The sequence below is a fragment of the Streptomyces sp. NPDC005899 genome (assembly GCF_040629645.1).
Classification (GTDB): domain Bacteria; phylum Actinomycetota; class Actinomycetes; order Streptomycetales; family Streptomycetaceae; genus Streptomyces.
The window spans coordinates 1-53,625 of sequence record NZ_JBEXWB010000012.1; the positions used below are offsets into that span (position 1 = coordinate 1).

The 53,625-nt window shown below is 70.4% G+C and carries 42 protein-coding genes and 2 tRNA genes; 30 read left to right on the forward strand and 14 right to left on the reverse strand.

Going from position 1 to position 53,625, the window contains the following annotated elements; genetic code table 11:
• The first annotated feature begins 134 nt into the window (after window positions 1-134).
• Window positions 135-1,424 carry an MFS transporter gene (locus ABZ371_RS03065; RefSeq protein WP_358672834.1) on the forward strand — a complete coding sequence of 430 codons (1,290 nt, stop codon included), beginning with the start codon at window positions 135-137 and terminating at the stop codon, window positions 1,422-1,424.
• A gap of 92 nt (window positions 1,425-1,516) precedes the next feature.
• Here ABZ371_RS03065 and ABZ371_RS03070 read toward each other — a convergent pair whose 3' ends face one another.
• On the reverse strand, window positions 1,517-2,959 hold the full coding sequence (locus ABZ371_RS03070; RefSeq protein WP_358672835.1) for a CCA tRNA nucleotidyltransferase: 1,443 nt from the start codon (window positions 2,957-2,959) through the stop codon (window positions 1,517-1,519).
• Between the two features lie 180 nt (window positions 2,960-3,139).
• On the opposite strand from ABZ371_RS03070, the gene ABZ371_RS03075 reads away from it, so the two are divergent.
• The 7 genes from ABZ371_RS03075 to trxA all read left to right on the forward strand — a co-directional run bounded on the left by ABZ371_RS03075 (window position 3,140) and on the right by trxA (window position 12,603).
• The gene (locus ABZ371_RS03075) at window positions 3,140-5,431 is read left to right on the forward strand and encodes a DUF6049 family protein (protein ID WP_358672871.1); all 2,292 of its coding nucleotides are present in this window, start codon (window positions 3,140-3,142) and stop codon (window positions 5,429-5,431) included.
• A 49-nt stretch (window positions 5,432-5,480) separates the two neighbouring features.
• Entirely contained in the window at window positions 5,481-7,640 is a 2,160-nt protein-coding gene (gene murJ / locus ABZ371_RS03080; RefSeq protein WP_358672836.1) for a murein biosynthesis integral membrane protein MurJ, read from the forward strand.
• Between the two features lie 153 nt (window positions 7,641-7,793).
• A complete protein-coding gene (locus ABZ371_RS03085) occupies window positions 7,794-9,491 on the forward strand; it encodes a serine/threonine protein kinase (RefSeq protein ID WP_358672837.1) in 1,698 nt (565 codons plus the stop codon).
• Between the two features lie 26 nt (window positions 9,492-9,517).
• Entirely contained in the window at window positions 9,518-10,219 is a 702-nt protein-coding gene (gene sigM, locus ABZ371_RS03090) for an RNA polymerase sigma factor SigM (protein ID WP_358672838.1), read from the forward strand.
• Window positions 10,216-11,133, forward strand: a complete 918-nt coding sequence (locus ABZ371_RS03095; RefSeq protein WP_358672839.1) for a hypothetical protein — start codon at window positions 10,216-10,218, stop codon at window positions 11,131-11,133. Before sigM ends, ABZ371_RS03095 begins: the two co-directional genes overlap by 4 nt.
• A gap of 125 nt (window positions 11,134-11,258) precedes the next feature.
• On the forward strand, window positions 11,259-12,230 hold the full coding sequence (gene trxB / locus ABZ371_RS03100; RefSeq protein WP_358672840.1) for a thioredoxin-disulfide reductase: 972 nt from the start codon (window positions 11,259-11,261) through the stop codon (window positions 12,228-12,230).
• 40 nt (window positions 12,231-12,270) lie between these two features.
• Complete coding sequence (gene trxA / locus ABZ371_RS03105; protein ID WP_358672841.1) at window positions 12,271-12,603, forward strand: thioredoxin; 333 nt, start codon at window positions 12,271-12,273, stop codon at window positions 12,601-12,603.
• Window positions 12,604-12,705: 102 nt separating this feature from the next.
• Here trxA and ABZ371_RS03110 read toward each other — a convergent pair whose 3' ends face one another.
• From ABZ371_RS03110 to rpmH, 9 genes are all read right to left on the reverse strand, one after another.
• Window positions 12,706-13,323, reverse strand: a complete 618-nt coding sequence (locus tag ABZ371_RS03110; protein WP_358672842.1) for a GNAT family N-acetyltransferase — start codon at window positions 13,321-13,323, stop codon at window positions 12,706-12,708.
• Between the two features lie 304 nt (window positions 13,324-13,627).
• Complete coding sequence (locus ABZ371_RS03115; RefSeq protein ID WP_358672843.1) at window positions 13,628-14,710, reverse strand: ParB/RepB/Spo0J family partition protein; 1,083 nt, start codon at window positions 14,708-14,710, stop codon at window positions 13,628-13,630.
• Window positions 14,707-15,783 (reverse strand): ParA family protein, encoded by a 1,077-nt coding sequence (locus ABZ371_RS03120; protein ID WP_358672844.1) that lies wholly within the window; start codon window positions 15,781-15,783, stop codon window positions 14,707-14,709. Before ABZ371_RS03120 ends, ABZ371_RS03115 begins: the two co-directional genes overlap by 4 nt.
• 296 nt (window positions 15,784-16,079) lie before the next feature.
• Window positions 16,080-16,796, reverse strand: coding sequence for a 16S rRNA (guanine(527)-N(7))-methyltransferase RsmG (gene rsmG, locus ABZ371_RS03125; protein ID WP_358672845.1), 717 nt, complete (start codon window positions 16,794-16,796; stop codon window positions 16,080-16,082).
• Between the two features lie 139 nt (window positions 16,797-16,935).
• A complete protein-coding gene (locus tag ABZ371_RS03130) occupies window positions 16,936-17,445 on the reverse strand; it encodes a R3H domain-containing nucleic acid-binding protein (protein WP_358672846.1) in 510 nt (169 codons plus the stop codon).
• A gap of 15 nt (window positions 17,446-17,460) precedes the next feature.
• Window positions 17,461-18,729, reverse strand: coding sequence for a membrane protein insertase YidC (yidC, locus tag ABZ371_RS03135; protein ID WP_358672847.1), 1,269 nt, complete (start codon window positions 18,727-18,729; stop codon window positions 17,461-17,463).
• Between the two features lie 3 nt (window positions 18,730-18,732).
• Entirely contained in the window at window positions 18,733-19,092 is a 360-nt protein-coding gene (yidD, locus tag ABZ371_RS03140; protein ID WP_358672848.1) for a membrane protein insertion efficiency factor YidD, read from the reverse strand.
• Window positions 19,089-19,460: a ribonuclease P protein component gene (gene rnpA / locus ABZ371_RS03145; protein ID WP_358672849.1), complete on the reverse strand. Its 372-nt coding sequence runs from the start codon at window positions 19,458-19,460 to the stop codon at window positions 19,089-19,091. The genes yidD and rnpA overlap by 4 nt, the downstream gene beginning before the upstream one ends.
• Before the next feature lie 18 nt (window positions 19,461-19,478).
• Complete coding sequence (rpmH, locus tag ABZ371_RS03150) at window positions 19,479-19,616, reverse strand: 50S ribosomal protein L34 (RefSeq protein WP_014047156.1); 138 nt, start codon at window positions 19,614-19,616, stop codon at window positions 19,479-19,481.
• Window positions 19,617-19,997: 381 nt separating this feature from the next.
• Between rpmH and dnaA the strand changes: the two genes are divergently transcribed.
• From dnaA to ABZ371_RS03195, 9 genes are all read left to right on the forward strand, one after another.
• Window positions 19,998-21,785 carry a chromosomal replication initiator protein DnaA gene (gene dnaA / locus ABZ371_RS03155; RefSeq protein WP_358672850.1) on the forward strand — a complete coding sequence of 596 codons (1,788 nt, stop codon included), beginning with the start codon at window positions 19,998-20,000 and terminating at the stop codon, window positions 21,783-21,785.
• A 1,046-nt stretch (window positions 21,786-22,831) separates the two neighbouring features.
• Window positions 22,832-23,962, forward strand: a complete 1,131-nt coding sequence (gene dnaN, locus ABZ371_RS03160; protein WP_358672851.1) for a DNA polymerase III subunit beta — start codon at window positions 22,832-22,834, stop codon at window positions 23,960-23,962.
• A 131-nt stretch (window positions 23,963-24,093) separates the two neighbouring features.
• The gene (gene gnd, locus ABZ371_RS03165) at window positions 24,094-24,972 is read left to right on the forward strand and encodes a phosphogluconate dehydrogenase (NAD(+)-dependent, decarboxylating) (RefSeq protein WP_358672852.1); all 879 of its coding nucleotides are present in this window, start codon (window positions 24,094-24,096) and stop codon (window positions 24,970-24,972) included.
• A 52-nt stretch (window positions 24,973-25,024) separates the two neighbouring features.
• Window positions 25,025-26,155: a DNA replication/repair protein RecF gene (recF, locus tag ABZ371_RS03170; protein ID WP_358672853.1), complete on the forward strand. Its 1,131-nt coding sequence runs from the start codon at window positions 25,025-25,027 to the stop codon at window positions 26,153-26,155.
• Between the two features lie 26 nt (window positions 26,156-26,181).
• On the forward strand, window positions 26,182-26,724 hold the full coding sequence (locus tag ABZ371_RS03175; protein ID WP_358672872.1) for a DciA family protein: 543 nt from the start codon (window positions 26,182-26,184) through the stop codon (window positions 26,722-26,724).
• 508 nt (window positions 26,725-27,232) lie between these two features.
• Window positions 27,233-29,302 (forward strand): DNA topoisomerase (ATP-hydrolyzing) subunit B, encoded by a 2,070-nt coding sequence (gene gyrB / locus ABZ371_RS03180; protein WP_358672854.1) that lies wholly within the window; start codon window positions 27,233-27,235, stop codon window positions 29,300-29,302.
• Between the two features lie 46 nt (window positions 29,303-29,348).
• Window positions 29,349-31,976 (forward strand): DNA gyrase subunit A, encoded by a 2,628-nt coding sequence (gyrA, locus tag ABZ371_RS03185; RefSeq protein WP_358672855.1) that lies wholly within the window; start codon window positions 29,349-29,351, stop codon window positions 31,974-31,976.
• A 93-nt stretch (window positions 31,977-32,069) separates the two neighbouring features.
• On the forward strand, window positions 32,070-32,666 hold the full coding sequence (locus ABZ371_RS03190) for a DUF3566 domain-containing protein (protein ID WP_358672856.1): 597 nt from the start codon (window positions 32,070-32,072) through the stop codon (window positions 32,664-32,666).
• Between the two features lie 71 nt (window positions 32,667-32,737).
• Window positions 32,738-32,814: transfer RNA gene (locus tag ABZ371_RS03195), tRNA-Ile, on the forward strand.
• Window positions 32,815-33,235: 421 nt separating this feature from the next.
• On the opposite strand, the gene ABZ371_RS03200 is transcribed toward ABZ371_RS03195, so the two are convergent.
• Window positions 33,236-33,595: a DUF6344 domain-containing protein gene (locus ABZ371_RS03200; RefSeq protein WP_358672857.1), complete on the reverse strand. Its 360-nt coding sequence runs from the start codon at window positions 33,593-33,595 to the stop codon at window positions 33,236-33,238.
• Window positions 33,596-33,932: 337 nt separating this feature from the next.
• On the opposite strand from ABZ371_RS03200, the gene ABZ371_RS03205 reads away from it, so the two are divergent.
• Window positions 33,933-34,067 (forward strand): DLW-39 family protein, encoded by a 135-nt coding sequence (locus ABZ371_RS03205; protein ID WP_003958712.1) that lies wholly within the window; start codon window positions 33,933-33,935, stop codon window positions 34,065-34,067.
• A 564-nt stretch (window positions 34,068-34,631) separates the two neighbouring features.
• A complete protein-coding gene (locus tag ABZ371_RS03210; RefSeq protein ID WP_358672873.1) occupies window positions 34,632-35,939 on the forward strand; it encodes a hypothetical protein in 1,308 nt (435 codons plus the stop codon).
• A gap of 25 nt (window positions 35,940-35,964) precedes the next feature.
• Here the strand turns inward: ABZ371_RS03210 and ABZ371_RS03215 are convergent, their stop codons facing one another.
• A complete protein-coding gene (locus tag ABZ371_RS03215) occupies window positions 35,965-37,326 on the reverse strand; it encodes a protein kinase (protein ID WP_358672858.1) in 1,362 nt (453 codons plus the stop codon).
• A gap of 122 nt (window positions 37,327-37,448) precedes the next feature.
• A complete protein-coding gene (locus ABZ371_RS03220) occupies window positions 37,449-37,997 on the reverse strand; it encodes a DNA-binding protein (protein ID WP_358672859.1) in 549 nt (182 codons plus the stop codon).
• Between the two features lie 170 nt (window positions 37,998-38,167).
• Here ABZ371_RS03220 and ABZ371_RS03225 point away from each other — a divergent pair.
• From ABZ371_RS03225 to ABZ371_RS03235, 3 genes are all read left to right on the forward strand, one after another.
• A tRNA-Ala gene (locus ABZ371_RS03225) sits at window positions 38,168-38,240 on the forward strand.
• Between the two features lie 344 nt (window positions 38,241-38,584).
• Window positions 38,585-39,571, forward strand: a complete 987-nt coding sequence (gene bla / locus ABZ371_RS03230) for a class A beta-lactamase (protein ID WP_358672860.1) — start codon at window positions 38,585-38,587, stop codon at window positions 39,569-39,571.
• Between the two features lie 160 nt (window positions 39,572-39,731).
• Window positions 39,732-43,130 carry a BTAD domain-containing putative transcriptional regulator gene (locus ABZ371_RS03235; RefSeq protein WP_358672861.1) on the forward strand — a complete coding sequence of 1,133 codons (3,399 nt, stop codon included), beginning with the start codon at window positions 39,732-39,734 and terminating at the stop codon, window positions 43,128-43,130.
• Window positions 43,131-43,254: 124 nt separating this feature from the next.
• Here the strand turns inward: ABZ371_RS03235 and ABZ371_RS03240 are convergent, their stop codons facing one another.
• The gene (locus ABZ371_RS03240; RefSeq protein ID WP_358672862.1) at window positions 43,255-44,259 is read right to left on the reverse strand and encodes a beta-ketoacyl-ACP synthase III; all 1,005 of its coding nucleotides are present in this window, start codon (window positions 44,257-44,259) and stop codon (window positions 43,255-43,257) included.
• Between the two features lie 191 nt (window positions 44,260-44,450).
• On the opposite strand from ABZ371_RS03240, the gene ABZ371_RS03245 reads away from it, so the two are divergent.
• The 8 genes from ABZ371_RS03245 to ABZ371_RS03280 all read left to right on the forward strand — a co-directional run bounded on the left by ABZ371_RS03245 (window position 44,451) and on the right by ABZ371_RS03280 (window position 53,574).
• Window positions 44,451-45,965 carry a DHA2 family efflux MFS transporter permease subunit gene (locus ABZ371_RS03245; RefSeq protein ID WP_358672863.1) on the forward strand — a complete coding sequence of 505 codons (1,515 nt, stop codon included), beginning with the start codon at window positions 44,451-44,453 and terminating at the stop codon, window positions 45,963-45,965.
• A gap of 434 nt (window positions 45,966-46,399) precedes the next feature.
• Window positions 46,400-48,118, forward strand: a complete 1,719-nt coding sequence (locus tag ABZ371_RS03250; protein WP_358672864.1) for an AMP-binding protein — start codon at window positions 46,400-46,402, stop codon at window positions 48,116-48,118.
• Window positions 48,115-49,092, forward strand: coding sequence for a ribonucleotide-diphosphate reductase subunit beta (locus ABZ371_RS03255; RefSeq protein WP_358672865.1), 978 nt, complete (start codon window positions 48,115-48,117; stop codon window positions 49,090-49,092). The genes ABZ371_RS03250 and ABZ371_RS03255 overlap by 4 nt, the downstream gene beginning before the upstream one ends.
• Before the next feature lie 55 nt (window positions 49,093-49,147).
• A complete protein-coding gene (locus ABZ371_RS03260; RefSeq protein ID WP_358672866.1) occupies window positions 49,148-49,411 on the forward strand; it encodes a phosphopantetheine-binding protein in 264 nt (87 codons plus the stop codon).
• A gap of 34 nt (window positions 49,412-49,445) precedes the next feature.
• Window positions 49,446-50,129, forward strand: coding sequence for an SGNH/GDSL hydrolase family protein (locus ABZ371_RS03265; protein ID WP_358672867.1), 684 nt, complete (start codon window positions 49,446-49,448; stop codon window positions 50,127-50,129).
• Window positions 50,129-51,745: a GMC family oxidoreductase N-terminal domain-containing protein gene (locus tag ABZ371_RS03270; protein ID WP_358672868.1), complete on the forward strand. Its 1,617-nt coding sequence runs from the start codon at window positions 50,129-50,131 to the stop codon at window positions 51,743-51,745. Before ABZ371_RS03265 ends, ABZ371_RS03270 begins: the two co-directional genes overlap by 1 nt.
• 61 nt (window positions 51,746-51,806) lie before the next feature.
• The gene (locus ABZ371_RS03275; protein ID WP_358672869.1) at window positions 51,807-52,178 is read left to right on the forward strand and encodes an SCP2 sterol-binding domain-containing protein; all 372 of its coding nucleotides are present in this window, start codon (window positions 51,807-51,809) and stop codon (window positions 52,176-52,178) included.
• Window positions 52,179-52,311: 133 nt separating this feature from the next.
• Complete coding sequence (locus tag ABZ371_RS03280) at window positions 52,312-53,574, forward strand: acyl-CoA dehydrogenase family protein (RefSeq protein ID WP_358672870.1); 1,263 nt, start codon at window positions 52,312-52,314, stop codon at window positions 53,572-53,574.
• Window positions 53,575-53,625: the final 51 nt, after the last annotated feature.

Genomic DNA, 53,625 nt, shown 5'->3' on the forward strand with positions numbered 1-53,625 from the left:
ACGCTCGGCTGGGAAACCCCAGCCGAGCGACTGCATAAACTGCTCGCGGCCTGATCAACACGACCACGTGTTGCGACGACTCCTAGAAACCGCCATCCGCCCGGGGGCCCTCTGCGTGTGTGACCCTTGCCCACATGCCTGTCGTGCGTGATCTGGGCGTACTCCTGCGCCTCCGGAACTTCCGTCGTCTGCTCGCCGTGCGGCTTCTCTCGCAGTCGGCGGACGGCGTCTACCAGGTCGCGCTCGCCACGTACGTCATCTTCTCGCCGGAGAAGCAGACGACCCCTGGAGCCATCGCCTCCGCCATGGCGGTGCTGCTCCTCCCGTACTCCCTGATCGGCCCCTTCGCCGGAGTCCTGCTGGACCGCTGGCCCCGCCGCCAGGTCTTCCTCTACGGAAACCTCCTACGGGCGGGCCTGGCCTCGTGTACGGCACTCCTGCTCCTGTGGTCCGTGCCTGACTGGCTGTTCTACGTCTCGGCCCTCACCGTCACCGCGGTCAACCGCTTCGTCCTCGCCGGACTTTCGGCGGCCCTCCCCCGGGTCGTGGACACCGACCGGCTCGTCGTGGCCAACTCCCTCTCACCGACGGCCGGCACTCTGGCAGCCACCGCGGGCGGGGGCCTCGCGCTGGCCATGAGGGCTCTCACGGACGGATCCGACGCGGCGGTGGTCCTCCTGGGCGCGGTTCTCTACCTGCTGTCCGCCTTGGCCTCCCTGACGCTGGCCCGCGAGCTCCTCGGTCCGGACCGCACCCAGCATCACGTCCGCCTTCGGAAGGCACTGGCCATCACTGCTCGTGGGCTCGTCGCCGGCTTGCGCCATCTGGCGGAACGGAGGGACGCCGCACGCGCTCTCGCCGCCATGGCGGTGATCCGCTTCTGCTACGGCGCGCTCACCGTCATGCTGCTGATGCTCTGCCGCTACGCGTGGTCCGACGACGAGTCCGAAGGTCTCGCCCTGCTCGGCCTGGCCCTGGGTGCGTCCGCCGCAGGGTTCTTCACGGCGGCGGTCATCACTCCATGGGCAGTGGGACGCTTCGGCCGCTACGGCTGGCTGGCGGTGTGCGCAGGCTCGGCCACCGTCCTCGAACCCGCCCTGGGGCTGACGTTCGCCCCCGCCCCCATGCTCGCGGCGGCCTTCCTTCTCGGGCTGGTGACCCAGGGCTCGAAGATCGCCACCGACACCGAGGTGCAGACCTCGGTGGACGACTCGTTTCGCGGCAGGGTCTTCTCGCTCTACGACGTGCTGTTCAACCTCGCGTTCGTCGCTGCCGCCGCCATGGCCGCTCTCGCTCTCCCCGCAGACGGCAGATCTGTCGTGGTGGTACTCACGGTGGCCGTCCTGTACGCCTCGGTCGCAGTGGCCATGTACCGCTGGAGGCGCGACGGCGAGTCGGTACGGCCCACTCGCCGTCAGGCGTGAGGGCCGTTGTTTCACGTGAAACAACGGCCCTCATACCGCCCTCTCGGAGCCGCACGTGCATGTTTCACGTGAAACATGAGCCCGGCAGAGCTTCACTGCTGCGCCGTCCACCAATCCTTGAGGGCGGCGACTGCCGCTTCGCGCTCCAAGGGCCCGTGTTCCAGCCGCAGCTCCAGCAGGAACGCGTACGCCTTGCCGATCACGGGTCCGGGTCCGACGCCCAGAATCTCCATGATCTCGTTGCCGTCGAGGTCCGGGCGGATCGACTCCAGCTCCTCCTGCTCCTGCAACTGCGCGATGCGCTGCTCAAGGTTGTCGTACGTTCGGGACAGCGCGTTCGCCTTGCGCTTGTTCCGTGTCGTGCAGTCCGAGCGCGTCAGCTTGTGGAGCCGCTCCAGCAAAGGGCCCGCATCCCGGACGTATCTGCGCACCGCGGAGTCGGTCCACTCCCCGTCGCCGTAACCGTGGAAGCGCAGGTGGAGCTCCACCAGCTTCGACACGTCCTTGACCATGTCGTTGGAGTACTTGAGCTCGGCCATCCGCTTCCTGGCCATCTTGGCGCCGACCACCTCGTGGTGGTGGAACGAGACGCGGCCGTCCTTCTCGAAACGACGGGTCCTCGGCTTCCCGATGTCATGGAGCAGGGCGGCAAGACGCAGCACGAGGTCGGGGCCGCTCTCCTCGAGGTCGATCGCCTGATCCAGGACCGTCAGTGAGTGCTCGTAGACGTCCTTGTGACGGTGATGCTCGTCACTCTCAAGGCGCAGCGCGGGCAGCTCGGGCAGCACCTGGTCAGCAAGGCCGGTGTCGACCAGAAGTCCGAGCCCCTTGCGGGGGTGCGCAGAGAGAAGAAGCTTGTTCAGCTCCTCCCGAACCCGTTCGGCCGACACGATCTCGATCCGGCCGGCCATGTCCGTCATCGCCGTGACCACGTCGGGCGCCACCTCGAAGTCGAGTTGCGCGGCGAAGCGGGCAGCACGCAGCATCCGCAGCGGATCGTCCGACAACGACTCCTCAGGGGTTCCCGGGGTGCGCAGCACACGCTCCGCCAGGTCCTGCAGCCCGCCGTGCGGATCGATGAACTCCTTCCGGGGCAGTGCGACGGCCATGGCGTTGACGGTGAAGTCCCGCCGGACGAGGTCATCCTCGATCGAGTCGCCGTAGGAGACCTCCGGTTTGCGCGAGGTCCTGTCATACGCCTCCGACCGGTAGGTCGTGACCTCGATCTGGTACCCGTCCTTCTGCGACCCGACGGTGCCGAACGCGATGCCGACCTCCCAGACCGAGTCGGCCCAGGGCCGGACGATCTTCAGCACGTCTTCCGGACGTGCGTCCGTGGTGAAGTCGAGGTCGTTCCCGAGCCTTCCGAGCAACGCGTCGCGGACCGACCCGCCGACCAGGGCGAGGCCGAACCCGGCCTGCTCGAACCGGTGGGCAAGGTCGTCGGCGACCGGGGACACCCGCAGCAGTTCACTCACTGCGCGGTGCTGCACCTGACTCAGTGCGCTGGGGTTGTCTTCGTTGGCATTCGGCACAACAGAAAAGGGTACGTGCACCGACCGGCCCGGGCGTCATCGTTTCCTCCGGCCCTGCGAGACTCTCCCGATCATGTGACATGGTCCCGGGCACCGAGCCCCCGGGCGCATCGTTACCATGCGGGGACGCAGAGAGCGGCAGGACCGATACCGGTGGACGACGACGAGGGACGGATACGCGTGGCCGAGGCGGCAGACCTTCAGGGGATGAATCGCTCCCCTGCCCGCCGGTGGCTCCGGCGTACAGCCTCCTTGATCGTCGGAGTACCGCTCGCCGCGGGTCTTCTGGCCGGCCCGGCGGTGCCTGCGCAGGCCCACGGCACGGCAAAGGCACCCACAGGTTCCCGCACCGTCGATGTGGCCCTGGACACCCTCGCTCCGAGCGCGCCGGTCGAGGGGGACACGCTCACCGTGTCCGGCACTCTGACCAACAAGGGCAAGAAGACGGTCACCGACGCCGAGGTGGACCTGCGCGTCGGACCGCGGTTGTCCGGCAGGTCCGCCATCGACGAGGCCGCCCGGCGAACCGGTTACCAGCCCGGCAGCGACCCGGCGAAGCTCGGTGGCGCGTACACGCTCAATGTCGCGAAGCTCGCTTCCGGTGTGAGCCAGGACTTCACACTCGCCGTCCCGGTGGACAAACTCGGTCTGGACGAGGAAGGGGTCTATCAGCTCGGCGTCTCTCTCACGGGCCGGACCGCCGACAGCGGCTACCAGGTGCTCGGCATCCGGCGGACCTTCCTCCCCTGGCAGCCGGAGGACACCGAGAACAAGACCGCGCTGACCTACCTGTGGCCGTTGATCGCCTCGGCACACGTGACGGCCGAAACGGGCTCCGACGAACAGCAGACCCCCGTGTTCGCCGACGACGACCTCGCCCAGGAGCTCGCCCCCGGGGGACGGCTGGAGCAGATGGTCTCGCTGGGCCGCCAGCTGCCCGTGACCTGGGTGATCGACCCGGACCTGCTCGCAGCGGTCGACGCCATGACGAGGAACTACCGCGTGAGGGTCGGTGACACCACGGTCGCGGGGACGAATCAGGCCCTCGCCAAGCAGTGGCTCGCCACGCTCGAAGCCTCGGTCAAGGACGGGAAGGTGGTGGCCCTGCCGTTCGCCGATCCCGATCTCGCCTCGATCGCCCACCGCGGAAAGAACGTGAGGGGAACGCTCAGCCATCTGCAGACGGCCACGGAGGCGGCGGCACTGACGGTGGAGACGATCCTCCACGTGACACCCTCCACCGACTTCGCCTGGCCTGTGAACGGTGCCATCGATCCCTCCGTCGTCGACGTGGCCACGTCGGCGGGCGCCCACAAGGTGATCGCCCGCAGCGACAGTCTCGACGAGACCGGGGGCCTGTCCTACACACCGACGGCTGCCCGGCCGATCGGTGGGGGCACCACCGCCGTCGTCTCCGACTACCGGCTCTCCACCTTGTTCGAGGGCGACCTGTCCCGAGCCGGCGACTCGACCCTGGCCGTCCAGAAGTTCCTCGCCCACACACTGGCCCTGACCGAACAGGCCCCCGCCCGCGAGCGGAGCATCGTCGTCGCTCCGCAGCGGACTCCCACGGCCGCCCAGGCCCAGTCCATGGCACGCGCCCTGCAGGCGCTGTCCGAGGAACACTGGACGCGCCCTCTCGACCTGGTGGCCGCAGCCGCGACGAAGCCCGACGCGAAGGCCACGACCAAGGTGCCGAGAGCCTCCCGGTATCCGAAGAAGCTCCGCAGCCAGGAGCTGCCCACCCAGGCTTTCCAGGACATCTGGACGACGCAGGAAGCGCTCACCAGCTTCCAGGTCATCCTCACCCAGCCCGACCGCGTGGTCACGCCGTTCGGCAACGCGGTCAACCGGTCGATGTCCACGTCGTGGCGCGGCAGGGCCCTGGAAGCACAGCGGTACCGCGACTCGGTCCGCACCTACCTGCAAAACCTCACCAACGAGGTGCAGCTGATCACGAAGTCCGACGTCACGCTGTCCGGACGCAGTGCGACGATCCCGGTGACCGTGCAGAACAAACTCGTGCAGGGCGTCGACCACCTCAAGCTCCGTCTGACGTCGGGCAACGCCACACGGCTCAAGCTCGACGGCGGCGCAGCGGTCGCCGAACAGCCGGTCCGGATCGCCGGCGGGCACAGCCAGTCGGTGAAGTTCGACGCCGCAGCCAATGCCAACGGCCAGGCCCAGGTCACCGCCCGCCTCTACACCGAGGACGGCACGCCGTACGGGGAGGCGATGACCTTCGCCGTGAAGGTCTCCGAAGTCACACCGACGGTGCTTCTGGTGATCGCCGGCGGGCTGCTGCTGCTGGTCCTCGCGGGCATCAGGATGTACACCCACCGCAAGCGCACCGCCGCGGGCGGCACCGTCGAGGGTGACGGTGGTGAATCCGAGCAGCCGAGTGACCCGGCACCGGACACCGGTCCGGAAAGCGGGGACCCGTCGGGCCCGGGTGAGAAAGTGGACCGTTGAGCGATGTGTGCCGGGGCCGGTCGGCCGGGGACGATGAGGTGGGGTTTCGATGAACGCGCCGTACGACGGTGACCGCGGCCAGGGCGCGGGCGGAGCAGGGTCTTCCGGAGGTCCGCCGACGCCACCCGGTTCCGGGCAGGAGGGCGGCGGCGCCGACCCCTACCTCCAGGACGCCTACGAACACGACCCGTACAGGGCTCAGGACCTGGCCGCGCAGGACCCGGTGGCCGAGGCCCTCTACGACCGCGCTTCCCACCCGCCCCCGCCCCCGGGCACCTACCAGGAACCGCGCCCGCTCTACCAGCAACCTCCCGCGGCCCAGTACGCCCCCGACCCCCGTATCTGGGCACAGACGCCGGCACCGGAGCCCGCAGGCCCCTCCCGGCACCTTCCCTACGGTGACAACCCCGCGACCACCCAGTACGTCGGGGTGGACGACCTGGTCAGCCAGGCTGCCGACGACCGCGGGGAACCGGACGCCTTCGCCCACCTCTTCCGTGACCAGGAAGGGTCGGGACTGCCTCCCGGCCCCCCGTCGGAGCCCGAGGCGGCTCCGGCGCCTGTTCCGCCGAAGTCCGGCGGTCGCGCGGCCGGGATACTGAAGTCGAGCGCGCTGATGGCCGCCGGAACCCTGGTCTCGCGGCTCACCGGTTTCGTCCGGAGTCTGGTGATCACCGCCGCTCTCGGTGCGGCGCTGCTCGGCGACAGCTTCACGATCGCCTACACACTGCCGACGATGATCTACATCCTCACCGTCGGCGGCGGCCTGAACTCGGTCTTCGTACCTCAGCTGGTCCGCTCCATGAAGGACGACGAGGACGGCGGTGAGGCCTACGCCAACCGTCTCCTGACCCTGGTGATGGTCGCGCTGGGAGCGATCGTCGCTCTCGCCGTCCTGGCAGCGCCGTGGCTCATCCACATGATGTCGCCGACGATCGCCAACGACGCGGCAGCCAACAGCGTCGCCGTCACGTTCGCCCGCTACTGCCTGCCCACCATCTTCTTCATGGGCGTCCACGTGGTCATGGGGCAGATCCTCAACGCCCGCGGGAAGTTCGGCGCGATGATGTGGACGCCCGTCCTCAACAACATCGTCATGATCTTCACGTTCGGCCTGTTCATCTGGGTCTACGGCACGTCCGCCGAATCCAGGATGGGGGTCGAGACCATCCCGCCGGACGGCGTCCGGCTGCTCGGCGTCGGCACGCTCCTCGGCCTGGTCGTCCAGGCCCTGGCCATGATCCCGTACCTCCGCGAGGCCGGCTTCCGATTCCGTCCCCGCTTCGACTGGAAGGGCCACGGCCTCGGCAAGACCATAAGGCTCGCCAAGTGGACCGTGCTCTTCGTCCTGGCCAACCAGGCGGGCGTCATCGTCGTCACCCAGCTCGCGACCTCGGCCGGCAAGCTCTCCGGCAAGGACGGCACCGGTTTCCTCGCCTACTCCAACGCCCAGCTGATCTGGGGCATGCCCCAGGCGATCATCACCGTCTCGGTCATGGCCGCGCTGCTGCCGCGCATCTCGCGCGCGGCCCACGACAACGACCCCGGTGCCGTTCGCGACGACATCTCGCAGGGACTGCGGAACTCCGCGGTGGCGATCGTGCCCGTGGCCTTCACCTTCCTGGCACTCGGCCTGCCGATGTGCACGCTGCTCTACGCGTCCAGCGGCACGGAAGCCGCCCGGTCGATGGGCTTCATCCTGATGGCGTTCGGCCTGGGGCTGATCCCGTACTCCGTGCAGTACGTCGTGCTGCGGGGCTTCTACGCGTACGAGGACACCCGCACCCCCTTCTACAACACGGTCATCGTGGCTGCCGTCAACGCCGCGGCGTCCGCCCTCTGCTACGTGGTACTCCCGGCGCAATGGGCGGTCGTCGGCATGGCCGGGTCCTACGGGCTGGCCTACGCGGTCGGGGTGGGCATCGCCTGGCGACGCCTGCGCAACAGGCTCGGAGGAGACCTCGACGGCTCCCGGGTGGTGCGCACCTACGCCCGCCTCTGCCTGGCCGCCATCCCCGCGGCAGCCGTGGGCGGCGGCGTGGGATTCGCCCTTCTGAAGGCGCTCGGCGAGGGGGCCGGCGGGTCGGTCGTCTCCCTCGTCTGCGGCAGTGTGGTCCTCCTGGGCGTCTTCTTCGTCGCTGCCCGGAAGATGCGGATCGAAGAGCTCAACAGCATGGTCGGCATGGTCCGGGGGCGGCTCGGACGCTGACGCCCTCACGTGGGGAGGTCGTGAAGGCGCACCGGCCCGCACAACCATCGCTGGGCACCGCGTGTCGTGCATAGCGCCGGAGTGTGGGCACAATTGGCGTGACTGTGCAGGGCCGGCTGGCATCGCGCAACGGATGGGGAGGCAGGAACGACGGTGGCGGAACGTAGCACGGCTGCTGTGGATGTGGCCGACAACGGCGGCGACGAGCCGCCGACCGCCGAGGCGGACGAGGCCGCGGCCGACGGGACGGCGGAAGCCGGGGACCCGAAGGCCGCGCGTCACGAACGCCCGGGCGGCGGTCACGCAGATCAGGAGTCCCCGTCGGTGACGCCTGATCTGCACAGTGGTCACAAACTGGCCGAGCGCTACCGCCTCGAGGAGTGCGTCACCCGTCTGGACGGGTTCAGCAGCTGGCGTGCCGTCGACGAGAAGCTGCGCCGGGCGGTGGGTGTGCACCTGCTTCCCGCCGACCATCCGCGCGCCCGGTCGGTGCTGGCTGCCGCCCGGTCCTCGGCGCTGCTGGGGGACCCGCGTTTCGTCCAGGTCCTGGACGCCGTGGAGGAGAACGACCTCGTCTACGTCGTGCACGAGTGGCTTCCGGATGCCACGGAGCTCACCGCCCTGCTCGCGGCCGGGCCTCTGGAAGCCCACGACGCGTACCAGCTGGTGAGCCAGGTCTCCCAGGCCATGGCCGCCGCGCACCGGGAAGGCCTCGCACACCTGCGGCTCACCCCCGGTGCCGTGCTGCGCAGCTCGACGGGCCAGTACCGAATCCGTGGCCTCGCCGTGAACGCCGCCCTGCGCGGCATCACCGCGGAGCAACCGCTGCGGACGGACACCGAGGCCATCGGCGCGCTCCTGTACGCCGCCCTGACTCGGCGCTGGCCGTACGAGGATGATGCCTACGGCCTGTCCGGGCTTCCCAAGGACCTGGGGCTCATCCCCCCGGACCAGGTGCGGGCCGGCGTGCACAGGGGCCTGTCCGAGCTCGCCATGCGGGCTCTCGCCAACGACGGTGCCACCGCGTCGCGGCAGGAGCAGCCCTGCACCACGCCGGACGAGCTGGCCAGGGCGGTGGCCGCCATGCCCCGCGTCCTCCCTCCGGAGCCCACCTTCACCGCACCGCCCGAATACCAGCGGACGACCTACCAGCAGGGCACCTACGGGCGTCAGCCGATCCAGACGTCGTCCACGACCCAGCCCGTCGTCGCGCCACCGCCTCCTCTCCAGAGCCGGACGGGCAAGGCGCTCAAGTGGGTGGTCTCCGCACTGCTCATCGCCGCCCTGGGACTCGGCAGCTGGCAGCTCGCGGAGACCGTCCTCGACCGGAGGAATGATTCCGGCGAGCCCGCCCCCACACAGACCACCGACGACGGCGAGGACAAGAAGGCGGCCGAGCCCAGCAAACCCGTCAGCATCGTCGACGCGCGGGACTACGACCCGCAGGGCAGCGACGGCTCGGAGAAGCCCGCGTCGATAAGCAACGCCTACGACGGCGACCCCAGCACGTACTGGAACACCGACGGATACTTCTCAGCGGCCTTCGGCAACCTCAAGGAAGGGGTGGGCATCGTCCTCGACCTGGGCGAGGTCAAACAGGTGGGCAACGTCGAGGTGTCCTTCCTCGGGGGCAGCACATCCGCCGAACTGAGGACTTCCGAGGCCTCGTCCGTTCCGCAGGCGCCCCGCAGCTTCAGCACCGTGGCACAGGGATCCGGAACGAAGGTGTCTCTCAAGCCCGACAAGCCGGTGCGCGCACGGTACGTTCTGGTCTGGCTGACCGAGCTGCCGCTCAGCAGCGACGACGGTAGGTACCGGGGCAAGGTCTCGGATATCAAGATCACCAGTTGACGGACCAAGGGGGAGGGGGCCCACGGTTGGACGACGACGGATTCGCCGACATCAGCGATCAGGATCTCCTGGCCCGGCATGTCGCTGGTGTCCCTGACGCGTTCGGCGAGCTCGTGCGGCGGCACAGGGACCGGCTCTGGGCCGTCGCCATCCGTACCCTCGGCGATCGCGAGGAGGCCGCCGACGCCGTTCAGGACGCGCTCGTCTCCGCCTTCCGGGCCGCGCACACCTTCCGTGGCCAATCGGCCGTCACCACCTGGCTGCACCGCATCACGGTCAATGCCTGCCTTGACCGGGCGCGTAAGGCCGCCTCACGCAGGACCTCGCCGGTGGATGACGCCGAGCGGCTCGACCAGCTCATGGAACCGCACGAATCCGCCGAGGCTCCCGCCGAGCGGCAGGACCTGCATCGCGAACTCCTGGCCGCGCTGGCCACGCTGCCCGCGGAGCAGCGAGCCGCACTCGTCCTTGTGGACATGCAGGCGTACCCCGTCGCCGAGGCCGCCCGCCTCCTCGACGTACCCATCGGAACGGTGAAGAGCCGCTGTGCGCGGGGAAGGGCCAGGCTGCTGCCCTTGCTCACCCATCTACGCGGCAACGGCGACCACGAGACCAGCATCATGGGAAGGAACCGGACGCACGGGGCATCCGTCCCACCTGCGTCAGGACCACGGGACGCGGGCACAAGCGATCCCGCCGCGGTGAAGGGTGGAGGTGGGCTCGCATGACGTCCACGGCCGATACGGCTCAGCAGCACCCGGATGTCTCGGAGATCTCCGATCTCACCGAGGGACTCGCCTCCCCGTCCCGTGCGGCGGCCTTGCGGCGCCACATCGACGCTTGCGCGCCCTGTGGTGACGTCCACGCCTCCCTGCGAGAGATTCGCTCGTTGCTCGGCAGCCTTCCTCCTCAGGAGCGCATGCCTGACGACATCGTCGAGCGCGTCGATGCCGCTCTGGCTGCCGAGGCGCTCGTCAGCTCCCCGGCGGCATCACGGGTGGTGGTAGACCATGTTTCACGTGAAACATCTGAGCAGGGGGACGGCACGAATACCGGGCGACCCTCCGGGCGTCCCCGCGGTGCCACCGGCCCCGGCCGGCGTCCGCTCCGCCGCCCCCGTCCCGCAGTCATTCTCGGCACCGTTCTCGGGGCCGCTGCCTTCGGTATCAGCGTCATCATGCTCCAGTCGACCCAGCCATCACAGGAAGCATCCGACGTGAAGGCCGACCAAGGCGTCAGTGCCAGAACGGACGGACGGCCCGACTTCGCGAAGGCAGCGCTCGAAGGCCGGGTTCACATCCTGCTGAACTCCACCGACCAAAGCGCCACCAAGTCTGCGGAGCCACTGAACACGAAATCGGCACCACAGGGGCTGGTCCCCGAGTCGTCGCCGTACCCCCTGCCGCTGCGCGCCCCTGTGGTGGCCGTGCCCGCTTGTGTTCAGCAGGGAACCGGTCGCGACACCCCGGCCCTGGCCATGGAAGAGGGCAGCTACGAGGGCGAGGCGGCTTACCTGGTCGTGCTGCCTCACACGACCGACCCCAGCCGCGTCCAGGCCTATGTCATCGACGCCGCCTGCGTGGACTCCGCCTCCGCGGCCAAGGGGCGTCTGCTGCTCACGCACTCGTACGCGCGTCCCTGAAGAGCGCCCCGAACCCGATCCGGTACTTCGGGAATGTGCGCCCCGTAGGATCCGTTGGGTGGGGTGAGAGTCGTGGAACCGACCCCAGTAGGCAGTAGGCAGTCTGCAGAGACGAGGAATAACCCGTGAGCGACGTCCGCAATGTGATCATCATCGGCTCCGGGCCGGCGGGTTACACCGCCGCCCTGTACACCGCTCGCGCGTCGCTGAAGCCGCTGGTCTTCGAGGGCGCCGTGACGGCAGGCGGTGCACTGATGAACACCACCGACGTGGAGAACTTCCCGGGCTTCCAGGACGGAATCATGGGGCCCGAGCTCATGGACAACATGCGCGCCCAGGCCGAGCGCTTCGGAGCCGACCTCATCCCTGACGACGTGGTCTCCGTCGACCTGACGGGTGAGATCAAGACCGTCACCGACACAGCCGGCACGGTGCACCGCGCGAAGGCCGTCATCGTCACCACGGGATCCCAGCACCGCAAGCTCGGGTTGCCGAACGAGGACGCGCTCTCCGGCCGAGGTGTCTCCTGGTGCGCCACGTGTGACGGCTTCTTCTTCAAGGACCAGGACATCGCCGTCGTCGGGGGTGGCGACACCGCCATGGAGGAGGCGACCTTCCTGTCGCGCTTCGCCAAGTCGGTCACGATCGTCCATCGCCGTGATTCCCTGCGCGCCTCCAAGGCCATGCAGGAGCGTGCCTTCGCCGACCCGAAGATCAAGTTCGCATGGGACAGCGAGGTCGCGGTCGTACACGGCGATCAGAAGCTCGCCGGTCTGACGCTGCGCAACACCAAGACGGGTGAGACGTCGGAGCTGCCGGTGACCGGTCTCTTCATCGCGGTCGGGCACGACCCTCGTACCGAGCTGTTCAAGGGGCAGCTGGATCTCGACGACGAGGGTTACCTCAAGGTCGACGCACCTTCGACTCGCACCAACCTGACGGGCGTCTTCGGCGCCGGCGACGTCGTCGACCACACCTACCGGCAGGCGATCACCGCTGCCGGCACCGGTTGTTCCGCTGCCCTCGACGCCGAACGCTTCCTGGCCGCGCTTTCCGACGACAAGCTCGCCGAGCCGGAGAAGACTCCGGCAGTCTGACTTCCCTTCCTCTCACACCCCCGTAATTAAGGAGGCCGCCGTGGCCGGCGCCCTGAAGAACGTGACCGACGACTCCTTCGATGAGGACGTCCTGAAGAACCAGAAGCCCGTGCTCGTGGACTTCTGGGCGGCCTGGTGCGGCCCGTGCCGACAGATCGCCCCCTCGCTCGAAGCGATCGCGGCTGAGCACGGCGACAAGATCGAGATCGTCAAGCTCAACATCGACGAGAACCCGGCCATCGCGGCGAAGTACGGCGTCATGTCCATCCCGACGCTCAACGTGTACCAGGGTGGCGAGGTCGCCAAGACCATCGTCGGCGCCAAGCCGAAGGCCGCCATTCTCCGCGACCTCGAGGCCTTCATCGGCGAGTAGGACTGCGTCGCACTGTTTCACGTGAAACGGTGAAACGGGCCCACCCTCCGCGGGTGGGCCCGTTTCTGCGTGGCCCACGGGCTGTGTCGACTCGCCTCGCGGTCAGAGAGGCCGCAGAGCCGGCTCCTTCTGCACCGCCCCCAGCAGCCTGTCCAATGCCAGCTCGACATCTTCTTTCCAGGAAAGCGTCGTACGCAGCTCCAGCCGCAGCCGGGGATACGCCGGATGCGGGCGTACCGTTTTGAAGCCCACCGCCAGCAGGTGGTCGGCAGGGAGCACACAGGCAGGCTCTTTCCACCGAGCGTCGCCGAATGCCTCGATCGCCCTGAATCCGCGTCGCAACAAGTCCTTGGCGACCGTCTGCACCATCACCCGACCGAGTCCCTGTCCCTGAAATCCTGGCGAGATCAGTGCGGTGATCAATTGGACGGCGTCAGCGGAGACGGGGCTGGTGGGGAATGCCGTGGAACGTGGCACATAAGCCGGCGGTGCGAAGAGGACGTACCCGGCCGGGACGTCGTCCACATAAACGACGCGCCCGCAGGATCCCCACTCCAGCAGCACAGCAGAGATCCAGGCTTCCTTCTCCACTTCGGGTCTGCCCGCCTTTACCGCGGCTTCCCCGCTGACCGGATCAAGTTCCCAGAAGACGCACGAGCGGCAACGCTGGGGGAGATCCGAAAGGTTGTCCAGTGTGAGCGGTACGAGCCGACGCCCCATGAAGGCGGTTCCTCACTTCCTTCGCCCGCCGCATTGCGTGCGGCTGCCAGCGCACTCCGTTCCCGGAACAGACTGCCGACGAACCCCCCGACGGCACCGAGCCCCAACCCGACCGTCACCAGGTGGCTGCGATTCACTGATCGCACGGCCCCCGCCTCCCTCTGAGGTGCATCACGTTGGTGGATACGCCATACCAGAACGCATCGTATCCACCCAGACATGATGTCGATACCGAGGAAGTGCAAAGGGCGGGCCCTGTTCCGGAAAGATTTCGGAACAGGGCCCGCCGGGACATACACCGGGGTCAGCTATCGCCTTCGGTCGGCTCTTCCGAGAGGCTCCGCTCCAGCACGCGCCCTTCGCCAGGGGCGAGGCTGCCGAGAATGCGCTCCAGATCCTCCATCGAAGCGAACTCGACGACGATCTTGCCCTTCTTCTGTCCGAGATCGACCTTCACCCTCGTCTCGAAGCGATCCGAGAGCCGGGACGCCAGATCGGTGAGAGCCGGGGAAACGCGCCCACCTGCCCGGGGCCCCTTGGGCTTGGCCGAACTCGCGGGTTCGGAGCCCAGCAGGTTCACGATCTCCTCCACCGCACGCACCGAAAGACCTTCTGCCACGATGCGGTGAGCCAGCCGGTCCTGCTCCGCGGAATCATCGACGGACAGGAGCGCCCGTGCGTGACCCGCCGAAAGAACACCGGCAGCGACCCTCCGCTGCACCGGCGGGGAGAGACGCAGCAGACGCAACGTGTTGGAGACCTGAGGCCGGGAGCGGCCGATCCGGTCCGCCAACTGGTCGTGCGTGCACTTGAAGTCCTTCAGCAGCTGGTCGTACGCCGCCGCTTCCTCCAAGGGATTCAGCTGGGCCCGGTGCAGGTTCTCCAGAAGCGCGTCGAGAAGGAGCTTCTCGTCGTCGGTCGCCCGCACAATAGCCGGAATGCGTTCCAGGCCCGCCTCGCCGCAGGCCCTCCAACGGCGCTCACCCATGATGAGCTCGTAGCGGTCGTCGGCCACCTTGCGTACGACGACCGGCTGCAGAAGCCCGACCTCCTTGATGGAGGTCACCAACTCGGCCAGCGCGTCCTCGTCGAACACCTCACGAGGCTGCCTGGGGTTGGGCGTGATCGAGCCGAGCGGAAGCTCGGCGAAGTACGCGCCGGCTGAGTCGGTCGGTCCAGCGACGCCCTCGCCGGGTGGTGAGCTCGGCTCCGGTACCAGAGGACCGGACGGCAGCCCGGTCACCTTCGCCGCGGCCACCCCACGGTCGGCGGTCATGAGGGCCGAAGCCCCAGAGGCAGACGGGGATGCCGTTACCTGCTTCTCCTGCGGAGCCGCGGGAATCAGCGCACCGAGTCCACGCCCCAGCCCTCTACGACGCTCACTCACTGCATGCCCTCCGCGTTGCTCTGCTGACTGTTGTGCACGCCCGTGCGGGCGTGGTGGGCCTCAGGGTGGATCCCCACGCCCCGCAGGGCGATCTCCCGGGCCGCCTCGAGATAGGACAGGGATCCGCTGGATCCCGGATCGTACGTCAGGACGGTCTGCCCGTAGCTCGGGGCCTCGGAGATGCGCACCGACCGCGGAATACTCGTCCGTAGGACCTCCTTACCGAAGTGGCTGCGTACCTCCTCCGCCACCTGCGAGGCGAGCCTGGTCCTCCCGTCGTACATGGTGAGGAGAATTGTCGAGACGTGCAGGTCCGGGTTCAGGTGCCCTCGCACGAGATCGACGTTGCGCAGCAGCTGCCCGAGACCTTCCAGCGCGTAGTACTCGCACTGGATCGGGATGAGGACCTCCGCTCCCGCAACCAGGGCGTTCACTGTGAGCAGGCCCAGCGACGGCGGGCAGTCGATGAGGATGTAGTCCAGAGGCTGCTCATACGCCTGGATGGCTCTCTGGAGTCGGCTTTCCCGTGCCACCAGCGACACCAGCTCGATCTCCGCACCGGCGAGGTCGATGGTGGCCGGAGCGCAGAAGAGACCTTCGACGTCGGGAACAGGCTGGACCACCTCGGAGAGCGGCATGCTTTCGACCAGGACGTCGTAGATGGAGGGGACGTCCGCATGGTGATCGATGCCCAGAGCCGTGGAGGCATTCCCCTGCGGATCCAGGTCCACCACCAGGACACGTGCGCCGTGGAGCGCGAGCGAAGCGGCGAGATTGACCGTGGAGGTCGTCTTTCCCACTCCGCCCTTCTGGTTGGCGACCACCATCACACGGGTCTGCTCAGGTCGGGGTAGGCCCTCACCGGCGCGGCCGAGGGCCTCAACCGCCAGCTGGGCCGCACGACCGATGGGTGTGTCGTCCATCGGGGGCGGTGTTTCACGTGAAACACCGTCCCCCAAGGACTCGGTACGGGGACCGGGGACCGGGTCGGTCATCGGCCCTGCGGTGTCGGCGTCGGACCGCAAGGATTCACTCTCCTCGACTTCAGGCTCGCAATGAACAGAGCCTGCCATGCTTTCGGGTTCGTGAACCAGCGAGGCCGACTCTTCTGTGGATGAATCCACATCTGTGGACAACTCGATAGCCCGTACGGGCCTTCGGTCCCGCGGCGAGGTCGCCGTACGGCCACGGCCAATAATTCCCTGGAGCAGAGAGCGACGTTTCACGTGAAACACGATGCCCCTGGAGGATGGCGCCAGGGTTTCGACACTCCGCAAAGGCCGCATATCACCACAGGGCTCTTCAGCCCACTCAGTTGCACATGGTCGATAAGCGAGCAGTAGGCGCTCCGCCCGTCAGGCTTCGGAGATCAACGACGTCGGCGGGTCCGCCCCACCCGCGCGGCCTTGGCCCGCTTGGCGGCAAACCTCACACCACCCGGGCTCTCCCCGACCACGACGCGCACCACGGTGGAGGCCGGCTCGACGAGTCCTTCGCCGACGCGCAGCACCTCCGCCTCCACCACGCCGAGCTTGCTCAGGGCCGCACGAGCGCCCTGGATCTCCTCCTCGGCCGTGCCCCCCTTGAGCGCCAGCATCTCGCCGTAAGGGCGCAGCAGGGGTACTCCCCATCCCGCGAGACGGTCCAGCGGAGCGACAGCGCGCGCTGTCACCACGTGCACCGGCTGCAAGCTGCCGAGGACCTCCTCGGCCCGGCCGCGGACGACGGTCACATGGTCCAGGCCGAGCAGCTCCACGACCTCCTGGAGGAAGTTCGTACGGCGCAACAGCGGCTCGAGCAGAGTGATCTTCAAATCGGGGCGCACCAGCGCGAGCGGAATGCCAGGCAGGCCGGCGCCCGAGCCCACGTCGCAGACCGTGACACCCTGGGGGACCACCTCGGACAGCACAGCGCAGTTCAGCAGGTGGCGCTCCCACAGGCGCGGCACCTCACGGGGCCCGATCAGCCCTCTCTTCACCCCCGCGTCCGCCAGCAGTTCCGCATACCTGACAGCCATGGGAAAGAACTCACCGAATACCGCTTGCGCCTCCTTGGGCGCCTGGGGGAGCTCTGCTGCCTCCGTCACGAGGACCGTCCTTCCGTACCGCGCTGGCGCACCGTGGGTGACTACCACAGGGCTGGCTGACTATCAGGGCTGACTTTTCAGGGCTGACAAAGATCGGCCCCGTCTGCGCGCAGACGGGGCCGACAGTACAAGGATCCGGTCAGGCGGGAAGAACGACGACGAAGCGCTGCGGCTCCTCGCCCTCGGACTCGCTGCGCAGACCCGCCGCCGCGACGGCGTCGTGCACGACCTTGCGCTCGAACGGCGTCATGGGCTCCAGCCGTACCGGCTCACCGGAGCTCTTGACCTCATCAGCGGCCTTGGCACCCAGCGCGGCGAGGACTTCGCGCTTCTTGGCACGGAATCCGCCGATGTCCAGCATCAGGCGGCTGCGGTCGCCGGTCTCCCGGTGCACGGCCAGGCGCGTGAGCTCCTGGAGTGCCTCGAGCACCTCGCCCTCGCGTCCCACCAGCTTCTGCAGATCACGCGCCGAGTCGCTGATGATCGAGACCGCGGCCCGGTCCGCCTCCACATCCATGTCGATGTCACCGTCGAGGTCGGCGATGTCGAGCAGACCTTCGAGGTAGTCCGCCGCGATCTCCCCCTCCTGCTCGAGGCGGGTCAGAGTGTCGCTGCCCTCGGCGGCCGTGGTGGTGGTGCCTTCCGTCACGGGATGGACTCCTTCTTACTTCTTGGACGGGTGCTTGGGCCGCTGCGGGCCCTTGCGCTGTCCGGACTTGGCTTGGCGTGAGGAACCGGACGCGGTGGGCTTGCCCGCCGGCTTCGGCTTGTCGTCCTGCGATGCGTCGCGCTTCTCCAGCGAGGTCTTGGGCTCCGCGCCGGTGGTCTCGGAGTCCTTCGCCGTGCCGGGATGCGTGGCAGCGGTCTGACGCTTGGCCTTCGTCTGGCGCTTGGGCTGCTGCCGCCTGGCCGCAGCACCGCCTTCGGCTTCGGCGACGGCCGTCTCGCTCTTCGTCACCGTGCCGTCCTCCTGGGCGGCGAGACCCAGCTTGGCCAGACCGGTGATGAACTTGCGCTCGATGTCGTTGCGGTCGGGGCCCTTGGCGACGATCCGCTTGACGGTGTTGCGCCTCGTCCGGCCCCGTACCTCGCCGTGCGCGGTCACGCTCTTCAGCAGACGGTTCAGGTACTGGTCCTGGGCCTTGCTGCCCGGCGTCGGGTTCTGGTTGATCACGTACATCTGCTGGCCCATGGTCCACACGTTCGTGGTCAGCCAGTAGACGAGGACACCGACGGGGAAGTTGATGCCCATGACGGCGAAGATCAGCGGAAAGATGTACATGAGCATCTTCTGCTGCTGCATGTACGGGGTCTTCACGGTCAGATCGACGTTCTTCGTCATCAGCTGGCGCTGGGTGAAGAACTGGGAGGCCGACATCATCACGATCATGATCGCGGTGACGACGCGGACATCGGTCAGCGAGGCGCCGAGCGCAGCGACCTTGTCCTGGCTGTCCATGAACTTCGCGGCCAGCGGAGCGCCGAAGATGTGCGCCTGACGTGCGCTGTCGAGCAGCGGCTGGTCGATGACGCCGATCGTCTTGCCCGAGGCGATGGCCGAGAGCACATGATAGAGGGCGAAGAAGAACGGGGACTGCGCCAGGATGGGAAGGCACGAGGAGAGCGGGTTGGTACCCGTCTCCTTGTACAGCTTCATCATCTCTTCGGACTGACGCTGCTTGTCGTTCTTGTAGCGCTCCTGGATCGCCTTCATCTTCGGCTGGAGCACCTGCATGTTCCGGGTCGACTTGATCTGCTTCACGAAAAGCGGGATCAGGCAGATCCGGATCAGGACCACCAGGGACACGATGGACAGGCCCCAGGCCCAGCCCGTGTCATCGCCGAAGATCGCTCCGTACAGCTTGTGGAACTGGACGATGACCCATGAGACAGGGGTGGTGATAAAGCTGAACAGACTGGCAATCGTGTCCACTAATCAGGCTCCTTGAGCATTGGGCGAGGTCTCTGTGGCCGGGCTCGGGGGTACGGAGGCCGACCCCCCGGCAGGCACATCGGCGGCGGAGTCCCCGCCCTTGCCGCCACGCGCACGATCGCGCAGCAGTTCGTGCCAGCGCGGACGTCTGCGTGGCGGTACGTGATCCACGCCGCCCGGCGACCACGGATTGCACCGCAGGATGCGCCAGGCGGTCAGCGCGGTTCCCTTGATCGCACCGTGCCGGTCGATCGCCGTATATCCGTAGTGGGAACACGACGGGTAGTAGCGGCAGACGGGCCCGAGAAGCGGGCTGATCGTCCACTGGTACAGCTTGATGAGAGCCAGCAGCGGGTACTTCATCGCGCGCCCCCTCCCAGCAGCCGCTCCAGGGCGGCGTCCAGGTCTCGGGCCAGCTGTGCATGATCGGCGTCGCCCGATCCGGGCAGCGCTCGTACGACAACAAGGCTACCGGGGGGCAGCTCGGCGAGCCGCTCGCGGACCAGGTGACGCAGCCTTCGCTTCACCGCGGTGCGAACGACCGCCCCACCCACTGCTTTGCTGACAACGAAACCCGCACGCGGCGGGGGAGCACTCTCCCCTGTCGCGTGCGGGTCCGTAGCACCGCTGCGTAGGTGTACGACGAGAAGCGGGCGTCCGGCCCGACGCCCTCGCCGTACCGCGGTCGCGAAGTCCTCGCGCCGCCTCAGCCGATTCTCGGTAGGCAGCACGTCATGACCTGACCGCGATCAGGCGGAAAGGTTGGCGCGACCCTTGCCACGGCGGTTCGCGAGAATCGCGCGGCCGGCACGGGTACGCATACGCAGCCGGAAGCCGTGGGTCTTGGCGCGACGACGGTTGTTCGGCTGGAAGGTGCGCTTGCTCACTCGGGGGCTCCAGAAATGATTCGTGTGTTGGCGGGACATCGCCTGGCTGTCACCGTGCGCCCACGAGGAACTCGCGTAAACGCCTTAGTGCACCGCTTCACAATCACAGATCGTGATCTTTGCCCATCGGAGGCAGGCGGCAGCAGCCATCGACAACTCGACCTGGCCACGGTACGCGCGGCCGCGCCGTCCGGTCAAACCAGCTCCGCGCCACCCCCTGCTGTACACAGCCTGTGGACAACGACTTGAACCGTGCGGGTCGGGCTGACTACCGTGGCTGAACTCCGGTTCCTTTCCTTCCCCCCTGCCGGGCCTCACCCGACCCGACCCATCCCGTCCCGAGAACCACACATTCGTGGGACATGCGAGAGAGCGTGCCTTGTGGCTGACGTACCTGCCGATCTTGCCGCAGTGTGGCCACGCGTGCTGGACCAACTCCTCGGGGAGGGTCAGCAGGGCATCGAGCCGAAGGACAGGCAGTGGATCGAGCGCTGCCAGCCGCTGGCCCTCGTCGCGGACACGGCCCTGCTGGCCGTCCCGAACGAGTGGGGCAAGCGGGTCCTGGAGGGGAGGCTGGCGCCGCTCATCAGCGAGGCGCTCACGCGTGAGTGCGGGCGCCCGATCCGGATCGCGATCACGGTCGACGACTCCGCGGGCGATCCCCCGGCCCCGCCCGGGCCCCCCATGCGCCCGTCGCACCAGGGCCAGCAGTCCCACCGCTACCAGGGTCCGCAGCGCGACGATCCCTCGCACGACGACGGGTACGACGGCTACGGCCACCGGCCGTCGGACGACGGCATGCCGACGGCGCGCCCGGCCTACCCCGACTACCAGCAGCAGCGGCCCGAGCCCGGAGCCTGGCCGAGGGCCCAGGAGGACCTCTGGCAGCCCCGGCACGGCGGGTACCAGGACCGCGATCCGTACGCGAACCCGCGCTCGCAGCAGCCCCAGCACGACTACCGGCCGCAGCCGCCCGAGCTCCAGGGCTACGAGCCGCAGCGCGACGGGCGGGACCGGCACGAGCGGCACGAGCGGCAGGAACAGCAGCCCCAGCACCGCCAGGGCGGCACCGGCCGGCCCGGGGGCGGCGGCCCCATGGGAACGAACTCCGCCCCTCCGCCGGGGACCACCGAGCCCCATGCCCGGCTCAATCCGAAGTACCTCTTCGACACCTTCGTCATCGGTGCTTCCAACCGCTTCGCGCACGCCGCGGCCGTCGCGGTCGCCGAGGCTCCGGCCAAGGCGTACAACCCCCTGTTCATCTACGGGGAGTCGGGGCTGGGCAAGACGCACCTGCTGCACGCCATCGGGCACTACGCCCGCAGCCTCTACCCGGGCACCCGGGTGCGGTACGTGAGCTCCGAGGAGTTCACCAACGAGTTCATCAACTCGATCCGCGACGGCAAGGGCGACACCTTCCGCAAGCGCTACCGCGACGTGGACATCCTCCTGGTCGACGACATCCAGTTCCTGGCGAGCAAGGAGTCGACGCAGGAGGAGTTCTTCCACACCTTCAACACGCTCCACAACGCCAACAAGCAGATCGTGCTCTCCTCGGACCGGCCGCCCAAGCAGCTGGTGACGCTGGAGGACCGGTTGCGCAACCGTTTCGAGTGGGGCCTCACCACCGACGTGCAGCCTCCCGAACTGGAGACGCGCATCGCCATCCTGCGCAAGAAGGCGGTACAGGAGCAGCTGAACGCCCCGCCGGAGGTACTGGAGTTCATCGCCTCGCGGATCTCGCGCAACATCCGCGAGCTGGAGGGCGCCCTCATCCGGGTGACCGCCTTCGCGAGCCTCAACAGGCAGCCGGTCGATCTGGGCCTGACCGAGATCGTGCTGAAGGACCTGATCCCGGGCGGGGAGGACACGGCCCCCGAGATCACCGCGCCGGCCATCATGGCGTCGACGGCGGACTACTTCGGGCTGACGGTGGAAGACCTCTGCGGCTCCTCACGCAGTCGTGTCCTGGTGACCGCGCGCCAGATCGCGATGTACCTCTGCCGCGAACTGACGGACCTGTCCCTTCCCAAGATCGGTGCGCAGTTCGGCGGCCGCGACCACACCACCGTGATGCACGCCGACCGGAAGATCCGTGCGCTGATGGCGGAACGGCGTTCCATCTACAACCAGGTCACCGAGCTGACCAACCGCATCAAGAACGGCTGACAGGCGTCGGCACACCGGTGTGCCGACGCCGCACCCGGCCCACACCGGCCGGCCGAGTACGCACCCGGCGCCCAGCGACGACCGAGAGGTCCTCGCTGGGCGCTTTTCGTCGCCCGAGCCCGGGGCGGACACCTCGCCGAAGCCCGAGCAGGGCCGGCTGCACGGGGGATGAGGGGCGGCCGGAGCCGCTCACATGGGGCTCGGAAGGCCGCTCGGAGGCTGTCGGAGCGGCAGCGCACACCTCTCCTCACCGTCGGCAGGTCCCCCCGGGCCCCGGGCGTTGTTCGAATACGCGCCGTGAGAGACGTGTTCTCCACAGATTGGGACTGATGAGGGCGTCCACAGCCTGGGGACTGAGAAGTTGTCCAGATTGCATCCACAGAGGCCGCTGCCGATACTCCATCAGGCCAGGTCACCCGGTTGGGGATTTGTGGTCAACGATGATCCACAGGCTGTGGACAGATTTTTCGTCCACAGGGGGCAGATGATGTTGTCCACCGGCTGCCCACAGGCAGTGCCGCGTTGTCCCCAGCTTCTCCACACCCCTGTCCACTGTTCGGCAACCCGACACCGCTTGTCACCGCCCAGAGTGAAAGGCGTCACATGAAGATGCTCGATTGGGCTGTGGGGAACGTGGGTAAAGCTGGGGACAGGCCTGGGGAGAAGTGACCCCCGCCTGTGCATCGGGTGTGCAGAACTTTCGAGTGTCCACAGAAGCACCCGGTTGTCCACTGGTTCCACCCACAGGGTCGGTGGACAAAAAACCGGTCTTGACCTGCGCATACGACGTTATCCACGGTTTCCACAGGGCCTACTACTACTACCACTCAGAGTTAGCCAGGAATCCGCTTCGAAGTGGGGCCTGTGCACAACTCGAGCCGTGAGCTCCGTCGGCCTCCGGTCGCGACTTGACCCCGAGCAGCAACGAGTGTCGGTGCCGTACGTCAGACTGGACCCCGGCGGCCTCCCCCAGCCCTAGGCAGGGAGACCCCGACCAGACGACGAAGGCCGGCAGGGCGAGCGAGCAAAAGCAGGAGGCGGTTCCGGTGAAGATCCGGGTGGAGCGCGATGTACTCGCGGAGGCGGTGGCCTGGGTGGCCCGCAGCCTCCCGGCCCGTCCGCCGGCGCCCGTTCTCGCGGGCCTTCTGCTGAAGGCCGAGGACGGCGCCCTCACCTTCTCCAGCTTCGACTACGAGGTCTCGGCCAGGGTCTCCGTCGACGCGGAGATCGAGGAGGACGGCACGGTGCTCGTCTCCGGCCGGCTGCTGGCCGACATCTGCCGCGCGCTGCCCAACCGGCCGGTGGAGATCTCCACCGACGGCGTGCGCGCCACCGTGGTCTGCGGCTCCTCACGGTTCACACTCCACACACTGCCTGTGGAGGAGTACCCGGCACTGCCCCAGATGCCGACCGCGACCGGCACCGTCCCCGGTGAGGTGTTCGCCTCCGCCGCGGCGCAGGTCGCCATCGCCGCCGGCCGTGACGACACACTGCCCGTGCTCACCGGCGTCCGCATCGAGATCGAGGGCGACACCGTCACCCTCGCCTCGACCGACCGCTACCGCTTCGCGGTCCGCGAGTTCCGGTGGAAGCCGGAGAACGCGGACGCCTCCGCCGTGGCCCTGGTGCCGGCCAAGACGCTCCTGGACACCGCCAAGGCGCTCACCAGCGGTGACACGGTCACCCTGGCGCTGTCCGGGTCGGGTGCCGGTGAGGGGCTCATCGGCTTCGAGGGCGCGGGCCGGCGTACGACCACGCGGCTGCTGGAGGGCGACCTCCCGAAGTACCGCACCCTCTTCCCCACCGAGTTCAACTCGGTCGCCGTCATCGAGACCGCGCCGTTCGTCGAGGCGGTGAAGCGCGTGGCCCTCGTCGCCGAGCGCAACACCCCGGTGCGGCTCAGCTTCGAGCAGGGCGTCCTGATCCTCGAGGCGGGGTCGAGCGACGACGCACAGGCTGTGGAGCGCGTCGACGCCGTGCTCGAGGGCGACCACATCTCGATCGCCTTCAACCCGACCTTCCTGCTGGACGGACTGAGCGCGATCGACTCCCCGGTCGCCCAGCTGTCCTTCACGACGTCGACCAAGCCGGCCCTCCTCAGCGGCCGCCCGGCCGTCGACGCGGAGGCGGACGACGCGTACAAGTACCTGATCATGCCGGTCCGCCTCTCCGGCTGACCCGGCGGCGTCCCACCCTCGTGGCATTTCCGGCGGGCGCGCTCAGCGCGGAGCGCGCCCGCCGCCCTGCCCCCGGCCCGGCGTAGGCTCGGAACCGGGTACGAATCGGCACAACGCTTAAGGAATCTCTGATGGAGCTCGGTCTCGTCGGACTCGGCAAGATGGGCGGCAACATGCGCGAGCGCATCCGCCGCGCAGGCCACACCGTCATCGGTTACGACCGCAACCCGGATGTCGCCGACGTCCACAGCCTCGAAGAGCTTGTGGGCAAGCTCAAGGGTCCGCGGGTCGTGTGGGTGATGGTCCCGGCCGGTGCCGCGACCCAGTCCACCATCGACGAGCTGGCCGATCTGCTCTCCCCGGGCGACGTCGTCGTGGACGGCGGGAACTCCCGCTGGACCGACGACGAGAAGCACGCCCTCGAGCTCGGCCTCAAGGACATCGGCTTCGTCGACTGCGGAGTCTCCGGCGGCGTCTGGGGCCTGGAGAACGGCTACGCCCTGATGTACGGCGGCACCGAGGAGAACGTCGCCAAGGTGCAGCCGATCTTCGACGCGCTCAAGCCCGAGGGCGACTTCGGTTCCGTCCACGCGGGCAAGGTCGGGGCCGGCCACTTCGCCAAGATGGTCCACAACGGCATCGAGTACGCCATGATGCAGGCCTACGCCGAGGGCTGGGAGCTGCTGGAGAAGGTCGACTCCGTCACGGACGTCCGTGAGGTCTTCCGCTCCTGGCAGGAGGGCACGGTCATCCGTTCCTGGCTGCTGGACCTCGCGGTCAACGCGCTGGACGACGACGAGCACCTCGACCAGCTCCGTGGCTTCGCCGCCGACTCCGGCGAGGGCCGGTGGACGGTCGAGGCCGCCATCGACAACGCGGTCCCGCTGCCGGCGATCACCGCCTCCCTCTTCGCGCGCTTCGCCTCCCGGCAGGACGACTCGCCCCAGATGAAGATGATCGCCGCGCTGCGCAACCAGTTCGGCGGGCACGCGGTCGAGAACAAGAAGTAGTACGCACTACAGCGGCACACAGCACGGCACGAAGTCGGGAAGGTCGGCGACCATGCACGTCACGCATCTCTCGCTGGCCGACTTCCGCTCGTACGCCCGGGTCGAGGTCCCTCTCGACCCGGGCGTCACCGTGTTCGTGGGAGCCAACGGCCAGGGCAAGACCAATCTCGTCGAGGCCGTCGGTTACCTGGCGACACTCGGCAGCCACCGGGTGTCGTCGGACGCCCCCCTGGTGCGGATGGGGGCCGAGCGCGCCGTCGTGCGGGCCGCGGTCACGCAGGGCGAACGCTCGCAGCTGATCGAGCTGGAGCTCAACCCCGGCCGCGCCAACCGGGCGCGGATCAACAGGTCCTCGCAGGTCAGGCCCCGGGACGTCCTGGGCATAGTGCGGACGGTGCTGTTCGCCCCGGAGGATCTTGCCCTCGTCAAGGGGGATCCGGGCGAGCGGCGGCGCTTCCTGGACGAGATGATCACCGCGCGCTCTCCCCGCATGGCCGGTGTCCGGTCCGACTACGAGCGGGTGCTGAAACAGCGCAACACCCTCCTGAAGTCCGCGGCGATGGCCCGCAGACACGGCGGCCGGTCGATGGACCTGTCCACGCTGGACGTGTGGGACCAGCACCTGGGCCGGGTGGGGGCGGAGCTGCTGGCGCAGCGCCTCGACCTCATCGCGACGCTGCAGCCGCTGGCCGACAAGGCCTACGCGGACGTCGCCCCCGGAGGCGGCCCGGTGACGCTCGACTACCGCAGTTCGGCCGGTGCCGAAGTCGAGCCGGCCCGGACCCGCGAGGAGCTGTACGAGCAGGTCATGGCCGCGCTCGCCGGGGCCCGCAAGCAGGAGATCGAGCGGGGGGTGACGCTCGTCGGCCCGCACCGCGACGACCTGGTGCTCGGCCTGCGGGGGATGCCGGCGAAGGGGTACGCGAGTCACGGCGAGTCCTGGTCGTACGCGCTGGCACTGCGGTTGGCCTCCTACGATCTGCTGCGCGGTGAGGGCAACGAGCCGGTGCTCGTGCTCGACGACGTGTTCGCCGAGCTGGACGCCCGCCGGCGTGAGCGGCTCGCCGAGCTGGTGGCGCCGGGTGAGCAGGTGCTGGTGACCGCCGCGGTGGACGACGACGTGCCGGGCATCCTGGCGGGGGCCAGGTACACGGTCGCCGCAGGCGCGGTGGAGCGGCTGTGAGCGGCGCGGAGGGCGACCGGGGAGGGCTGCCGGGGCCTGCCGGGCCCGGGGCGCCGCAGCCCGAGGTCTCGGGTGTCGATCTGGCCCGGGTGGCGCTGCGGGCGGCCAAGGAGCAGGCCCGTGCGCGTGGTGCGGCGGTGCAGCAGAGGAAGCAGGCCAGGCGCGGTGGCGGGCTGCGTTCGGGAGCCCGGTCCGACGGACGTGATCCGCTGCCCCTCGGGTCGGCGATCAACCGGCTGATCACCGAGCGCGGGTGGGAGACCCCTGCGGCCGTGGGCGGTGTGATGGGCCGCTGGCCGCAGATCGTGGGGGACGACCTGGCCAACCACTGTGTGCCCCTGCGCTACGACGAGGACCCGGAGCAGCGCGTTCTGACGGTGCAGTGCGACTCGACGGCGTGGGCGACGCAGCTGCGCCTGCTGGCGCCGCAGCTGGTGGCCCGGCTGAACGCGGACCTGGGCCAGGGCACCGTGCGGATGATCAAGGTGCTGGGTCCCGGGGGACCACAGCAGAGGTTCGGCCCCCTGCGGGCCCCCGGCAGCAAGGGCCCCGGGGACACCTACGGCTGAGGGCGGAGCGCGCCGCGCCTCGCCGCCTCCTGGCCGGGAGCCTCGGCCGACCGCTGCCGCGCCTTCCCGCCGGGAGTCACGGCCGGCCGCTGCCGCGCCTCCCTCCCGGGAGCCGCGGCCGGCTCCCCGGCAGCCTCCCGGTTCTCCGGCACGCGTTCCCTTCACGGGCGTTCCGGCCCGGAACCTCCTGCCGCCACTCGGCCTCGCTGTTCCTTTTGTCCCTGTAGGTCACGATGCGTTCCGGCCGGGTGCGATGAGGCGTCCCTCACCGTAGCCGGAGGTTGACAGGTCGAAGCGCTCAATGCCCGCGTGAGCCTCCCAGGGCCCCTTCCCGGATATGGGGAGTCGGCAGCCGCTCATTCAGGGCGGCACATGCGGACTCAGGTACCCGCAAACCCCCATTCATGTCAGCGCTACCGGTAGACTGATGGGAAATCCCGCCTCCGGGCGGGAGTCGTCGATACAAGCCGAACGACGCAGCCGCTCCCGCCTGTCCGGAGAACGGCCTGTGCTGTGCCAGAAAGGGCGCTTCGTGGCCGATTCCGGCAACCCCAACGAGAACATTCCCTCCACAGCCGGTGAGCACGGCGAGGTAACCGCCTCGTACGACGCCAGCGCGATCACGGTCCTCGAGGGCCTGGACGCGGTCCGCAAGCGACCTGGCATGTACATCGGTTCGACCGGTGAGCGCGGTCTCCACCACCTCGTGCAAGAGGTCGTGGACAACTCGGTCGACGAGGCCATGGCCGGGCACGCGGACACGATCGACGTCACGATCCTCGCCGACGGCGGGGTGCGTGTGATCGACAACGGCCGTGGCATCCCGGTCGGCATCGTGCCGTCGGAGGGCAAGCCGGCCGTCGAGGTAGTGCTGACGGTGCTGCACGCGGGCGGCAAGTTCGGCGGTGGCGGCTACGCCGTCTCCGGTGGTCTGCACGGCGTCGGCGTGTCCGTCGTCAACGCCCTGTCCACACGGGTGGCCGTGGAGGTCAGGACCGACGGCTACCGCTGGACCCAGGACTACAAGCTCGGTGTCCCGACGGCCCCGCTGGCCCGTCACGAGGCCACCGAGGAGACGGGGACGACCGTCACCTTCTGGGCCGACGGAGACGTCTTCGAGACCACCGACTACTCCTTCGAGACCCTCTCGCGCCGCTTCCAGGAGATGGCGTTCCTCAACAAGGGACTCACCCTCAAGCTCACCGACGAGCGGGCGGCCGCGAAGGCCACGGCGGGCGCGGACACCGCCGAGGTGGTCGACGTACCCGACGAGGAGCCGACCCGGACGGTCACGTACCACTACGAGAACGGCATCGTCGACTTCGTCAAGTACCTCAACTCCCGCAAGGGAGAGCTGATCCACCAGTCGGTGATCGACATCGAGGCCGAGGACAAGGAACGGCTCCTCTCGGTCGAGATCGCCATGCAGTGGAACACGCAGTACACCGAGGGTGTCTACTCCTTCGCCAACGCGATCCACACGCACGAGGGCGGTACGCACGAGGAGGGCTTCCGCGCGGCGCTGACCTCGCTGGTCAACCGCTACGCGCGGGACAAGAAGCTGCTGCGCGAGAAGGACGACAACCTCACGGGTGAGGACGTCCGCGAGGGCCTGACGGCGATCATCTCGGTCAAGCTCGGCGAGCCGCAGTTCGAGGGCCAGACGAAGACCAAGCTGGGCAACACCGAGGCGAAGACCTTCGTGCAGAAGGTCGTCCACGAGCAGCTGACGGACTGGTTCGACCGCAACCCCAACGAGGCCGCCGACATCATCCGCAAGGGCATCGCGGCGTCGACCGCCCGCGTGGCGGCCCGCAAGGCCCGTGACCTGACGCGGCGCAAGGGGCTCCTGGAGAGCGCCTCGCTGCCCGGCAAGCTGAGCGACTGCCAGTCCAACGACCCGACGAAGTGCGAGATCTTCATCGTCGAGGGTGACTCCGCCGGTGGTTCGGCGAAGTCCGGCCGCAATCCGATGTACCAGGCGATCCTGCCCATCCGGGGCAAGATCCTGAACGTCGAGAAGGCCCGGATCGACAAGATCCTCCAGAACACCGAGGTCCAGGCGCTCATCTCGGCCTTCGGCACCGGTGTCCACGAGGACTTCGACATCGAGAAGCTCCGCTACCACAAGATCATCCTGATGGCCGACGCCGACGTCGACGGCCAGCACATCAACACCCTGCTGCTGACGTTCCTGTTCCGGTTCATGCGGCCGCTGGTGGAGTCCGGGCACGTGTACCTCTCGCGTCCGCCGCTCTACAAGATCAAGTGGGGCCGCGACGACTTCGAGTACGCCTACTCCGACCGTGAGCGCGACGCACTCGTGCAGCTCGGCAAGCAGGGCGGGAAGCGGATCAAGGAGGACTCGATCCAGCGCTTCAAGGGTCTCGGCGAGATGAACGCCGAGGAGCTGCGCATCACCACGATGGACCAGGACCACCGTGTTCTCGGCCAGGTCACGCTGGACGACGCGGCACAGGCCGACGACCTGTTCTCGGTGCTGATGGGCGAGGACGTCGAGGCGCGGCGCTCGTTCATCCAGCGCAACGCCAAGGACGTCCGCTTCCTCGACATCTGAGTCGGTCGCACAAGCAAGCCGCAGCTCGAAAGGACTTTGACCAGAAATGGCCGACGAGAACACCCCTGTGATGCCCGACGAGGAGCCCGCCGTCCCGGGCGTGGGCATGCGTGTCGAGCCCGTGGGGCTCGAGACGGAGATGCAGCGCTCCTACCTCGACTACGCGATGTCCGTCATCGTCTCGCGTGCGCTGCCCGACGTGAGGGACGGTCTGAAGCCCGTCCACCGACGGGTGCTGTACGCGATGTACGACGGCGGCTACCGGCCCGAGAAGGGCTTCTACAAGTGCGCCCGCGTCGTCGGTGACGTCATGGGTACGTACCACCCGCACGGCGACTCGTCGATCTACGACGCGCTCGTGCGGCTCGCGCAGCACTGGTCGATGCGCATGCCGCTGGTGGACTCCAACGGCAACTTCGGTTCACCGGGCAACGACCCGGCCGCGGCGATGCGGTACACCGAGTGCAAGATGATGCCGCTGTCCATGGAGATGGTCCGGGACATCGACGAGGAGACCGTCGACTTCCAGGACAACTACGACGGCCGCAACCAGGAGCCGACGGTCCTGCCGGCGCGCTTCCCGAACCTGCTGGTCAACGGCTCGGCGGGCATCGCGGTCGGCATGGCGACGAACATCCCGCCGCACAACCTGCGCGAGGTCGCCGCCGGCGCGCAGTGGTACCTCGAGCACCCGGAGGCCTCGCACGAGGAACTCCTGGACGCCCTGATCGAGCGCATCAAGGGCCCGGACTTCCCGACGGGCGCCCTGGTCGTGGGCCGCAAGGGCATCGAGGAGGCGTACCGCACGGGCCGCGGCTCGATCACGATGCGCGCGGTCGTCGCGGTCGAGGAGATCCAGAACAGGCAGTGCCTGGTCGTCACGGAGCTCCCGTACCAGACCAACCCCGACAACCTCGCGCAGAAGATCGCCGACCTGGTGAAGGACGGCAAGATCGGCGGGATCGCCGACGTGCGGGACGAGACGTCCTCGCGCACCGGTCAGCGCCTGGTCGTCGTCCTCAAGCGCGACGCGGTCGCCAAGGTCGTGCTGAACAACCTGTACAAGCACACCGACCTGCAGACGAACTTCGGTGCGAACATGCTGGCGCTCGTCGACGGGGTGCCGCGCACCCTGTCGATCGACGCCTTCATCCGGCACTGGGTGACGCACCAGATCGAGGTCATCGTCCGGCGTACGCGGTTCAGGCTGCGCAAGGCCGAGGAGCGGGCGCACATCCTGCGCGGTCTGCTCAAGGCCCTGGACGCGATCGACGAGGTCATCGCCCTCATCCGTCGCAGCAACACGGTGGAGATCGCGCGTGAGGGCCTGATGGGCCTCCTGGAGATCGACGAGATCCAGGCCAACGCCATCCTGGAGATGCAGCTGCGCCGGCTCGCCGCGCTGGAGCACCAGAAGATCACGGCGGAGCACGACGAACTCCAGGCCAAGATCGACGAGTACAACGCGATCCTGGCCTCGCCGGAGCGCCAGCGGAAGATCGTGAGCGAGGAACTCGCCGCGATCGTCGACAAGTTCGGCGACGACCGCCGTTCCAAGCTGGTGCCCTTCGACGGCGACATGTCCATCGAGGACCTGATCGCCGAGGAGGACATCGTCGTCACGATCTCCCGCGGCGGCTATGTGAAGCGCACCAAGACGGACGACTACCGCTCGCAGAAGCGCGGCGGCAAGGGCGTGCGCGGCACGAAGCTCAGGGAAGACGACATCGTCGACCACTTCTTCGTGTCGACGACCCACCACTGGCTGCTGTTCTTCACGAACAAGGGCCGGGTCTACCGGGCCAAGGCGTACGAGCTGCCGGACGCCGGCCGGGACGCCCGCGGTCAGCACGTGGCGAACCTGCTGGCCTTCCAGCCGGACGAGCAGATCGCGCAGATCCTGGCGATCCGCGACTACGAGGCCGCGCCCTACCTGATCCTGGCCACGAAGGGCGGTCTGGTGAAGAAGACCGCGCTGAAGGACTACGACTCCCCCCGCTCCGGCGGCGTCATCGCGATCAACCTGCGGGAGACGCAGGACGGCGGCGACGACGAGCTGATCGGTGCCGAACTGGTCTCGGCCGACGACGACCTGCTGCTCATCAGCAGGAAGGCCCAGTCGATCAGGTTCACCGCGACGGACGACGCGCTGCGTCCGATGGGCCGGGCCACCTCGGGCGTGAAGGGCATGAGTTTCCGTGAGGGAGACGAACTGCTCTCGATGAATGTTGTACGGCCCGGCACGTTCGTGTTCACTGCCACCGACGGCGGATACGCCAAGCGGACCGCCGTCGACGAGTACCGCGTCCAGGGTCGTGGCGGTCTGGGTATCAAGGCCGCGAAGATCGTGGAGGACCGGGGATCACTCGTCGGTGCGCTGGTGGTGGAGGAAACGGACGAGATCCTCGCCATCACGCTCGGCGGTGGTGTGATCCGTACGCGAGTCAATGAAGTCAGGGAGACGGGCCGTGACACCATGGGCGTCCAACTGATCAATCTGGGCAAGCGCGATGCCGTCGTCGGTATCGCGCGCAACGCCGAGGCCGGTCGCGAGGCCGAAGAGGTCGACGGGACCGATGAAGCCGAAGGCGCCACGGTCGAGGCCCATGCCGAGAGCGTGGTCGAGGGCACAGTCGAGGGCACGGAGCCTTCGGCCGGGGAGCACGAGGAGTAGAGCGTGAGTGGAGCCACGGGCGCCGGTTCGGCCGCTTCCGGAGCAGGTACGAACGGCGTCCGTGGCTCTGCCACGGACTCCCAAGGGGGCACTGTGACGGACACTCGGGGACCTCAGCCCCAGTACGAGGGCTACGCGACCGGGCCGTTGCCCGGGGAGCGGGAGCCCGCAGCGGGTCAGGCGGGGCCCTACCACCCGCCGCAGGCGTACCCGTCCCCCGTGGGCGGTACGCAGGGTGGCGGCACACAGGGCGGAGCACAGGGCGTGGGCGGCGTACAGGCGACCCGGTTGCCCCGGACGGGGGCGCGGACCACTCCGCGTACGCGGAAGGCGCGTCTGCGGGTGGCGAAGGCCGACCCGTGGTCGGTCATGAAGGTCAGCTTCCTGCTGTCCATCGCGCTCGGTGTCTGCACCGTGGTCGCGGCCGCCGTCCTGTGGATGGTGATGGACGCGATGGGCGTCTTCTCCACCGTGGGCGGCACGATCAGCGAGGCCACCGGCTCGAACGAGAGCAACGGTTTCGATCTGCAGTCGTTCCTCTCGCTGCCGCGGGTGCTCATCTTCACGTCCGTCATCGCGGTGATCGACGTGGTGCTGGCCACCGCGCTGGCGACTCTGGGCGCCTTCATCTACAACCTGTCGGCGGGCTTCGTGGGTGGTGTCGAGCTCACGCTGGCCGAGGACGAGTAGGGCGCCGGGTATCGATTTTGGGACTGGCCCCGACGTGCGCTAATCTTCAGAAGTCAGCGCAGCAGCGCGGCGGGGCTATAGCTCAGTTGGTTAGAGCGCATCCCTGATAAGGATGAGGCCACAGGTTCAAATCCTGTTAGCCCCACCAGCACGAAGGCCCCCCACCGGTACCGGTGGGGGGCCTTCGGCGTGTGTGGCCGGGATCAGTCTGTCGCCGCTCCCTCGTCGCGCAGGGGGCGGCGCGCAGGGGGCTCGTGCGGGAGGACCGTCGTCCCGCCTGGCCGGCCGGATCGCGGCACACATCCGGTTGCCGTGTTGCTCCGTGCCGGACGACCGCGGAGCCATGGGCCGGGGCAGTGCTGCTGTCCCGGGGCGAGCGGCTGTGCCGGGGCCCGGGGCGCGGGGGCCCCGGGGGCCCGTAGGGGCGGGGCTCGGAGCGGGTGGGGCGATGCCCCGGGCGTTCGGGCGGATATGGCGGGGGCGGTGCGCACGCACCGTCGTGGACGCACGGGAAAGGCCCCTGCCGGCGGGACCGGGTCAGGGGCCTTGAGGGATCGTCCGCGGTTCGCTCACGGGGGGAGCGGGGAGGAGTCCCCCGCGGGAGTGCCGCCGTGGGTGGAGCGGGTGGCGTTCGTCAGGTGCGCGGTGTCCGCGGTGTCGGCGGACAGCTGGCGGGTGGCCGGTGAGGAGCCGTGGGCCTCGGCCCGGATCCGCTGCTTCATCGTGGGCGGCAGCGCCCGGTCACGCGGAAGGGTCCATCGGACCGACGGCGTCGTCGCGGTTGCGGCGGCCTGGCCCGTGTGTTCGTGGGTCGTCGCCGCCGGCTCCGTGGCCGTGGCCTGGGCGGTGGCGAAGCCCAGTGACGCGAGGATTGCGAAGAAGGTGGTGATGAAGGCGGTCCAGATGTTCTTGACCTTGAAGGCGCTCATGGCCCCTCGCTTTCAGGTGGTCCGGTTTGCTTACCTTTCTGATGATGTTGAGGTGTCCGGTGGATTGCGGGACCGACGCCCCCGCTGCGCCGATCTTCGGATGAACACCACTCGTATGGTTCAACCGGTCCGTGGAAGCTCCTCCCGGCGGCGCGGGAGCCGTGACGGAGTGCTGACGGGGTGTCCGGAAGAGAGCCGGCGAGGGGTCGGCGAGGTCCTCGGTAGGTGCCGCGACGGTGCGGCGGACGGGCCCCGGGCAGGTCACCGATCGGTATCGGCCGGTGTGTATAGTCGGGCCGCAGAAGTCCCTTACGTCAAGGAAAGACGAGGTCGCGCGGTGAAGAAGCTTCTCCTGGTCGCACTGGCTGCCATCGGCGGGCTCCTCGTGTACCGCCAGATCCAGGCGGATCGCGCCGAGCAGGACCTGTGGACGGAGGCGACCGACTCCGTGCCCGCAGGTTCGGGTGTGTGAGACGGAACAGTCCGAGACGGGCCCCGGTCGCTGAGCGGCCGGGGCTTCGTGCTGTCCGGCGCCCCTGACCCCCTCCTGTTGCGGAGCCGTGACAGCCGTGCTCTTGAGTTAACCCACGCAAATCAGTAGCTTGCGAGAGCAAAGCGGCCGGGCTGCCGGTAGGCGGCCTCGGGGTGTCGCCGGGAGGTCACGGGGTGGGCGCCGCGCCGCTCCCCACGTGCAGCGCACGCAGGGGGCCGGAGCAGGGGATCCGGATCCCGGTGGTCCGCAGGGGTCGTGGGCGGAGAGTCGGCTGTGGCCGCAGACAACGGTGGTACGGGCGGGGCAGGATGGAACGGCACCGGCACCGGCTCGGGCAGCAGGCCGGGCAACGGCACCGGCATCAGCTCGGGCACCGGCACGTCGCCGGAAGGCGCCGTGGCCACCCCGGCCGGCGGGCGCCGGATTCCGCGGGCCCGTACTCCGGGGGCCGTCGCCGGGTGGGGCGCGGACGGTGGGAACGCAGACGACGAGGGGAAGTGCGTGAACAGGCAGCGCGACAGGGGCCGGGTGACGTCGGCGTCGATGGCGGTGATGTGCGCGACGGCGGTGATGTGCGCGGTGGCGGCGCTGCCCGGGCAGGCGTACGCGGCCGGCGGCCCGGGGACCTACACGTTCGACCCGGCGGCGACAGCCGTCCGCGGCGCGGAGACGAACGCCGACGCGGAGGAACTGGAGCCCGGCTCGGTCTACAAGAGCTCCGTCGAGCCCGGGCAGAAGCTCTACTACCGCCTCGAACTCGACGACGCGACCAGCGCCTACGTCTCGTCCGTGGTGGTCCCCAGGGGGCCCGGGAAGGTCGCCTACGGCGACGGCATCACGATCAGCATCAGGGACCTGGACGACACCCTGTGCGATTCCCAGGACGCGCGCTTCGAGTCGGCCGAGTTCCCGCGCCCCATCGCCGCCTACGCGCACCGGACCGTGGAGAAGGACAGCACCACCTGCGCCGCGGCCGGCACGTACAACGTGCTGATCGAGCGGGAGAGCAAGGCAGGATCCGCCGCGGTCACGTGGGACCTCGAACTGCGCTTCGCCACCGAACCGGCGCTCAAGAAGGGCGCCGCACGGGAGACCGAGGCACCCGAGAGCTGGCCCTCCGCCTCGCCGACCCCGCCCTCCGGGAAGCAGAAACGCTCCGGTGGCAGCGGCTTCCACGACGCGACCGGTCTGGTGACCGGTGAGTGGGTGGACACGATCGCTCCCGGGCAGACGCGCTTCTACCGCGTGCCCGTCGACTGGGGTCAGCAGATCTTCGCGACGGCCGCGCTGAGCAACAACAACAGGTCGACCGAGTACCTCGGCAACGCCCTCGCCGTGTCGCTGGAGAATCCGGTGCGCGGCCACGTGGACGACGCGACGCTCTCGTACTCCGGCAAACCCACCTCCGTGGCCCTGGACCCGCTGCCACCGGTGGCGTACGAGAACCGGTACGCCCCGGCCTCGGACGTCAGTGCCATGCGCTTCGCCGGCTGGTACTACCTGTCGGTGTCGCTCGACCCCGAGGTCGGTGAGCACTACGGGAACACGCCCATCGGACTGACGCTCAAGGTGAGTGTCCGCAACGACGCCGGGCCGACGCCCTACCGGGGGGCCGCCGGGATCTTCGGAGTCGGCGAGGAGGACCTGGACACGGCCAGGGACGGGCTGAGCGAATCCCGGGCCGGGGGCAGCGGGACGATGCGGACGGTGGCCGCGGCGGGCATCGGGACCGGCTCCGTGCTCGTGCTCGGGCTCGGCGTCTGGACCCTGCTGGCCCGGCGCCGGTCCGTGCCGGGGGCCTCGGTGCCCGGTGGGCAGCCGCCGTTCGGGGGCCCGCCGCAGGCCTGGTAGCGCCCGGCCGCGGTGCCGGACGGATTCAGACCCGGGTCAGTGCCCAGATGCCGACGGCGAAGCACACCAGGGCCACGATCAGCACCGGCACCGCCACCTTGAGCGGCGGCCCCGGGCGCGTGGCCGGGGAGGCGCCCCGCGCCGGGACGGGCGGCGTGACGGCAGTCCCGGCGTGGGGTTCCGGTGCGTGCTGCGGCTGCCCCGCGTCCTGCGGGTGCTGCGCGGTGTAGGCCCGGGTGGGAGGCGCCTGGTACGGCACCGCGGCGGTGGGCGCGTGGGCGAGGCCCGCGGCGTCGGCCGGTGACGGTGAGACCGGGTGCGGCGGACCGAAGGGCGCGTACACCTGGCCGGGCGGGGGCACGGGCGCGGACTGCCGCGGTGGCGGCGCCAGGTGGAAGCTGCCCGTCTCGGACATCGAGGGCGGCGGGGGCGGTTGCTGCCCGGACCGCTGCGGCGGGCCGGGAGCCGGAGCCGGGTCGGCCGTCCCCGGCGCCGGCCGGGGGGCCTGCACGGGCCCGTCCGGGCCGAAGCCCGGGGGCAGGGGTCCGATCTGGTCGAACACCTCGACCCGCTCGTCCTGCGGACCGGGTTCCGGCAGCATCTCGACGGCCGCGGCGAGGGCCTTCCGCGCGCCCGTGGCCGTGCGGAAGCGGGCCTGCGGGTCGGGTTGCAGCAGCCCTGCCAGCACCTGCCACAGGGGCTCCGGCACGCCCTGGGGCGCACCCGGCGTGCCGTGGGCGGCGAAGTACTCCACGAGCGCCTGGGCGTCCGGCTTGCGGCCCTGCAACAGATAGAGGGCCACCAGGCCCACGGCGAACAGGTCGGCGGGGAAGTCGGGTTCGGCGCCCATCAGCTGTTCGGGCGCGAAGTAACCCGGCGTGCCGACCACGTAGTTGGTCTCGGTCAGGCGCGGCTCGCCCTTGCGCATGGAGATGCCGAAGTCGGAGAGCCGCAGATGCGGCCGGCCCGTCCCCGTGGCCTCCATCAGGATGTTGGCCGGCTTGATGTCGCGGTGCACGACCCCTTCCGCGTGCACCGTGGAGAGCCCGGACAGCAGCTGGTCCAGCAGGAGGCAGACGAAACGCGGGGGCAGCGGCCCGTAGTCACCGATGACATGGGCCAGCGAACCACCACTGACCAGGTCCATCGTGAACAGGACCTTGTCGTCGTCCGCCGCCCAGCTGGCGGGGGCCAGGACGTGCGGATGCTCGATCCGCAGCGCCTGCTCACGGACGAAGCGCAGCAGTGTGTGCGCGTCGCTCTGCTGCAGGACCTTGGCGGCCACGTACCTGCGGCGGCGGTGGTCCCAGGCGCGCCAGACGGCGCCCACCCCGCCCCGCCCGATCGGGTCGATCAGCTCGTACCTGCCGGCGAAAACCTCACCCATTGCGCTGCGCCCGCTCCCCGTTCCGGTTTCGGCTCGTGGCCCGGCGGCGGCAGGCCGCCGGGGCCCTGTCCGTCAGGGCCCCGGCCGGCCCGCCGCCGGCCGTCCGAGCCGGACGACGATGCCTAGTTCTGGTGGCCCTCGTAGTGCGCGACCGCGTCCGCGGTCCGTCCGGCCCCGTACACCCTGAGGAACTCTGCCAGCTCGGGGTGGGCCGGGGCGAGGGAGTCCGCCGCGTCGATGATGTCGCCGGCCGCGGCGACCGACCGCAGCAGGGACTGGATCTCCCGCACGACGCGCCGGACGGTGAGGGCCCCTCCGGTGCTGGAGGTCTGGCCGGTGCCGGTCAGGACGGAGCCGCCCTGGGACTTCTTGATCTCCTCCATCCGTTCGGTGGCCTCGCCCGCGCTTATGCTGCCGTCGGCCACCTGGCCGGCGAGTTCCTGCAGCGCCTGGACCCGCTGGACGACCGCGGGGTTGCCGATCTTGGCCCGCTGGCCGCTCATCAGCTGCGACAGCATGGGGGCGGACAACCCGAGCACCGCGGCGAGGCGGGCCTGGTTCAGGCCGAGGTCGTCGATCAGCCTGCGGAACAGCGCCCCCAACGGCTCCCCGTACCAGCTGCGCTGGAGCTCCCGGGCTCTCGCCGTTGCCTCTTGCTGCGCTGCGTCCATTGCGTCTCCCCTTGGCTGCGGCTTCGCTGCTGCGAACCTCGTCGTGCATCTTACGGAGAGCGGTTGCGGACGGGGAGCCCCAATCCTTTTGCAGGATTCAGGGGGTGACCCGGTACTCTGTTCTGCGACGGACGACGCGACCCGGATGTGGCGGGTGCCGTCCGCGTATCGGGGCCTTAGCTCAGTTGGTAGAGCGCTGCCTTTGCAAGGCAGATGTCAGGAGTTCGAATCTCCTAGGCTCCACAGCGTCAGCCCCCTCCGACCTGCGACAACGCAGCCGGAGGGGGCTTTTTTCCGTCCGGGCGCCGGGGTGGGCGGGGCCTCGGCGGGCATGTCCTCGTCGGGCGGGTCCGGTGATGCCGGAGCGGCGCGTCCGGTGGTCGGGAAGCCGGGCCGTGGAGGGTGCGGGCCCCGCCGATCCAGGATTTCCGGGCCGCGCACGGCATAGCGGGAGACCGGTGCGGACAGACCTGAGCGGACGAACCCGTACGGGAGGAGCCCGGACGCTCTCGAGCGGCTGAGCGGACGGACCGGGCGGGAGAAGACGGCTGAGCGGACAGCACGGCAGATCGGAAGGCCCCCACACCATGCGCACCAGCAGCACCCCGACCTCCCTCGTCGCCCCCGCCTCCCGTCGCGCCGCGCTCGCCACCCTGGCCGGGATCACCGCCCTGCCCCTTGCCGGATGTACGGGCACGTCCCCCCGGGACACCGCCGAGCCCCGCGCGTCCGGATCGGCCCCACCCGCGTCCGGGGCCTCCCCGGCGGCGTCCGCCGATCCCCGCACCCGGCGTGCGTTCGGCGCACTGGAGCGGCAGTTCGACGCCCGGCTCGGGGTCTACGCCCTCGACACCGGCAGCGGCCGGTCCGTCGCCCACCGGCCCGACGAGCGCTTCGCCTACGCCTCCACCTGCAAGGCACTGCTCGCCGGTGCCGTACTGGACAGGAACTCCCCGCGGCAGCTCGACCGGCTCGTGCGCTACGGGCGCGAAGCGATCGTCGCCAACTCGCCCGTCACGGAGCGGCACGTCGCCGCCGGGATGACCCTGCGCGAGCTGTGCGACGCCGCGATCCGCTACAGCGACAACGCCGCGGCCAATCTCCTCTTCCGCGAACTCGGCGGCCCCGGGGGCCTCCAGGCCGCCCTCCGCTCCCTGGGCGACCGGGTCACGCGGTGCGACCGCTACGAGGTCGCCCTCAGCGACTCCGTCCCCGGCGACCCCCGTGACACCAGCTCGCCCCGCGCCCTCGCGACGGACCTGCGCGCCTACGTCCTCGGCGACATCCTCGACGCCGGGAAACGCGCCCTGCTGACCGACTGGCTCGAGCGCAACACCACCGGCACCACCACCATCCGCGCCGGCGCCCCCGCCGGCTGGCGGATCGGCGACAAGACCGGCACGGGTGGTTACGGCACCCGCAACGACATCGCCGTCGCCTGGCCTCCCGGCGCCGCCCCCATCGCGCTGGCCGTCCTCTCCGACCGCGGTACCGAGGGCGCCGCACGCGACGACGCCCTCCTCGCGCGAGCCGCCGCCGTCGCCTTCGGCGCACTCTCCCGGCCGCCCGCCTGAACCCCGCGACGAAGCACCGACCCGGCGGGCATCGCGTTACGTTCGCCACATAGAACGCAAAGCGCCTTCTCCCCGCCACGTCGTGGGCGACTCTGAGCCGTGTACGGCGAGTAGGCATGGAGCCACCCGGCGACCGTCGAACTCTTGAGTGGAGTCCACTGTGATCGACCTACGGGTGCTGGGGCCGGTACGGGCGCTGTCCGGCGATCGTGACCTCGACATCGGACACGCGCGGCAGCGCAGCCTGCTGGCCATGCTGCTGGTGGACGTGAACAACGTGGTGCCCAGCAGCCGCCTCGCCGAGCTCGTGTGGGACGACAGGCCGCCGCGCCAGGCGCGCAACACGCTCGCCGGCTACGCGACCCGCTTGCGCAAGGTGCTGGCCGGCGCACCCGGAGGCCCGGTCCTCCTGTCGCAGGCAGGCGGGTACGTGCTGCGGGTCGACCCGGTGGCCGTCGACCTCTACCGCTTCCGCGCCCACGTCTTCCGGGCCTCCGCGGTGCGGGGGGACGAGGAGCGCAGCGCGCTCCTGCGGTCCGCGCTGGCGCAGTGGTCCGGTGCCGCGCTCGGCGACCTGCTGGGCACCCGTGCCGAAGCGCTGCGTACGGCACTGGACGGCGAGCGGCAGGCCGCCCTGCTGGACTACTTCGACGCGCAGCTGAGACTCGGCCGGCCCCAGGAGATACTCACCCAGCTCCAGCGGATGACCGAGGAGCGGCCGTACGACGAGGAGTTGACGCTCCGGCTGGTCACCGCCCACCGGGACAGCGGCAATCCCGCCGCCGCGCTGCGGACGTACGAGGCGGCCCGGTCCCGACTGGCCAGCGAGCTGTCGACCGGCCCCGGTGAGGCGCTGCGCAAGGCCGGGGAGCGGCTGCTGCACCCGGAGCGTCCGGCCGGGGACGGGGGCAGCGCGCTCTCCGTCGCCACGCAGGCCCGTGACCGGCTGCGCATGCCCCAGGGCGCCGGGTACTTCGCGGGCCGGGAGCGCGAGTTGCTCGAGCTGGACGTGCTGCTGACGCCGACGCGCGCCACCGCGGTGCCCGCCGTGCCCCAGGGCAGCAACCTCGCCGTCATCAGCGGGATGGCCGGGGCCGGAAAGACAACGTTGGCGCTGCAGTGGGCGCAGCGGGCCCATTCGGCTTTTCCCGACGGGCAGTTCTTCGTGGCGTTACGGGGCCACGAGCCGCACCTTCCGCCCCTCGACCCGATCGAGACGCTCGCCCGGGTACTGCTCGCACTGGGGCTTCCGGCCGCCGACATCCCGTTCGGACTCGACGAACGGGCGGCCCTGTACCGGACGCTGCTCGTCGGCCGCCGGGTGCTGCTCGTCCTGGACGACGCCGCTGGACCGGAGCAGGTGCGCCACCTGCTGCCGCCGAGTGTCGACGGCAGTGCGGTCGTGGTGACCTGCCGGGAGCGGATGCCGGGGCTGACGGCGACCTACTTCGCCGGCGAGGTGCTGCTGGACGCCCTGGACACCGCGTCCGCGCTCGCCCTGCTGTCCTCGCTGGTCGGCAGCGCGCGCGTGGCGAACGAGCCGGAGGCGGCGGCCGGCATCGTACGGGCCTCCGGGCGGCTGCCGCTGACCGTGCGGCTCAGCGGCGCCTACGCCGCGAACCACCCCGACGAACCGCTCGGCCAGGTGCTCGCACGGGTTCCGAGCGCCGACAGCGCGGACGCGCGCGGTGCGATGGGCCGGGCGCTCGACCTGTCCTACGGCAAGTTGAGGAGGGATCAGCGACAGCTGTTCAGGCAGCTGGGCGTCGTCCCGGGCACCGAGTTCGGGCGGGACGCCGTGGCGGCGCTGTCGGACGGGTCGTTCGCCCTGCTGGAGGAGCGCATCGGCGCGCTGGTGCGGGCCAACCTGCTGTCCGAGTACGCCCCGCGCCGGTACCGGATGCACGACATGGTCAAGGAGTACGCGGTGGGGCGCGCCTGTGACGAGGACCCGTGGGAGGTGCGGCGGGGTGTCCTGCTGCGGCTTCTGGAGTGGTACCGGCAGTCGGTGGAACGGGTCAGCGGTGCCAACGGCATCCAGATGCCGGGAGTGCACCGGGGCGCGGGTGCCCTGCCCCTCGGTCCGGGCCCGGGAGCGCGCCCCGGGGACACCGGCCGCCAGGACCCTGCCGGGCCCCACGTTCCCGACGGCCTCGACGGGGCCGGTGATCCGCACGGCCACGGCGGCCCCGCCCCCTATGGCCACCCCGGCCGCGCGGAAGGCGCCGGCGAGGCCGGCATGGCGTGGCTGGTCCGGGAGAAGGCCAACCTGTGCGCGGCCATCAAACTCGCCTCCGAACAGGGGCTCGGTCCGGCCGGCTGGCGGCTCGCCGACGCCATGCTCGGATTCATCCGGCTGCACCCCGGCGGTGACGACTGGTCAGCCGCCGTCGAGGCGGCGCAGAGCGCGGCCGCCAAGGCGGGGAACGAGCGGGCGAACACGGCGATGCTGCTCAACATCGCCGACTCCCGCTACCGCGTGGGCCGGTTCTCCAGCGAGCGGCGGCTCGCCCGGGAGGCGCTGGCCGCCAGCCGGAGCGCCTCCTGGCGGGCGGGGGAAGCGCTCTCCCTGGCGGTCCTCGGCCGGTCGTACTGGTCGGTCGGGGCGATCGGGCTGGCGAACCGGTACCTGGGGGCCGCGCTGCGCATCCACGAGGGCCTCGGTGACCTGGCGGGTCAGGCCAACGCCTTGGGCCGGCTGGCCCGCAACGCCTACGACACGGGTGACCCGGCCCTCGCGCTGCGCGACTTCCGCCGCTCCCTGGTGCTGGCGGAGAAGGCGGGTTCCCGGTTCGGGCAGATCCGCCTGCCCGCCTACATCGCGCTCGCGCTGCGACAGCTCGGGCAGTACGGCGAGGCGAGCCACTGGTGCGAGCTGGCGATCAGTTCGAGCCGTGACGTGGACTTCCACGAGGGCGTGGCCATCGCGCTGACCTGCCGGGCGGCGCTCTTCAGCGATCTGGGGGAGCACGCCCGGGCGGTCGCCGCGGCCCGGGAGGCGCACGTGGCCATCCCGCACCTGTCGGACCCCCGCATCGAGGCGGACTGCCTGATCCGGCTGGGCGGGGTCGAGGCCGCCGCCGAGCACACGGACGTGGCCATGCGCAGTTTCGGCAAGGCGCTGCTGCTCGCGGAGCAGATCAACTACCGGCAGGGAGCGGTGCGCGCCCAGGCCGAGAGCGCGGCCACGTACGTACGGCTCGGCCTGTACGAGGAGGCGCTGGCGGCCGGCCGGCGTACCCGGCGGGCCCTCCAGGGGTACGACATGCGCCTGGTCACGGCGCAGATGCTGGTGCTGGAGGCGGACTGCGCGCTGGCGTCCGGGCGGTGTGCGGCCGCCATCACCGGATACCGCCGTGCCGCCCTCCTGTACCGGACGGCGGGCCACCGCCTGGGCGAGGTGCGCGCCCTGATGGCCTGGGGCCGCGCCGCCGGCACCGTGCCGGGCCACGGCCGTCCCGACCGGCCCTGGCGCCGGGCGCTGGCGCTGGCCGGGCCCCTCGCCGTCCCGGAGGCGGACACCCTGCGGACCCTGCTGGGCACGGGTCCGGTGAGGTAGGTCCCGCGCCCCGGCCCGGTGCCGGGGTGCCGGGGGCGGTGCCGGGCACGGCCGGGCGGTGCGCGGGTGGCTCAGGGGCGGGACGGCCGCGCCGGCGTGCGTGGGGGACGGCGGGCGGGGTGGCTCAGAGGCGCACCACCGTCCCGGCGTACGTCAGGCCGGCCCCGAAGCCGACGAGTACGGCCAGGTCGCCCTTGCGCACGGCCCCGGAGGTGCGCATGCGCTCGATGGCCAGGGGGATGGACGCCGCCGAGGTGTTCCCCTGGTCCACGATGTCGCGGGCCACGGCGACCTCGGCGGGGAAGCCCACGCTCTCCGCGACCGCCTCGATGATGCGCAGGTTCGCCTGGTGCGGGACGAAGGCCTGGACGTCGCCGGGCCCGAGGCCCGAGCGGTCCAGGACCTCCCGTACGACGTCGGGCAACTGTGTCACCGCCCAGCGGAAGACCGACGAGCCCTGCATCCGGATGACGGGCGCCTCGCGCCCCGGCTCCTGGCGGACGGTGATGGCCTCGCGCAGCGAGGGGTCCGTGCCCCACACCACGGATCCGATGCCCGGTTCCGTACCGCGTCCCACCACGGCCGCCCCCGCGCCGTCCGAGAAGAGAAATGCGGTGGAGCGGTCCTGCGGGTCGAGGATGTCCGACATGCGCTCCACCCCGATGAGCAGGCAGGTGCGGGCCTGCCCGGACGCGACGGACGCGGCGGCCAGGGAGAGCCCGACGGTGAATCCGGCGCAGGCGGCGCCCACCTGCCAGGCGGTGCCGGGTACGCCCAGGCGGCGGCCGATCTCCGCGGCGAGGGCGTTCGCCGCCGCCCCGGTGCCCGTCCCGCCGACGTCGGACATGGTGGCGACCAGCACCTGGTCGACCTCGTCCGGTGCGATACCGGCGTCGGCGAGCGCCTTGCCGGCGGCGGTGGCGCCCATCTCCGCCAGCGTCTCGTCCGGGTCGGCGAAGCAGCGGGTCCGGATGCCGCTGCGGCGCAGGATCCACTCGGGTGACGAGTCCAGGGTGCGGCAGACCTCCTCGTTGGTGACGATCCGTCGGGGCCGGTAGCCCCCGATGCCGAGCAGGACCGCGTGGTGGCGGTCCGGCCCGGGGTCGTGCGCGGCGTGAGTGGTGTTCACACGGGGCTCCTGTCTCGCTCGCAACTGCGTCCTTGCCTGCTCCCTCGCTTACTCCTTCGAAGGGTTTACGCACCGGAGGCCGCCACCCCGCGTGACACCCCGGCGACAGTGCGCGCCGTTTCCGCTTGACAACCACATACCGACGGTATGTACTCACATACCCAAGGAATGTTAGTTGGAAGGATCGACAGGTGACCTCAGTACCGCTTGCGTCTCGCGCCGAGCCGTCGAGTGCGGGGAAGACACTGCTGCTCACGTCGGCAGCCACGTTCATGGCCTTCCTCGACACGACGATCGTCAACGTGGCCTTCCCGGCCCTGCACGCGGACTTCCCCGAGGAGTCCGTCACCGACCTGACCTGGGTGGTGACCAGCTACGGCATCCTCTTCGCCGCCCTGCTGACCCCGGCCGGGCGCTTCGCCGACATCCTGGGCCGGCGCAAGCTGTTCCTGTGGTCGGTCGGAATCTTCAGCCTCGCGTCCCTCGCCTGCGCCCTCGCGCCGAACATGGAGCTGCTCATCGCCGCCCGTGCGGTCCAGGGCATCGGCGCGGCCGGCATGATCCCCTCCGCGCTCGGACTCGTCCTCTCCGAGACACCCGCCGAGAAGCGGGCCGAGGCCATCGGCATCTGGGGCGCGGCCGGTTCCATGGCCGCGGCCGCGGGTCCCGCGCTCGGCGGGCTGCTGGTCAGCGAGATCGACTGGCGCGTGGTGTTCATCCTGAACGTCCCGATCGGCCTGGCCGTGATCTTCGGTGCCCTCGGCCTGCCCGAGCGGCCGGTGGAGAAGACCAAGCTGCCCGACCTCCTCGGCACGGCCACCGTCACCATCGGCATCGCCGGTGTCGTCATCGGCCTCACCAAGGGCGGCGACTGGGGCTGGGACGCGGCCGCCACCTGGATCTGGATCGGCGCCGGCCTGCTCTTCATGGCCTACTCGCTGCAGCGCTCCGGCAAGCACCCCGCCCCGGCGGTGGAGACCAGCCTGTGGCGCACGCCGATGTTCGCGGCGGCCAACCTCACCGCGTTCCTGCTCGGTGCCGGCCTGTTCGTCTGGTTCCTGTCCGGGCCGCTGTACCTCACCACGATCTGGCACTACTCCGTGCTCAAGGCCGGCCTCGCCGTCACCCCCGGCGCGGTGCTCTCCGCCGTGGCCGCCATCTCGATCGGCCGGCGTCTGAAGCCGGAGAAGCAGCGCCCGGTGGTCATCGTGGCCGGCATCGCCTTCCTCGCCCTGAGCATCTGGGCGTACACGGGCCTCGGCTCCGACCGTGAGTTCCTGGCCCTGTGGCTGCCGTACGGTGCGCTCGGCGGCGCCGTGATCGGTGCGGCGCTCACCAGCGTGACGACGGCGGCGTCCATCTCGGTGCACCCGCTCAAGTTCGCCACGGGCACCGGTATGGCCACCACGGCACGGCAGTTCGGCGGTTCGGTCGGCGTGGCCGCGATGGCCGCGGTGTTCGCCGCGGGCGACCTGAGCACGCCGCAGCCGTACCTGAACGCGTTCCTGCTCGCGGGCATCTTCATCGCGGCCTCCGCGGTGCCGGCGTTCTGGATGTTCACCCCGAAGTCGATGGCGCAGATCGCCGAGACCCAGGCGCAGATCCAGGCCTACATGCGGGCCCAGGCCGAGGCCGCGGCCAAGGCCGCCGCCGCACCCGCGGGCACGCCGTCCGCGGAGGGCGCGACCACGGGCGACCGCGGCTGACCGGTCGCACCACCCCGAGACGCCGGCCGCGGTTCATCCCCCGTGACCGCGACCGGCCCCGGCGGGGCCGCGGTTCCACCACAGGAACCGCGGCCCCGCGTCACGTTCGCCTGCGGCGGGGCCCGCGCTCCCGGCAAAGCGGTACGCCAGCGCCGCGCCGGCCCCGGCGGAGCGGGCGCGTATCAGCATTCGGCGTGCGCCTCGCCCGCCCACCCCTCAGCACGGGGCCGCGCCACCCGGCCCCGCCACCGAACCGGCCCTCGCGGCACCGGCACTCCTGCGACGCCGGCGCTCCCGCGACCGTCCTCGCAGGTCGCGGCACCTGTCGCGGGAGACGGCGGATCCCTCCGAGAAATCCGCGATCGTCACGAGGGGGGTGACCCCTCCGGCCCGTAATACAGGACGAGAGCCCATCGGTTCGATGAGGGGAATTGATGAACACAGTCCTCGACTGGCTGGACTCCCCCGCGCCGGAGCGTGGAATCCACTACTACCGAAACGGCGACTGGCACCTGCGTGACTACGCGGACATCGCCTCGGCGGCCCGCCGGACAGCCGCCTTCCTGCATGCGAACGGCGTCACCAAGGGCGTCGTGTCCCTGCTGATCGAGGAGCCCGAGACCTTCGTCCCGGCATTCCTCGGCACCATGTACGCGGGGGCCACGCCGTCCCCGATCGCCTCACCCGTCACCTTCGGCGGCCACGAGGCCTTCACCGAGCACGCCGCGGCCGTCCTCGGCGCCGCCACCCCGGCCGCCGTGCTGACCGACGCCCACCTCGCCCCGCTCGCCGCGGCGGCGTGCGCGAAGGCCGGGACGGGCACGCCGCTCGTCCTGCCCGATCCGGCCGGGCTGCCCGACGCCGACGACCTGGCACCCCGCCAGGCGGAACTGGCGCTGCTGCAGTTCACGTCCGGATCCAGCGGTACCCCGAAGGGGGTCCGGGTCACCGGCGACAACCTCACGGCCAACGTCCGCGCCATCCACGGGTGGCTCGGGGTGACGCCCGAGGACTCGTGCTCCTCGTGGCTTCCGCTCTACCACGACATGGGCCTGATCGGGACGTTCCTGGGGTCCGTCGTGGCCCAGATCGACCTGTGGCTGATGAGCCCGGTCGACTTCATCCGCTCCCCGGCCCGCTGGCTCGACTGCCACGGGCGGCACGGGGTGACCATCACCACCGCGCCCAACTTCGGTTACGGGTACGCGACGTCCCGGGTGCGCGAGGAGGAGCTGGCGGGAACCGACTTCTCCACATGGCGGGTCGCGATGAGCGGCGCCGAGCGCGTGGACGCCCGGGTCGTCGCCGACTTCACCTCGAAGCTCGCCCCCCACGGGTTCGACTCCCGCGCCCTGACACCCTGCTACGGCATGGCGGAGACGACGCTCGCCGTCACCGGTGTCCGCCCCGGCCACGGGGCGCGCATCATCCGCCCCTCCGGCCCGCTGGACACCGGAGCACCGGTGTCCGTCGACGGCTCGGGCACCCTCGGCGTCGACCGGCCCGAGGACCCCGCCGCCTGGATCGCCTCCTGCGGCACGCCGGTGCCCGAGACCGCCGTCGAAGTCGTAGACGACGACGGCACCCCGCTGCCCGACGGCACGTTCGGGGAGATCCGGGTCAGGGGCACCTCCGTGGCCGACGGATACGAGTCGCCGGACCCGGCCGCCAGTGCGCCCTTCGGCGACGACGGGCTGCGCACCGGGGACGCCGGATTCCTGCTCGACGGCGAGCTGTACGTGGTCGGGCGGATCGGCGACAGCATCAAGGTCCGCGGCCGCAAGGTCCACGCGGAGGACCTGGAGGCGGCGCTCACCTCCGTACCGGGGGTACCGCCGGGGCGCTGCGCCGTGGCTCTGGGCAACCGCGCCGGACGCTCGGGAGCGGTGGTCGTCGTGGAGGCACCCGGCGACGGCTGGCTGGACGCCGTGACCGGCGTGCTGCGCTCCGCCCTGGACGCCTCGGTCGCCGTGACCGTGGTGCGGGCCAGGCGCGGCACCATCCCACGGACCTCCAGCGGCAAACCGCGCCGCCGGCTGCTCTGGCGCCAGGCGGGCGAGGACGCGCTCACCGGCGACGTACTGCACAGCACGCACGGCAACGACCGACCGACAGCACAGAACGCACCGGGACTGGATGGGGCAGCAACATGAGCGTCACGACCACCGGGCTCGTACTCGACGTCACCGAGACGGCCCCCGAAACCTCCGCCGAACAGCGCGGCCGGCTCGCGAACTCCGCAGACCTCTACCGCCGGTGGGAGCGCCAGCAGTGGGCCGTCGCCCAGGTCGACCCCGCCCGGGACGCGGAGACCTGGCAGGCCCTCACCCCCTTCTCACGCGCCCAGATGCTCGGCTCGCTCGGCGAGCTGGAGGTCGGTGAGGTCACGGTGACGCACACGCTGGGGGCGCTGATCGACGCGCCGCCCACCGAGGACGACCGGATCTTCCTCTGCACGCAGCTCGCCGACGAGGCGCGGCACGTGCGCTTCTTCCAGACCTACCTGCAGGAGGGCTGCCGGACGGACCTCGACGCGGTCGAGGAGGGCGCCGACTACGCGGAGGTCTTCACCCCCGAGCTCACCCGGGCGACCGACGCCGTGCGGGCCGACCACGGGGACCGCGAGTCCTGGTACCGGGCACTCGTCTACTACCACCTGATCACCGAGGGCGTGCTCGCCGCCACCGCCCTGCGCACCACCCGCTTCCTCGCCCGCCGGCTGAAGCTGGAGGCGCTGGAGGAGGGCCTCACCAACGTCACCCGTGACGAGTCCCGGCACGTCTCCTTCGGCCTGCGGGCCGCGCAGGACGGGGTCGCCGGCGGATTCGCCCAGGTGGTCGGCGACGCCCACTTCGAGTCGCTCGGCGTGGCGGCGTGGGTCCTCATCGGCCCGTCCCGGCACAACCCGGTGCCCGCGCTCCGCGCGGCCCTCCTCAGCCGCGCCGCCCAGATCCAGGGCAGCGTCGAGATCGCCCGGGAGCGCCTGGTCAAGCAGCTGCGGCTGGTGGGCCTGCCGGACCTGACCGAGAAGGCCGCGGCCTCCTGGGACCAGGCGGTGGAGACCGCCCTCGACGCCTACGCGGAGCGCTGGGACGCACCGCACCCCATCCGAGCGGCCGCGGCCTGAGCGGCGCCGGACCCCTGACACCCACGAAGAAGACAGCGAAAGGGACCACGAGGACATGGACAACGACACACTGCGCGCGCAGGTCCGGCGGATCGTCGGGGAGATGAGCCCGCTCGGGGCCCGCGAGGTGCGGTCCGAGGACCGTCTCGTCGAGGAACTCGGCTACGACTCGCTCGCCGTCATCGAGCTCTCCCTGCGCATAGAGCAGGAGTTCCCGCTCGCCGACCTCGGTACGAACGCGACGCCCGACATCACCACGGTGAAGGACATCGAGGACTTCGTCGACCAGCAGCAGGTGGCGCCGAGCGACGCCGCCTGATCCACCCGACCGCCCAGAGAAGGACCACGAGAAGATGACGACAGACGATCTGCGCAGCGAGGCGGACGATCCGCTGACGCTCTCCCACGACGAGTGCGTGGAGCTTCTGCGGGGAGCTCCGTGGCAGCGGCTCGCCGTGATGGGCGACAGCTTCGCCGCCGGCCTCGGCGACCCCAGCGAGGGGTACGCCCACGTGCCGTGGCCTCAGCGGATCTCGGCCGCTCTGGGTGCCGGTAAACCCGACTTCGGTTATCTGAACACCGGCGTCATGGGCAAGCGGACGGGGGCCGTCCGGACCGAGCAGCTGGAGCAGGTCCTCGCGTTCAAGCCGGACCTGGTCAACGTGGCGGCCGGCGGCAACGACCTGTTCGACGCCGAGCCGGACCTGGACGGCGTCGAGGCCGACCTGGACGCCATGTACACGGCGCTCAGGGCGCAGGGCGCGGACATCTTCACCTTCACCGTGACCAACGTCTTCGAGTCGGTGCCGGAACTGGCGGTGTTCAGCGACCGCACGGCCGCCCTCAACGAGCGCATCCGCGCGGTGGCGGAGCGCCATGACGCCGTGCTGATCGAGATGTGGAGCCATCCCGTACGGCTGCGCCCGAACCTGATGAGCGCCGACGGCATCCACTTCGCGATGGAGGGGCACGCCGCCCTCGCCGCCGAGATCGTCAAGGCCCTCGGGGCCCGGGTCGCGAACCGCGCGGAGACGTGATGGCAGACCACGAAGCCGTACGCCACATCGTGATCGGCGCGGGCTCGGCCGGCTGCGTCCTGGCCGAGCGGCTCAGTGCCGGCGGTGACGGGCAGGTGGTGCTCATCGAGGCGGGCGGTCCCGACCGGCGCGCCGAGATCAGCATCCCGGCCGCGTTCCCCGCCCTGTTCGGCACGTCGGCCGACTGGGGCTACCGCACGACCCCGCAACCGGGCCTCGACGGGCGCAGCCTGAACTGGCCGCGCGGGCGCACGCTGGGCGGATCGTCCTCACTCAACGCCCAGATCTGGACCCGCGGGCACCGTGCGGACTTCGACGGCTGGGCCCACGACGACGGGTGCGCGGGCTGGTCCGCCGACGAGGTGCTGCCCTACTTCACCCGGGCCGAGGACCGCTCCGGTACGGGCGCCTACGGCTCGGGCGGGCCGATCCGCATCGAGGACCTGCGCGACCCGAGCCCCGCCACCACCGAGTTCCTGGATGCCTGCGCGGAGGCCGGACTGCCCGCCCTGGACGACGGGAACCCGCTGGAGCCGGAGGGCGCCGGCCCCGTGCGGGCGACCCAGCGCGGGGGGCGGCGGTGGAGCTCCGCCGACGGGTACCTGAGGCCGGCGCTGCGGCGCGGGAACCTCACCGTCGTCACGGACGCCCACGTCGAGCGGATCCTGATCGAGGACGGCCGCGCGGTCGGTGTCGCCTACACGACCGCCGACGGGCCGGCCGAGGTGCGCGCCGACGGCGAGGTGATCCTCGCGGCGGGCGCGATCGGCTCCCCGCAGCTGCTGATGCTGTCCGGCGTGGGCGACGCCGAGGAGCTGCGCCGGCACGGCATCACCGTACGGGCGCACTCCCCGCGCGTCGGGCGGGGCCTCGCCGACCACCTCTACGTCCCGCTGGCGTTCGAGGCGCACGGCCGGGTGACCCCGGGGGTCACCGACCAGCAGGGCGAGATCGGCGAGTTCCTGCGCGGCAGGCGCGGGCGGCTGACGTCGAACCTCGCGGAGGCCGTCGCCTTCCTGTGCAGCGACCCGTCGCTCACGGCGCCGGACCTGGAGTTCGTGTGGATGCTGGTGCCGTTCCTCGACCAGGGGCGGGCACCGCAGACGCACGGCGTCACGCTCGGCGTGGTGCTGCTGCGGCCGCGCAGCCACGGCACCGTACGGCTCGCCTCGGCCGACCCGGCGGCGCACCCGGTGATCGACCCCCGTTACCTGTCCGACCCGGACGGTGACGACCTGCGGGTGCTGACCGAGGGGGTGCGCCGGGCCCGCGAGGTCCTCACCCGCCCCGCGCTGGCCGGGCGGCTCGGGGAGCCCCTGACACCGGGCGCCCTCGACCCGGACCCCGAGACGGTGCACGCCCTGGCCAGGGCCCACGCGGAGACCCTGTACCACCCGGTCGGCACCTGCGGCATGGGGGCGGATCCGGAGGCCGTACTCGATGACCGGCTGCGGGTGCGGGGAGTGGCGGGGCTGCGGGTGGTCGACGCCTCCGCGCTGCCGTCCCTGCCGCGCGGCCACACCCACGCCCCGACCGTGATGCTCGCGGAGCGCGCGGCCGAACTGATCCTCGCCGACGCCGCACAGAACCGCGTCGGCGCCCTGACGCACCGCTGACCGGCCGGCCGCGCCAGGAGCACCGACCTACCGACCTCATGAGACGAAAGGCAGTACGACTGTGACCGTTCAGGACCCGCAGCTGTTCATCGAGGCCTTCCGAGCGGCCTTCGCCGACGCGGATTTCGCGGCTCTGCTCAAGGAGCGCGACTTCTCCCTCCAGTTCGTGGTGACCGGGGACACCCACACGGCCTTCCTGCTGGACTCCGACGGCGTGCACGACGGCGCCCCGCACCCCGCGGGCCTGCGTCTGGAGGTGCAGCCGGAGGCGCTCCACCTGATCCTCCTCGGGCAGCTCGCCGTGACCCGGGCGATCGTCGCCCGCCGCCTCGTCGTCAAGGGCCCCGTCCCCCAGGTGCGCCAACTGGCCGACTACCTGCCGGCGATGGGGCGCGCGTACGCCCAGCTGGCCCTGGCGCCGGCCTCCGCCTGAGCCGCGCGGGAGCGGCCCGTACGGCCCGGTCAGGCCCCCGCCCGGCCGCCCGGCGCGCCTGCGGACCGCTGAGACCCCGGTACCGCCCGCACTCCGCAACCCACACCGTCCGCCACCACAGAAAGCCGATGTTGTGATCGCGACCACCACCACCGCCGTCCCGAACGCCCCGACCCTGTCCGACCTGCGCGCCCTCAACGCCGCGGCCATGCCGTCGCTGTTCCAGCTCCCGCCCGAGATCGAGGAGCTGCGCGAGGAGGTCCGCGAGTTCGCGCAGACCGTGGTGAAGCCGCGGACCCTCGCCAACGACCTCGCTCCTGCCGACGACTTCGACTGGGAGATGGTCGAGGCCGGCCACCGGCTCGGGCTGCTGCGCCTGACCATCCCCAAGGAGCTCGGCGGCCGGGGCATGGGCGTGCTCGGCGTGTCCGTCGCCATGGAGGAGCTGGCCTCGGTCTGCCCCAGCACGGCCCTGATCTTCGGTGCCTCGCTGCTCGGCCAGACCTCCGTGCTGTTCTCGGGCGACCAGCAGCTCCAGGCCCGCTTCCTCCCCCCGTTCCTCGGGGACAAGCCGGTCCTGGCCTGCAACGCCATCACCGAGGAGACCGCGGGCTGCGACCTGCTGATACCGGAGCACGCCGAGCTGGCCGAGGACGTGATGACGGCCCGCCGCGACGGCGACCACTTCGTCCTCAACGGCATCAAGCGCTTCATCACCAACGGCAAGATGGCCGAGTGGGCGGCCGTGTTCGCCAACATCGAGGGCAACCCCGGTGCCACCGGCCTGACCGTGTTCATCGTGCCGCTGGACAGCGAGGGTGTCACCCGCGGCGAGGTGGCCGACAAGATGGGCTACCGGGCCTGCCTCGGCACCACGCTCCACTTCGACGACGTGCGGGTCCCGGAGGAGAACATCGCCTTCGGTGAGGGCGGCGGCTGGAACTACCTCACCGTGCAGTCCAACCAGGCACGTTCGATCGTCGCCGCCATGTCGACCGGGGTCGCCCGGGGCGCCTTCGAGATCGCCAAGGAGTGGGCGGGCGAGCGGGTCCAGGCCGGCAAGCCGCTCTACGAGCACCAGTTCACCGCCCGCAAGCTGGCCGAGATGTCCTCGAAGATCGAGGCCTCCCGGCTGCTGTACCTCCAGGCGGCCTACCAGGCGGACAACATGATGCCGGCCCCCGTCTACGGCCCGGCGGTCGCGAAGATGTTCGCCGACCGGGCGGCGATCGAGGTGGCCGAGGAGGCCATGTCCATCGTCGGGGCGCGCGGCTACTGCCGTGACCACGGCGTGGAGAAGCTGGTCCGGGAGTCGTTCGGCGCCCGCATCTACGAGGGCACGCCGGAGGTGCTGGCCCTGGCCATCACGGGTGCGCTGTACGGGCGGCGGCTGTGACGCCGGCCGCCCGTGCCGACCGGGCGCCCACCCCCCGCGCGCCGGCGTCGC

Coding starts and splice junctions, on each gene's coding strand:
- ABZ371_RS03065 (WP_358672834.1), top strand. CDS start 135: ATGCCTGTCGTGCGTGATCTGGGCGTACTCCTGCGCCTCCGGAACTTC.
- murJ (WP_358672836.1), top strand. CDS start 5,481: ATGAACGCGCCGTACGACGGTGACCGCGGCCAGGGCGCGGGCGGAGCA.
- ABZ371_RS03095 (WP_358672839.1), top strand. CDS start 10,216: ATGACGTCCACGGCCGATACGGCTCAGCAGCACCCGGATGTCTCGGAG.
- ABZ371_RS03110 (WP_358672842.1), bottom strand. CDS start 13,323: ATGGGGCGTCGGCTCGTACCGCTCACACTGGACAACCTTTCGGATCTC.
- ABZ371_RS03120 (WP_358672844.1), bottom strand. CDS start 15,783: ATGGCAGGCTCTGTTCATTGCGAGCCTGAAGTCGAGGAGAGTGAATCC.
- yidD (WP_358672848.1), bottom strand. CDS start 19,092: ATGAAGTACCCGCTGCTGGCTCTCATCAAGCTGTACCAGTGGACGATC.
- gnd (WP_358672852.1), top strand. CDS start 24,094: ATGGAGCTCGGTCTCGTCGGACTCGGCAAGATGGGCGGCAACATGCGC.
- recF (WP_358672853.1), top strand. CDS start 25,025: ATGCACGTCACGCATCTCTCGCTGGCCGACTTCCGCTCGTACGCCCGG.
- gyrA (WP_358672855.1), top strand. CDS start 29,349: ATGGCCGACGAGAACACCCCTGTGATGCCCGACGAGGAGCCCGCCGTC.
- ABZ371_RS03200 (WP_358672857.1), bottom strand. CDS start 33,595: ATGAGCGCCTTCAAGGTCAAGAACATCTGGACCGCCTTCATCACCACC.
- ABZ371_RS03210 (WP_358672873.1), top strand. CDS start 34,632: ATGGCGGTGATGTGCGCGACGGCGGTGATGTGCGCGGTGGCGGCGCTG.
- ABZ371_RS03215 (WP_358672858.1), bottom strand. CDS start 37,326: ATGGGTGAGGTTTTCGCCGGCAGGTACGAGCTGATCGACCCGATCGGG.
- ABZ371_RS03220 (WP_358672859.1), bottom strand. CDS start 37,997: ATGGACGCAGCGCAGCAAGAGGCAACGGCGAGAGCCCGGGAGCTCCAG.
- bla (WP_358672860.1), top strand. CDS start 38,585: ATGCGCACCAGCAGCACCCCGACCTCCCTCGTCGCCCCCGCCTCCCGT.
- ABZ371_RS03250 (WP_358672864.1), top strand. CDS start 46,400: ATGAACACAGTCCTCGACTGGCTGGACTCCCCCGCGCCGGAGCGTGGA.
- ABZ371_RS03255 (WP_358672865.1), top strand. CDS start 48,115: ATGAGCGTCACGACCACCGGGCTCGTACTCGACGTCACCGAGACGGCC.
- ABZ371_RS03260 (WP_358672866.1), top strand. CDS start 49,148: ATGGACAACGACACACTGCGCGCGCAGGTCCGGCGGATCGTCGGGGAG.
- ABZ371_RS03265 (WP_358672867.1), top strand. CDS start 49,446: ATGACGACAGACGATCTGCGCAGCGAGGCGGACGATCCGCTGACGCTC.
- ABZ371_RS03270 (WP_358672868.1), top strand. CDS start 50,129: ATGGCAGACCACGAAGCCGTACGCCACATCGTGATCGGCGCGGGCTCG.